The 55,392-nt window shown below is 42.2% G+C and carries 66 protein-coding genes and 2 tRNA genes (1 of these 68 only partly in view); 57 read left to right on the top strand and 11 right to left on the bottom strand.

The window, feature by feature from the left end; all coding sequences use genetic code 11:
- The 17 genes from ACQRBH_RS05815 to ACQRBH_RS05735 form a co-directional block, all read left to right on the top strand.
- Window positions 1-111, top strand: the end of a protein-coding gene (locus ACQRBH_RS05815; RefSeq protein WP_427743373.1) for a hypothetical protein. Its footprint begins 153 nt before the window's first position; the window shows 111 of its 264 coding nt (coding positions 154-264); its start codon lies off the left edge, out of view; the stop codon is at window positions 109-111.
- Window positions 112-123: 12 nt separating this feature from the next.
- Window positions 124-459, top strand: coding sequence for a phage head-tail connector protein (locus ACQRBH_RS05810; protein WP_427761158.1), 336 nt, complete (start codon window positions 124-126; stop codon window positions 457-459).
- Window positions 456-758: a hypothetical protein gene (locus tag ACQRBH_RS05805; protein WP_427761157.1), complete on the top strand. Its 303-nt coding sequence runs from the start codon at window positions 456-458 to the stop codon at window positions 756-758. The genes ACQRBH_RS05810 and ACQRBH_RS05805 overlap by 4 nt, the downstream gene beginning before the upstream one ends.
- Window positions 751-1,119 carry an HK97-gp10 family putative phage morphogenesis protein gene (locus ACQRBH_RS05800; protein WP_427761156.1) on the top strand — a complete coding sequence of 123 codons (369 nt, stop codon included), beginning with the start codon at window positions 751-753 and terminating at the stop codon, window positions 1,117-1,119. Before ACQRBH_RS05805 ends, ACQRBH_RS05800 begins: the two co-directional genes overlap by 8 nt.
- 12 nt (window positions 1,120-1,131) lie before the next feature.
- The gene (locus ACQRBH_RS05795) at window positions 1,132-1,521 is read left to right on the top strand and encodes a hypothetical protein (RefSeq protein WP_427761155.1); all 390 of its coding nucleotides are present in this window, start codon (window positions 1,132-1,134) and stop codon (window positions 1,519-1,521) included.
- A 12-nt stretch (window positions 1,522-1,533) separates the two neighbouring features.
- Window positions 1,534-2,040, top strand: a complete 507-nt coding sequence (locus tag ACQRBH_RS05790; protein WP_427761154.1) for a phage major tail protein, TP901-1 family — start codon at window positions 1,534-1,536, stop codon at window positions 2,038-2,040.
- A 20-nt stretch (window positions 2,041-2,060) separates the two neighbouring features.
- Complete coding sequence (locus ACQRBH_RS05785; RefSeq protein WP_427761153.1) at window positions 2,061-2,471, top strand: tail assembly chaperone; 411 nt, start codon at window positions 2,061-2,063, stop codon at window positions 2,469-2,471.
- Between the two features lie 122 nt (window positions 2,472-2,593).
- A complete protein-coding gene (locus ACQRBH_RS05780) occupies window positions 2,594-2,818 on the top strand; it encodes a hypothetical protein (RefSeq protein WP_427761152.1) in 225 nt (74 codons plus the stop codon).
- A gap of 3 nt (window positions 2,819-2,821) precedes the next feature.
- Window positions 2,822-5,779, top strand: a complete 2,958-nt coding sequence (locus tag ACQRBH_RS05775) for a tape measure protein (protein ID WP_427761151.1) — start codon at window positions 2,822-2,824, stop codon at window positions 5,777-5,779.
- Window positions 5,780-5,787: 8 nt separating this feature from the next.
- On the top strand, window positions 5,788-7,320 hold the full coding sequence (locus ACQRBH_RS05770) for a distal tail protein Dit (RefSeq protein ID WP_427761150.1): 1,533 nt from the start codon (window positions 5,788-5,790) through the stop codon (window positions 7,318-7,320).
- Window positions 7,320-8,984, top strand: coding sequence for a phage tail spike protein (locus ACQRBH_RS05765; protein WP_427761149.1), 1,665 nt, complete (start codon window positions 7,320-7,322; stop codon window positions 8,982-8,984). The genes ACQRBH_RS05770 and ACQRBH_RS05765 overlap by 1 nt, the downstream gene beginning before the upstream one ends.
- Before the next feature lie 11 nt (window positions 8,985-8,995).
- Window positions 8,996-10,045 carry a hypothetical protein gene (locus ACQRBH_RS05760; protein ID WP_427761148.1) on the top strand — a complete coding sequence of 350 codons (1,050 nt, stop codon included), beginning with the start codon at window positions 8,996-8,998 and terminating at the stop codon, window positions 10,043-10,045.
- 17 nt (window positions 10,046-10,062) lie between these two features.
- A complete protein-coding gene (locus ACQRBH_RS05755) occupies window positions 10,063-11,076 on the top strand; it encodes a hypothetical protein (protein WP_427761147.1) in 1,014 nt (337 codons plus the stop codon).
- A gap of 30 nt (window positions 11,077-11,106) precedes the next feature.
- A complete protein-coding gene (locus tag ACQRBH_RS05750; RefSeq protein WP_427761146.1) occupies window positions 11,107-11,370 on the top strand; it encodes a hypothetical protein in 264 nt (87 codons plus the stop codon).
- 1 nt (window position 11,371) lies between these two features.
- Window positions 11,372-11,665, top strand: a complete 294-nt coding sequence (locus ACQRBH_RS05745) for a phage holin family protein (RefSeq protein WP_427761145.1) — start codon at window positions 11,372-11,374, stop codon at window positions 11,663-11,665.
- Window positions 11,666-11,711: 46 nt separating this feature from the next.
- The gene (locus ACQRBH_RS05740; RefSeq protein ID WP_427761144.1) at window positions 11,712-12,206 is read left to right on the top strand and encodes a DUF2829 domain-containing protein; all 495 of its coding nucleotides are present in this window, start codon (window positions 11,712-11,714) and stop codon (window positions 12,204-12,206) included.
- 54 nt (window positions 12,207-12,260) lie between these two features.
- Entirely contained in the window at window positions 12,261-13,193 is a 933-nt protein-coding gene (locus ACQRBH_RS05735; RefSeq protein WP_427761143.1) for a CHAP domain-containing protein, read from the top strand.
- Window positions 13,194-13,477: 284 nt separating this feature from the next.
- Here ACQRBH_RS05735 and ACQRBH_RS05730 read toward each other — a convergent pair whose 3' ends face one another.
- Window positions 13,478-14,137 carry a YoaK family protein gene (locus tag ACQRBH_RS05730; protein ID WP_427742481.1) on the bottom strand — a complete coding sequence of 220 codons (660 nt, stop codon included), beginning with the start codon at window positions 14,135-14,137 and terminating at the stop codon, window positions 13,478-13,480.
- Between the two features lie 228 nt (window positions 14,138-14,365).
- Here ACQRBH_RS05730 and ACQRBH_RS05725 point away from each other — a divergent pair, with 228 nt between their 5' ends.
- Genes ACQRBH_RS05725 through ACQRBH_RS05715 form a run of 3 tightly spaced genes read left to right on the top strand, consistent with a single transcriptional unit; the run spans window position 14,366 to window position 16,449 of the window.
- Window positions 14,366-15,469 carry a DUF362 domain-containing protein gene (locus tag ACQRBH_RS05725; RefSeq protein WP_427742573.1) on the top strand — a complete coding sequence of 368 codons (1,104 nt, stop codon included), beginning with the start codon at window positions 14,366-14,368 and terminating at the stop codon, window positions 15,467-15,469.
- Between the two features lie 27 nt (window positions 15,470-15,496).
- Window positions 15,497-16,135 (top strand): endonuclease III domain-containing protein, encoded by a 639-nt coding sequence (locus ACQRBH_RS05720; RefSeq protein ID WP_427742482.1) that lies wholly within the window; start codon window positions 15,497-15,499, stop codon window positions 16,133-16,135.
- 29 nt (window positions 16,136-16,164) lie between these two features.
- The gene (locus ACQRBH_RS05715; RefSeq protein WP_235232700.1) at window positions 16,165-16,449 is read left to right on the top strand and encodes a hypothetical protein; all 285 of its coding nucleotides are present in this window, start codon (window positions 16,165-16,167) and stop codon (window positions 16,447-16,449) included.
- A gap of 52 nt (window positions 16,450-16,501) precedes the next feature.
- On the opposite strand, the gene ACQRBH_RS05710 is transcribed toward ACQRBH_RS05715, so the two are convergent.
- The gene (locus tag ACQRBH_RS05710) at window positions 16,502-16,747 is read right to left on the bottom strand and encodes a hypothetical protein (protein ID WP_427742574.1); all 246 of its coding nucleotides are present in this window, start codon (window positions 16,745-16,747) and stop codon (window positions 16,502-16,504) included.
- Window positions 16,748-16,840: 93 nt separating this feature from the next.
- Between ACQRBH_RS05710 and recQ the strand changes: the two genes are divergently transcribed.
- The 4 genes from recQ to ACQRBH_RS05690 all read left to right on the top strand — a co-directional run bounded on the left by recQ (window position 16,841) and on the right by ACQRBH_RS05690 (window position 22,570).
- Window positions 16,841-18,700 (top strand): DNA helicase RecQ, encoded by a 1,860-nt coding sequence (gene recQ / locus ACQRBH_RS05705; RefSeq protein WP_427742484.1) that lies wholly within the window; start codon window positions 16,841-16,843, stop codon window positions 18,698-18,700.
- 74 nt (window positions 18,701-18,774) lie between these two features.
- The gene (locus tag ACQRBH_RS05700) at window positions 18,775-19,521 is read left to right on the top strand and encodes an HD domain-containing protein (RefSeq protein ID WP_427742577.1); all 747 of its coding nucleotides are present in this window, start codon (window positions 18,775-18,777) and stop codon (window positions 19,519-19,521) included.
- Between the two features lie 69 nt (window positions 19,522-19,590).
- Window positions 19,591-22,023: a cation-translocating P-type ATPase gene (locus ACQRBH_RS05695; RefSeq protein ID WP_427742486.1), complete on the top strand. Its 2,433-nt coding sequence runs from the start codon at window positions 19,591-19,593 to the stop codon at window positions 22,021-22,023.
- 34 nt (window positions 22,024-22,057) lie between these two features.
- Window positions 22,058-22,570 (top strand): O-acetyl-ADP-ribose deacetylase, encoded by a 513-nt coding sequence (locus tag ACQRBH_RS05690; protein WP_427742487.1) that lies wholly within the window; start codon window positions 22,058-22,060, stop codon window positions 22,568-22,570.
- A 15-nt stretch (window positions 22,571-22,585) separates the two neighbouring features.
- Here the strand turns inward: ACQRBH_RS05690 and yfcE are convergent, their stop codons facing one another.
- Window positions 22,586-23,116 carry a phosphodiesterase gene (gene yfcE / locus ACQRBH_RS05685; protein ID WP_427742489.1) on the bottom strand — a complete coding sequence of 177 codons (531 nt, stop codon included), beginning with the start codon at window positions 23,114-23,116 and terminating at the stop codon, window positions 22,586-22,588.
- A gap of 114 nt (window positions 23,117-23,230) precedes the next feature.
- Between yfcE and ACQRBH_RS05680 the strand changes: the two genes are divergently transcribed.
- The 4 genes from ACQRBH_RS05680 to ACQRBH_RS05665 all read left to right on the top strand — a co-directional run bounded on the left by ACQRBH_RS05680 (window position 23,231) and on the right by ACQRBH_RS05665 (window position 26,268).
- A complete protein-coding gene (locus ACQRBH_RS05680) occupies window positions 23,231-24,832 on the top strand; it encodes a potassium/proton antiporter (protein ID WP_427742492.1) in 1,602 nt (533 codons plus the stop codon).
- 13 nt (window positions 24,833-24,845) lie between these two features.
- On the top strand, window positions 24,846-25,367 hold the full coding sequence (locus ACQRBH_RS05675) for an N-acetyltransferase family protein (RefSeq protein ID WP_427742493.1): 522 nt from the start codon (window positions 24,846-24,848) through the stop codon (window positions 25,365-25,367).
- A gap of 68 nt (window positions 25,368-25,435) precedes the next feature.
- Window positions 25,436-25,597 (top strand): hypothetical protein, encoded by a 162-nt coding sequence (locus tag ACQRBH_RS05670; RefSeq protein ID WP_235232693.1) that lies wholly within the window; start codon window positions 25,436-25,438, stop codon window positions 25,595-25,597.
- A 14-nt stretch (window positions 25,598-25,611) separates the two neighbouring features.
- Window positions 25,612-26,268 (top strand): HAD family hydrolase, encoded by a 657-nt coding sequence (locus ACQRBH_RS05665; RefSeq protein ID WP_427742495.1) that lies wholly within the window; start codon window positions 25,612-25,614, stop codon window positions 26,266-26,268.
- Window positions 26,269-26,382: 114 nt separating this feature from the next.
- Here the strand turns inward: ACQRBH_RS05665 and ACQRBH_RS05660 are convergent, their stop codons facing one another.
- Window positions 26,383-27,243, bottom strand: a complete 861-nt coding sequence (locus tag ACQRBH_RS05660; protein WP_347376327.1) for a class I SAM-dependent methyltransferase — start codon at window positions 27,241-27,243, stop codon at window positions 26,383-26,385.
- Window positions 27,244-27,459: 216 nt separating this feature from the next.
- On the opposite strand from ACQRBH_RS05660, the gene ACQRBH_RS05655 reads away from it, so the two are divergent.
- From ACQRBH_RS05655 to pepI, 10 genes are all read left to right on the top strand, one after another.
- Window positions 27,460-27,945 (top strand): RNA polymerase sigma factor, encoded by a 486-nt coding sequence (locus ACQRBH_RS05655; RefSeq protein ID WP_427761142.1) that lies wholly within the window; start codon window positions 27,460-27,462, stop codon window positions 27,943-27,945.
- Window positions 27,942-28,610 (top strand): zf-HC2 domain-containing protein, encoded by a 669-nt coding sequence (locus tag ACQRBH_RS05650; protein WP_427761141.1) that lies wholly within the window; start codon window positions 27,942-27,944, stop codon window positions 28,608-28,610. The genes ACQRBH_RS05655 and ACQRBH_RS05650 overlap by 4 nt, the downstream gene beginning before the upstream one ends.
- A gap of 186 nt (window positions 28,611-28,796) precedes the next feature.
- The gene (locus ACQRBH_RS05645) at window positions 28,797-29,732 is read left to right on the top strand and encodes a substrate-binding domain-containing protein (RefSeq protein WP_427742498.1); all 936 of its coding nucleotides are present in this window, start codon (window positions 28,797-28,799) and stop codon (window positions 29,730-29,732) included.
- Between the two features lies 1 nt (window position 29,733).
- Window positions 29,734-30,627 carry a phosphate ABC transporter permease subunit PstC gene (gene pstC / locus ACQRBH_RS05640; RefSeq protein WP_427742499.1) on the top strand — a complete coding sequence of 298 codons (894 nt, stop codon included), beginning with the start codon at window positions 29,734-29,736 and terminating at the stop codon, window positions 30,625-30,627.
- Entirely contained in the window at window positions 30,620-31,483 is an 864-nt protein-coding gene (pstA, locus tag ACQRBH_RS05635; RefSeq protein WP_427742502.1) for a phosphate ABC transporter permease PstA, read from the top strand. Before pstC ends, pstA begins: the two co-directional genes overlap by 8 nt.
- Window positions 31,484-31,495: 12 nt before the next feature.
- Window positions 31,496-32,245: a phosphate ABC transporter ATP-binding protein PstB gene (pstB, locus tag ACQRBH_RS05630; RefSeq protein WP_427742504.1), complete on the top strand. Its 750-nt coding sequence runs from the start codon at window positions 31,496-31,498 to the stop codon at window positions 32,243-32,245.
- 3 nt (window positions 32,246-32,248) lie between these two features.
- Window positions 32,249-32,902, top strand: a complete 654-nt coding sequence (gene phoU / locus ACQRBH_RS05625; protein ID WP_427742507.1) for a phosphate signaling complex protein PhoU — start codon at window positions 32,249-32,251, stop codon at window positions 32,900-32,902.
- Window positions 32,903-32,922: 20 nt separating this feature from the next.
- Window positions 32,923-33,597 (top strand): response regulator transcription factor, encoded by a 675-nt coding sequence (locus ACQRBH_RS05620; RefSeq protein WP_427742509.1) that lies wholly within the window; start codon window positions 32,923-32,925, stop codon window positions 33,595-33,597.
- Between the two features lie 67 nt (window positions 33,598-33,664).
- Window positions 33,665-34,981: an ATP-binding protein gene (locus tag ACQRBH_RS05615; RefSeq protein WP_427761208.1), complete on the top strand. Its 1,317-nt coding sequence runs from the start codon at window positions 33,665-33,667 to the stop codon at window positions 34,979-34,981.
- Window positions 34,982-35,083: 102 nt separating this feature from the next.
- A complete protein-coding gene (pepI, locus tag ACQRBH_RS05610) occupies window positions 35,084-35,968 on the top strand; it encodes a proline iminopeptidase (protein WP_235232679.1) in 885 nt (294 codons plus the stop codon).
- 162 nt (window positions 35,969-36,130) lie between these two features.
- On the opposite strand, the gene ACQRBH_RS05605 is transcribed toward pepI, so the two are convergent.
- Complete coding sequence (locus tag ACQRBH_RS05605) at window positions 36,131-36,871, bottom strand: response regulator transcription factor (RefSeq protein WP_347376333.1); 741 nt, start codon at window positions 36,869-36,871, stop codon at window positions 36,131-36,133.
- The gene (locus ACQRBH_RS05600; RefSeq protein ID WP_427742512.1) at window positions 36,868-37,932 is read right to left on the bottom strand and encodes a sensor histidine kinase; all 1,065 of its coding nucleotides are present in this window, start codon (window positions 37,930-37,932) and stop codon (window positions 36,868-36,870) included. The genes ACQRBH_RS05605 and ACQRBH_RS05600 overlap by 4 nt, the downstream gene beginning before the upstream one ends.
- A 133-nt stretch (window positions 37,933-38,065) precedes the next feature.
- On the opposite strand from ACQRBH_RS05600, the gene ACQRBH_RS05595 reads away from it, so the two are divergent.
- The gene (locus tag ACQRBH_RS05595; protein ID WP_235232677.1) at window positions 38,066-38,839 is read left to right on the top strand and encodes a polysaccharide deacetylase family protein; all 774 of its coding nucleotides are present in this window, start codon (window positions 38,066-38,068) and stop codon (window positions 38,837-38,839) included.
- On the opposite strand, the gene ACQRBH_RS05590 is transcribed toward ACQRBH_RS05595, so the two are convergent.
- The gene (locus ACQRBH_RS05590) at window positions 38,826-39,470 is read right to left on the bottom strand and encodes a PduL/EutD family phosphate acyltransferase (protein WP_427742515.1); all 645 of its coding nucleotides are present in this window, start codon (window positions 39,468-39,470) and stop codon (window positions 38,826-38,828) included. The genes ACQRBH_RS05595 and ACQRBH_RS05590 overlap by 14 nt on opposite strands.
- Window positions 39,471-39,637: 167 nt before the next feature.
- On the opposite strand from ACQRBH_RS05590, the gene ACQRBH_RS05585 reads away from it, so the two are divergent.
- The 8 genes from ACQRBH_RS05585 (at window position 39,638) to ACQRBH_RS05550 (ending at window position 45,690) form a co-directional block, all read left to right on the top strand.
- On the top strand, window positions 39,638-39,847 hold the full coding sequence (locus ACQRBH_RS05585; protein WP_427742517.1) for a hypothetical protein: 210 nt from the start codon (window positions 39,638-39,640) through the stop codon (window positions 39,845-39,847).
- A 182-nt stretch (window positions 39,848-40,029) separates the two neighbouring features.
- Window positions 40,030-41,361: a glutamine synthetase family protein gene (locus ACQRBH_RS05580; protein ID WP_427761140.1), complete on the top strand. Its 1,332-nt coding sequence runs from the start codon at window positions 40,030-40,032 to the stop codon at window positions 41,359-41,361.
- Between the two features lie 61 nt (window positions 41,362-41,422).
- Complete coding sequence (locus ACQRBH_RS05575; RefSeq protein ID WP_427742521.1) at window positions 41,423-41,971, top strand: ANTAR domain-containing response regulator; 549 nt, start codon at window positions 41,423-41,425, stop codon at window positions 41,969-41,971.
- 16 nt (window positions 41,972-41,987) lie between these two features.
- The gene (gene dapF, locus ACQRBH_RS05570; RefSeq protein WP_427761139.1) at window positions 41,988-42,833 is read left to right on the top strand and encodes a diaminopimelate epimerase; all 846 of its coding nucleotides are present in this window, start codon (window positions 41,988-41,990) and stop codon (window positions 42,831-42,833) included.
- 43 nt (window positions 42,834-42,876) lie between these two features.
- A complete protein-coding gene (locus ACQRBH_RS05565; RefSeq protein ID WP_427761138.1) occupies window positions 42,877-44,091 on the top strand; it encodes an LL-diaminopimelate aminotransferase in 1,215 nt (404 codons plus the stop codon).
- A gap of 246 nt (window positions 44,092-44,337) precedes the next feature.
- Window positions 44,338-44,408, top strand: a tRNA-Gln gene (locus tag ACQRBH_RS05560).
- 52 nt (window positions 44,409-44,460) lie between these two features.
- Window positions 44,461-44,534, top strand: a tRNA-Pro gene (locus tag ACQRBH_RS05555).
- Between the two features lie 286 nt (window positions 44,535-44,820).
- Window positions 44,821-45,690 carry a magnesium transporter CorA family protein gene (locus tag ACQRBH_RS05550; protein ID WP_235232670.1) on the top strand — a complete coding sequence of 290 codons (870 nt, stop codon included), beginning with the start codon at window positions 44,821-44,823 and terminating at the stop codon, window positions 45,688-45,690.
- 143 nt (window positions 45,691-45,833) lie between these two features.
- Here the strand turns inward: ACQRBH_RS05550 and ACQRBH_RS05545 are convergent, their stop codons facing one another.
- Complete coding sequence (locus ACQRBH_RS05545) at window positions 45,834-46,367, bottom strand: HdeD family acid-resistance protein (RefSeq protein WP_427742526.1); 534 nt, start codon at window positions 46,365-46,367, stop codon at window positions 45,834-45,836.
- Window positions 46,368-46,439: 72 nt separating this feature from the next.
- A complete protein-coding gene (locus ACQRBH_RS05540) occupies window positions 46,440-46,880 on the bottom strand; it encodes an Hsp20/alpha crystallin family protein (RefSeq protein ID WP_427742528.1) in 441 nt (146 codons plus the stop codon).
- A 349-nt stretch (window positions 46,881-47,229) separates the two neighbouring features.
- On the opposite strand from ACQRBH_RS05540, the gene ACQRBH_RS05535 reads away from it, so the two are divergent.
- Window positions 47,230-48,738 (top strand): sensor histidine kinase, encoded by a 1,509-nt coding sequence (locus tag ACQRBH_RS05535; protein WP_427761137.1) that lies wholly within the window; start codon window positions 47,230-47,232, stop codon window positions 48,736-48,738.
- Complete coding sequence (locus ACQRBH_RS05530; protein ID WP_287778347.1) at window positions 48,731-49,450, top strand: response regulator transcription factor; 720 nt, start codon at window positions 48,731-48,733, stop codon at window positions 49,448-49,450. The genes ACQRBH_RS05535 and ACQRBH_RS05530 overlap by 8 nt, the downstream gene beginning before the upstream one ends.
- Before the next feature lie 4 nt (window positions 49,451-49,454).
- On the opposite strand, the gene ACQRBH_RS05525 is transcribed toward ACQRBH_RS05530, so the two are convergent.
- A complete protein-coding gene (locus ACQRBH_RS05525; protein ID WP_427761136.1) occupies window positions 49,455-49,799 on the bottom strand; it encodes a winged helix-turn-helix transcriptional regulator in 345 nt (114 codons plus the stop codon).
- A 136-nt stretch (window positions 49,800-49,935) separates the two neighbouring features.
- Here ACQRBH_RS05525 and ACQRBH_RS05520 point away from each other — a divergent pair, with 136 nt between their 5' ends.
- A complete protein-coding gene (locus ACQRBH_RS05520) occupies window positions 49,936-50,331 on the top strand; it encodes a pyridoxamine 5'-phosphate oxidase family protein (protein WP_427742534.1) in 396 nt (131 codons plus the stop codon).
- Between the two features lie 29 nt (window positions 50,332-50,360).
- A complete protein-coding gene (locus tag ACQRBH_RS05515; protein ID WP_427742536.1) occupies window positions 50,361-50,963 on the top strand; it encodes a DUF1349 domain-containing protein in 603 nt (200 codons plus the stop codon).
- A gap of 72 nt (window positions 50,964-51,035) precedes the next feature.
- Here the strand turns inward: ACQRBH_RS05515 and ACQRBH_RS05510 are convergent, their stop codons facing one another.
- Complete coding sequence (locus ACQRBH_RS05510) at window positions 51,036-51,791, bottom strand: 4Fe-4S binding protein (RefSeq protein WP_287779227.1); 756 nt, start codon at window positions 51,789-51,791, stop codon at window positions 51,036-51,038.
- Between the two features lie 128 nt (window positions 51,792-51,919).
- Here ACQRBH_RS05510 and ACQRBH_RS05505 point away from each other — a divergent pair, with 128 nt between their 5' ends.
- The 6 genes from ACQRBH_RS05505 to ACQRBH_RS05480 all read left to right on the top strand — a co-directional run bounded on the left by ACQRBH_RS05505 (window position 51,920) and on the right by ACQRBH_RS05480 (window position 54,997).
- Window positions 51,920-52,360, top strand: a complete 441-nt coding sequence (locus ACQRBH_RS05505; RefSeq protein ID WP_287779226.1) for an Rrf2 family transcriptional regulator — start codon at window positions 51,920-51,922, stop codon at window positions 52,358-52,360.
- A 257-nt stretch (window positions 52,361-52,617) separates the two neighbouring features.
- Window positions 52,618-52,974 carry a hypothetical protein gene (locus ACQRBH_RS05500; RefSeq protein ID WP_287779223.1) on the top strand — a complete coding sequence of 119 codons (357 nt, stop codon included), beginning with the start codon at window positions 52,618-52,620 and terminating at the stop codon, window positions 52,972-52,974.
- A gap of 12 nt (window positions 52,975-52,986) precedes the next feature.
- Window positions 52,987-53,421 carry an NAD-binding protein gene (locus ACQRBH_RS05495; RefSeq protein WP_287779221.1) on the top strand — a complete coding sequence of 145 codons (435 nt, stop codon included), beginning with the start codon at window positions 52,987-52,989 and terminating at the stop codon, window positions 53,419-53,421.
- On the top strand, window positions 53,411-54,103 hold the full coding sequence (locus ACQRBH_RS05490; RefSeq protein ID WP_287779219.1) for a potassium channel family protein: 693 nt from the start codon (window positions 53,411-53,413) through the stop codon (window positions 54,101-54,103). Before ACQRBH_RS05495 ends, ACQRBH_RS05490 begins: the two co-directional genes overlap by 11 nt.
- Window positions 54,090-54,359, top strand: a complete 270-nt coding sequence (locus ACQRBH_RS05485) for a hypothetical protein (protein ID WP_427761135.1) — start codon at window positions 54,090-54,092, stop codon at window positions 54,357-54,359. The genes ACQRBH_RS05490 and ACQRBH_RS05485 overlap by 14 nt, the downstream gene beginning before the upstream one ends.
- Window positions 54,308-54,997, top strand: coding sequence for a potassium transporter TrkG (locus tag ACQRBH_RS05480; protein WP_427761134.1), 690 nt, complete (start codon window positions 54,308-54,310; stop codon window positions 54,995-54,997). Before ACQRBH_RS05485 ends, ACQRBH_RS05480 begins: the two co-directional genes overlap by 52 nt.
- The last annotated feature ends 395 nt before the right edge of the window (window positions 54,998-55,392 follow it).

Here is a 55,392-nt window from a genome sequence, read left to right as displayed (position 1 = left end):
AACAAGCAGGGAACTCCGTTGATTAAGTTGGTTGAGGAAACTGTAAAGGAAGATAAAGAGGAATCAACTGTAAAAGATTCTTCAAAGAAAACAAAATCTTCTGCAAAATAGGGGGTGCGAGAAATGGCGGTACTTGATGATGTAAAGCTTCTTCTTGATATACCGGAAAGTGATGCTGATTTGGATAATAAGTTGAATCTGATTATCAAAAATGCGGAGCGGCAGGTACTGTCACATCTGCCGTCCGGCTTAGATAATGTCCCGAATGAATTGGAATATATCGTTTGTGAGCTTTCCGTAACTCGGTTTAACCGTCTTGGAAATGAAGGTATGTCCAGTTACAGTCAGGAAGGAGAAAGTATTACATATGGAGATGATATCGCTCCGTATCTTTCTGCTATACAGGCTTGGAATAATATGCAGAAGAACAATACAAGAGGGGTGGTGCGATTCCTATGAGGTATAGCAAACCGCTCTTCTTTGTGAAATCTGGAAGTAAAGTATACGATCCTGATACTGGTAAATGGAAAAAAGGGTCTGATGCCAGAATTAAGAAGTATGCAAATGTGACTCATATGAGTGCAGAATGTCAACAGAAAGTTTTTGGCGATGTAAAAGCAAACCGTTACATCATCAGATTACAGAGGGAATATATAGATTCCTACGATTATATAGAAATGGATGGGAAAAATTATACCGTAGATACAGAACGATTCTCGAGTGATAAACAAAGTTTGGTGGTGATACAAAATGGCTGAGATAAAGATTGAAGGTTTGGATAAGCTGGAAAAGCAGTTAAAAAAGAACGCTACATTGAATAAGGTGAGAACAGTAGTCCGAAAGTGTGGAGCTGATTTACAAGGGACAGCGCAGAGAAAGGCACCTGTTGGCACACCGGCAAGCACAGGTATCCCGGGATATGTCGGCGGTACATTAAAACGGAGTATAGGGCTTGAATTGTCGGATAGTGGAATGACAGCGGAGGTTGAACCTACGGCAGAATATGCGCCTTATGTTGAGTATGGAACGAGGTACATGAAAGCAAAACCGTATCTAAAGCCAGCTCTTGAAGAAGTTGAACCTAAATTCAAGGCAAAAATGAAAGAATTGGTGAAATAGGAGGCGGATGCAATGAAAACAGCGGAGCAGGCGATTCACGATGTTTTGTGGAAGTCTCTATCATCGCGGGTTTATGGGAATATCTATGAGAGCAGACCAATGAATGAAGTTGGATATCCATTTGTGGATTTTGAAGATCTTCAGACGAATTACTCTGGCACGAAGAGCGGTGCAATATCTAATGTATCTGCAAATTTGAACATTTGGGATACGGAAGATAATCGCAAGAATGTATCTAATATCTGCGGATCCATATTTGAGCTGTCATCGTGTCTGAATGAGGCCTATGGATTTAAAGTATCTCTCCGTGTGCAGGATTCCAGCATCCGAATCATTCAGGACAGAACCGTAACTCCTCCAGTTTGGCGAGGAATGGTAAATTTAGTATTTGATATTTTATAAGGAGGAAATGAAATGGGAGTAATTAAAGGAAAGAGAATTATCTATCTATATCGTATTTTAAAAGATGCTGCTACAGATGATGCAACAGCAGTCGCATTTACGACAGAAAACAGTAAATCAAAGTCTAGAGATTCAGATACCGTTACTACGAAGGATGGGACTATCAGAGTTCCCGGAGAAGTAGAGACAGAGATTAGCACGACAGCACTTTTTGCAAGTGAGAATGATGCTATGATCGATAAGTTAGAAAAAGCTCTGGATGATGGAGATAAAGTGGAGATCTGGGAAGTAAATCTGGACAAGCCTGGAACTAGCGATAACGCAAGTAAGTTTGCAGCAAAGTATTTTCAGGGATATGTGACCAGCTTTGAGTTTTCTAGCAATTCGGAAGACCATGCAGAGGCTTCATTAGACTTTGGCATTGAAGGAAAAGGCGTAGATGGTTATGCAACCGTCACAGACGAACAGCAGGAACTTGCAGCATATGTATTTAAAGATACACCAAAAACAGGAGCATAATTATATGGAGGTAATGAAAAATGTATGAATTAGAAATGAATGGTCAGTTAGTTCAGCTTAATTTTGGAATGGGATTTCTAAGAGAAATAAACAGGACGGTATCAGCACCTGTTAATGGGCTGAACGGAGTGACACAGAACATTGGGTTGAGATATACAGTTGCAAGATTGATAGACAAAGATGTAGAAGCTCTTGTAAAGGTAATCAGTGTTGCGAACAAAGGATGTGAGCCTAGAGTAACGGAAGGAGCCATTGATGCTTTTGTCGAAAATGAAGAAACAGATATGGACGAGGTGTTCGAAAACATTTTGGGTTTCTTAAGGAAAGCAAATGCTACAAAGAATGCAACTCTGGAAGTGATCGAGGAAGTGGAGAAAGAAAAAGCGAAACAGGAAGCAATGGAGAAGGCGAGGATGGAAGTGATGCATTAAGCATCGAAGAATACTACCATGAAGTGGCGGTTGACTGCTTCCGGTATCTTGGGTTTAAAAGCCTATCAGAAGTAGACCGCCTGACAATTCCAGAATATGAACTGTTAATGGAAGCCTACCAGTTGAAAATGGTTGATGATAATTACCACGCACACTGGCAGGCTTTTCTTAATTTTGCTGTACAGGCTAAGAAAAAGGCTGGAAAGCGAAAAGAAAGGCCTGTTTATAGCCGGTTTGATAAATTCTTTGATTACGAAAAAGAAATCAAAAAAATAAAGGCCAAAAAGAAGGATAAAAAAGAGCGTTTTTCTGGAATTGGTAAGTTGTTAAGAAAGGAGGGCACATAAAACATGGGTGATTTTTCTGTAAAAGCAATTCTATCTGCAACAGACAAAAATTTTTCATCTACGATGAAGAGTGCCCTTGGTTATACAAACAATCTAAAATCTACCCTGACAAGCGGAATTGGATTCGGGGCAATGATGGCAATCGGCCAGAAAGCAATATCTGTTGTTGCGAATAGCACGGCTGGTCTTGTCAATGAGATAGATTCTTCAAATGCTGCCTGGAAGACATTTTCTTCCAATATGCAGATGGTTGGTAAAAACACCGATGAAATTGTAGGAATTAAAAAAGAACTTCAGGCATTTGCTGAGCAAACAATTTATAGCTCGTCCGATATGGCAAGTACATTTTCTCAGTTAGAAGCAGTTGGGACAAAAAATACAACAAAGCTTGTAAAAGGATTCGGAGGACTTGCGGCAGCGGCTGAGAATCCCCAGCAAGCAATGAAGACATTGAGTCAACAGGCAACACAGATGGCTGCAAAACCTACAGTTGCATGGATGGATTTTAAGCTGATGTTGGAGCAGACTCCAGCTGGTATTGCTGCAGTTGCGAAGCAGATGGGAAAAACAACATCGCAGCTCGTCACAGATGTACAGGATGGGAAGGTTTCAACAGAAGAATTCTTCGATGCAATTTCTGCTGTTGGTACGAACGATGCATTTACGAAGCTTGCCACAACGTATAAAACGGCTGGACAAGCTATGGATGGATTACAAGAAACTGTAGCAAATAAGCTGACACCATCTTTTGACGTATTGTCAGGTGTGGCAATTTCTTGTATTAGCGGCATTATAGATAAAATGGGAGAAATGGATGGAGATGCACTTGCAACTAAAGTATCTGGATTCGTAGATAATGCCAGTAAATATTGGAGTGTATTTAAGGCGGATTTTATCGAAGTGAAAAATGCATTTGGTGATGCCGTGAGTGCAATTGTCGGTGATATCGGAGAACTTACTGGCGCGTTTGGATCCACGGAGAGTGTGAATAGCTTCTCGAATGTGCTCGGCGTAGCTACGAATGCATTAACAACTTTTGCTGGTTTTTGTGAGAAACATTCAGAGACGATTGCAAAGGTAATTACGATTTTGCCGAAACTGTATATTGCATATAAAGGATTTAAAATTGTAAAGGCAGTAGCTCCATTTGTTGGAGCGTTCACCGGGGCAATCGGTGGATTGGCGAAAATGGGATTAAGCAAATTGGCACCGAATCTTTTCAATGTAGCTAAAGGACAGGACGAAGTCGGCAAATCAAGCAATAGCAGTTCAAAAAAGATGGTTGCATCTGCAAAAGCGTTTATGATGCTTGGTGTAGGTGTGCTTACTATTAGTGCTGGATTCTATTTGCTTGCACAGTCTGCAGTTGCGGTCGCAAATGCTGGTCCATTGGCTGTCGGGGTTCTTGCCGGTCTTGTTATTACGGTATCAGCTTTGAGCGTTGGTATGGTGAAAATGTTGTCTTCCATGAAAGGAGGAACGAAAAAGTTATCTGCAATGTCCACAGCTATGCTCGCACTTGGAGCCAGTATATTATTAATTAGTTCGGGATTTTGGATTCTTTCAAATGCCGCTGTGAATCTTGCAAATGCTGGTCCGTTAGCTGTAGGAGCAATGTTGGGAATGGCAGTTGCAATCGGAGCGCTACTGATTGTAGCTAAATCTGTTGCACCGACATTGACAGCAGGTGCAGTAGGGTTTATTGCATTCGGAGCGGCTGTTGTTTTAGCTGGTGCAGGAATGATGCTACTATCCAATGCCGCCATTAGTCTTGCTAATGCCGGACCTTTGGCGATAGGTGTAATGGTTGGTATGGTAGCTGCCATAGCAGGTCTCGCTGCCGGTGCAGCTGTTTTGGGCCCAGCACTAACAGCAGGTGCAGTAGGGTTTATTGCATTCGGAGCTGCAATTGTTCTTGTAGGTGCTGGTGCGCTATTAGCATCTGCGGCATTAAGTGTTGTGGCTGGGGTATTGCCTACAGTTGCTCAATATGGAGCTCAAGGGGCTGTTGCGATTGCAGCACTTGGAGCCGGTATGCTCGTGTTTGCTGTTGGAGCAACGATGGCTGGGGCAGGGTGCATGATTTTAGGCGCAGGTCTTCTTGTTGCAGCAGCAGGGCTAGTAGTGTTTGGGGCTGGAATGACTGTGGCTAGTGCCGGCACAGTGGTCATGTCATTAGCTTTAAAGACTGTTAACTCCAGTATGAAATCAATAGCAAGCAATGCAAAATCTGCAAAGAGTTCATTGACCAGTATGACATCATCCATTGATGTGGTTAATAGCGGATTAGATGCACTTGGAAATAAAGCCAAAGCTGGTATAAATAAATTGACAAGTGCGTTTTCTAATGGGGCCGGAAAAGCACAGTCATCAGCACAGACAATGATGAATGGATTTAATTCTGGAATTAGAACTGGGGGAAATATGGCAGTTGCAACATCCAGAAGTATTACGAATTCAATTGTATCTTCTATGAGATCTGCGTCATCTGGTTCTTATAGTTGTGGCGTGTATATCGGTCAAGGATTGGCAAATGGTATGCAAAGTCAGCTCGGAATAGTAAGAAGTGTATCAGTACAACTTGCAGCTGCAGCAGAGGAAGCAATTAGAGCAAAGGCTAAAATTCACAGCCCTTCTAGAATTTCTTATAAGCTAGCACAATACTGGGGAGAAGGCTGGATAGGGGGCTTGATCTCAAAAGTAAAAGCTGCATGGAAAGCCGCAGAAGAATTAGTATCGATACCAGATCTGGCAGCATCAGATGCAAATCTGTCATTCGCAGGCGGCTATGGAAATGCGACATTGTCAGAAGATTATAACTATAACCATACCGGTACGTATACAATCATAGTTCCTGTTGAGGTGGATGGACGTGAGTTCGCTAGAGCTACGGCTTCATATACGCAGGAAGAGCTGGAAAAGATCCAGAAGCGTAATAATCGAAGGAATGGGATAAGGTAGGTGAAAGAATGTACAGTTTTATAGACACAGATTCGAATGTGCCTGTGGCAAATGTGTTGCCGGCTGAAGCAATGTCTGTTAACGGCACGTATATAGAAAATGAGATAGCCGGTTATCGGACCTTGCAGGTGGAAGGAAGAGAACTTTTGGAGTCTGAGATCAGTGAAATGCAGATGGGATTCCGAGATGGAAGCTACTATCAGCAGAAGAGGGATGTTTCCAGAACTCTCACAATCACCTATCAGCTTTTGGCGAACGACGCGGAAGAGTTCCGTGAAAAATTTAATAAGCTATGCCGGATTTTGGATCAAGAACAGATGCAGATTATATTTGCGGACGAACAAGACAAGTTTTACACTGGTACAAAATCAAGTGTAAGTCAGCCTGATCCAGGGCGGCTGAATGTAGTCAGCTCTTTCGTAATCTATTGTTCAGACCCATATAAATATGCTGTCACTGAAAAGACAGCATCCAATAATAACGCCACATCGGTTGCGCTGGAGAACAATGGTACAAAAGTTATCCCCATCAGCGTAAAGGCCACAATGAAATCAGACAACGGTTACCTAGGATTGACCCTGGGTGACCGTTTTTATCAGGTGGGAGATCCGGGAGAGGTGGATGAGGTGGAAAAGGAGAAATCTGAAAAACTTTTTGACACCCACTTTACGTCTGCGGATGGATGGCTGCTCAATCAGGGCATTACCCCACCGGTGACGGCAGAACGCTTGCAGACCGGTACAGTGACTTATGTAACTGAGGATGCGGAAAGCGATGAGGGCTATGTAAAAGTAGCTGACTACAAGACGGGTGACAGCTGGCATGGAGCGGCACTGACGAAGACCGTGCCGCAGGACTCCCAAGGAGAATACCCTGTCAATTGGCGATCAGAATGGCGATTTGATATGAACACGGATGGAGGTCAGAACAAGGGCAGCCAGATCGGCCACAATTCGGTAACCTTTTCGGATGAGAATGATGAGATTATCTGCGCTGTCGTGTTTGAGGATAACAATCCGGTCTATGAGCGGTCTGACATGGCTGTGTATATTGACGGGAACCGGGTGTGGGACACAAGGGAGACGACAAGCTTTTACGTGACTGGACGAGGCGGAAATGGCCCTGTGGTGATTGTGGAAAAGCTGGGAAACCAGATCACGGTTAGCTTCAGCTATGGAGGAATAAAAAAGACATTTCTTAGCAGCAAGCCGGATGCCCAGCTCCGTAAAGTAACCTGGTATTGTGCAGCATATAAGAGTTATGCTCCGATCACAAATAATAACATCCGGGCCCTGAACGTCACGAAGCACAATGTCCAGTATTTTGAAGATATCCTGAATTTCCTGTCAGAGGGGGATGTAGTGGAACTGGATGGGCCGAAAAACGAGCTTTATATCAATGACATTAAGGACTGGGACCGGGTTGATATCGGAAGCCGGCCCCTGCTTTTACCTCCTGGGCAGCATACACTGGGGATCATTGTGTCAGAGTGGGCGGAAACTCCAGAGGTTGAAGTCACTTATCAAGAGAGGTGGTTATAGTGGAATGGTATATTATTGGCCGGGACATGCATGTGCTATGTCACGCATCTGCAGACGCACCAGATAGCCTTCCTATTGATGACAGTGGATCCAGTATGGGACAGAAGATTACGATCACCAACAATGTAGCTGTTGGGACCTATGATTTTACAGTCCCTGCCGGCCATCCGGATAGCGCATACATCGAAGAAGGGAATTATATTGCTTTTGAGGATAAGTATGGCAAACAGCGTCTGTATACGATTATGACGGTGGATGGTGATGAGGAATGGGACGTACATTGTGAGGACATCGGCCTGGATATGATCAATGAGGATGCGGAGATATGGGACTTTACCGGAACTCCGAAGACGGTAGCTGAGACCCTGAACAGCATGGTTCTGGCCGACTCCGGATGGACCATTGGGATTAATGAGATTCCGGACAGGACGAGGGCTACCAAGTATGAAGGCCTTACAGAGAGCCAGCTGTCCAGGCTTGGGTCCGTCATGAATGCATTTGAGGCGGAGTGTGATTTTGAGATCCAGATGCAGGGCTCCCGTGTGGTGAAGCAGGTCATTAATATTTATGAGTCGCTGGGTGAGGACAAAACACAGCAGCGGTTTATCGACGACATCAATCTTGTTGCGTTGTCCCGATCCGGGAGCATAGAGGATCTGTGTACCTGTTTACGGTGCTACGGGAAGGAAAATTCAGAGACCGGAGAAAGGACCACGATAGCTGATATTGTATATGATGATGGACGGTATTACAGCCCTAAGGGGCAGATCCGGATCTTCGATCGGGAAGCAAGAAATAAGTGGTCCCGCTTCCGGGCCTACAGCTACGAAGGGCAGGGAGAGTTTGACGGATACATCAACGGGACTTTTGAGTATGATACAGATGATCCACAGGAGTTATTTAACCGGGGGCTGTCTGAATTAGAATCCAGGAATAAAAAGAAGGTATCTTATGAAGCTGAGCTGTATGACCTGCAGGCAGATATCGGGGATACGATACAGATCGCAGACCACAGGCACCGGGAGAAGGTTTATCTGTCTGCAAGGATACAGACGGTGCAGAACCATTATTCGGTGGAAGGCGAGGATACGGGAGTACTGGCCAATTATAAGATCCTGACATCCAATCCCTCTACAGATGTGTCAGATGCCCTGGAAGAGTTGAAAAAACAGCTGGTGACGATCAGTGGGACGGACGTATCTTATCAGGTCGGCACATCCGGGACGGAGCCGCCGACGGGGGAATGGTCTTCCGTCCCTATAGAAGTGGAAGACGGCCAGTATTTATGGACTCGGACAGTCATCACCTATTCTGACGGGAGTAGCACTACGTCCTATTCTGTGGCCCGGAGCATGAAGGGTGAGGATGCGATCCTCCTGCAGATTGACAGCAGCAACGGGGACACGTTTAAAAACAGCAGCATTGCCACTACGTTGACTGTGGTGATCATCATGGGAGGCAATCGGATTGATACATCTGCAAAGATGGCGGATGCGTTTGGACCAGATGCCTATCTCATGTGGGAGTATAAAGCGTTTGGGGCGGATACGTTTACAGTGATCCCGGAGACGGATCCGAGGTTGTCTGATAATGGTTTTATCTTTACGATCGGTCCCCAAGACATAGACGTAAAGGCTGTGTTTAACTGCAGCCTGATATTTTAAGGAGGATACATATGCCAGTAAAAGCGAGTAACCAGAAAACACTGATGGACTTGACGGATGGATATTCCGTCATCCTAACCAATGACAATTATACATTTTTAGGGGATACAGACAGTGTCGAAGGCACCCAGTCTACGACCTGCCAGATCCAGGCACTGCAGGGAGCCAGCCAGGTAGCATGTGAGGTGGGTGAGATTACCACGCCTACAGGGCTGAGTATCGTCAGTAACGGCCAGACACCAATCCCTACACTGACGATCACGGCCACGGCCGCACTGACTCAGTCCGGCAGCGTGACCATACCGGTTGTGATCGGAGACATTACTATCAATAAGGTGTTCAGTTGGTCCATTGCCTTCCGAGGGCAGAACGGGCAGGACGGGAAGGATGGGACGAGTGTGACCGTGACCAGCACGTCTGTAACCTACCAGGTAGGTGCATCCGGGACGACGAAGCCAACGGGACAGTGGAGCACCAATATTCCAAATGCCCCTGCCGGACAGTATCTGTGGACGAAGACGGTTGTAAATTACAGCGATGGAAAGAGCACTGAGGCCTACAGTGTGTCCCGCAGTGCATCTGATGGGCAGGATGGACAGGACGGCACCAGTGTGACAGTCACGGATACGGATATTACATATCAGAAGAGCAGTAGCGGCACGACTCCGCCCACAGGGGTATGGTCGGAAACCATACCTTCTACTGCGGCTGGTGAGTATCTGTGGACAAGAACTATTATCACCTACAGTGATGACACATCGACCACGTCTTACAGCGTGTCACGGAATGGGACAAACGGAGCGGATGGAGAGGATGCTCTGAATTTGATCATCACTTCCAGTAACGGGGATATCTTTAAGAATACGGCCATTGCTACTACACTAACCGCACATGTGTATAAGGGCGGTGCTGAAGTGACAGGGAGTGCCCTGACCGCTCTGGGGACGATCAATTGGTATAAGGATGGCAGTTCGACGGCTATGGCAACTGGACAGACGCTCACGATTTCAGCAGGTGACGTGGAGAATAAGGCAACATACGTGGCGCAGCTGGAAGGATAAGATGGGAGGGATAGAATGTGGCTGTAAAAGCAAGAGATGAGGTTACCCTGGTACGGGTGGATGACGGAGCTGCAGGGAAAAACGGACAGATGCTATACGCAACCTGCAATACAGCATCGGCTACTGTAGCGAAAGTGGCCACTTTGGAAACCGGAACATTGACCTTAAAGGCCGGTTCGACCGTGGCAGTGAAATTTACTTATGCGAATAATGCGGCCAGTCCGACACTGAACATTGGCGGTACCGGGGAAAAAGCGATTTATACTCAGGGAGTGCGGTATGCCTACTGGGCAGCCGGGGCCACGGTGATCTTTACCTATGACGGTACTTACTGGAGAGTGGCAAGCGAGCCGGTGTATGCCAATGTGGCGACAATTGGCAATCCGTCTGGCAGGAATATTTATATAGACGGGTCGAAAGTCTATATTAGGGATGGCACTACAGTTCTTGCGGCATTTGCAGCAGATGAGATCAGCTTAGGAGAAAATTCCAGTTCATCAGTCATAAAAATGTGTGGAGACAATATAGAGTTTGGCGTGGTATCCATAGATGGTGAACAGCACAATTATCTACACAGCGTAGTTTTGAATATCAGTGTAAAGAAGCCGAATGAAATGGGGGCTGCTTCCTCTGCTGGCTTATTTATGCAGGGAGATACCGTAGATATATCTGGGAATCTGAAATATAAAGAAAACCCAATCGAAGATCTATTGAAGTGGAATCTGTTAAAAGAAGTATCTGGTACTGCATTTGGAAGTGTGACGATTCCATCCCTTTCTTTTTATAGAGAATATTTGCTGACAGTAGGACCCTGGGCATCTGGAAATACCGCGCTGAATAATCGGATCCTGGCATCTGCAGTGATTCCTGTCGGTGCGATGATTAATTCGAAAGGATATGAAGATGCAAACGGGGTTCATCAGGCATATTATTCATCGAAATATTGGTCCGGGTTAAATTGTGCGAATGATACAACAATACAGATACGAGCATCTGGTTTTGATGCAATTGCGAAACTGTGGGCAAGATAGGAGAAAATTATAGAATCGAGGTATTGAAATGTGATTGAAGCAATTATTACAGGGGCTGTTGCAATTGTGGTATGTATGATCAACAACTATTTTCAGCAGCGCAGATCAGAAGAACAGAACGACAAGACGATTGCCCTGATAGATTATAAGCTTACCGAACTCACGAAAAGAGTTGATAAGCATAATAATACAATAGAACGTACATATCATCTGGAAGAGCAGATGGCTCTTCAGGAAGAAAAAATGAAAGTGGCGAATCACAGGATTGAGGATTTGGAAAGGAAGGTAGAATGATATGGATCAGATTATGAACTATGTAAAACCGGAACTTATTGTTGTGGCGATTGTACTGTATTTTCTTGGGATGTGGCTGAAACAGGCTGCATTCATCAAGGATAAATACATTCCAATGGTACTTGGAATCGTCGGGATTTTTGTATGTGGTATCTGGGTGATGGCCACAGCATCATTTGCCACTGGGCAGGATATTGCACTTGCGGTATTCACGTCGATTGTACAGGGGGTTATGGTAGCCGGATTAAGTACTTATGTAAATCAAATATTTAAGCAGTTAAATAAGGATGAGTAGAGGGCGAGTAATCGTCCTCTTTTTGATATGAAAGGAGAACAGAATTATGAATTTTGTAGAAGCATTAAAGGCAATGAAGAACGGGGCGAAAGTAAAGTTGCCATCATGGGGCGGATATTGGTACTGGGACGAAGAAAAACAGACCATCATGATGCACACGAAGGACGGGAAAGAACTGGACATCAGAGAAACGCAGAGAGTAGAGTATACTCTTTCTAATGTAGCTTCTGATGAGTGGGTGATTTCGGATGAGAATAACTGCCCGGTGCTGGGTGGAGAAGCAACATTTTCTTTCTCAGATGCGATCAGGTATCTTAAGCGTGGGTTGAAAGTCAAGAGAAAAGGATGGAATGGTAAAAATCAGTATATTGAACTTGCTAAGAATATCAGTTACGTAAATCCATCTGAAGAAGTGGTTAATGCGGAGCATGAGGCCATTGGAAATCATGCTATTGCGTTTGTGGGAACTTCTGGTGTGCAGATAGGATGGCTTGCTTCTCAGGCTGACATGCTTGCAGAAGATTGGGTGTTTGTAGAGTAGAGAGTCGGAAACGGCTCTCTTTTATTGTGCGACGTCGCACAGGAAGGAGTGCATATGGGATATATAGAATATAAGAACGTATTGGATGGATGGTATGGATACAGCGAGGCAAAAGGACAGGATGATATTATCATCGACATTTACAATGCTCAGAGGGTAGAAAGCTATAAAATGACTCATAATGATCCGTGGTGCCATGCAACTGTTTCTGCAGCAGCCTACAAATCCGGTAACCAAGGAAGAGTTCCAAACACGGCTTACTGCCCTTACGGAATCAACTGGTTCAAAGCACGCGGATTGTGGACAGCCAGATATGTAAGCAATTACAACCCGGCAGTAGGCGACATCCTCTATTATGACTGGGGCGGTGATGGAGTATCTGACCATGTTGGAACCATCATTGCAGTAAATGGCAATACCCTTGTTGTGAGAGAGGGTAATAAAAACGATATGCTGACAGACCGTCAGATCAGCAAATGGTCCACATTAATTATGGGTTATGGGCGTCCGAACTGGGGTGGACAGACAAGCATTATCATTACTCAAGCACAGGCCATTCAGAGTGGCACCTACGGCATTGCCCGTAAGGATCTGATTAAGATTGGCCAGCAACATGCAATCAATTTTACTGGAGTTCAGATTTCAGTAGATGGAATTCCCGGAACCGAGACAAGCCGGATGAAAAAGAGAGTTGTGCAGCATGCAATGAACATGGATTACAATTCTGGATTGAGAGAGGATGGAATCTGGGGAAGATTATCAGATGGAGCATTCGGAACGCACTATGTATGCGAGGGTGAAACCCAGTATATGGTTACTGCCTGGGAAATCCTTCTGATGCTGAATGGATATGATCCGAAAGGCGTAGAGCATCCTGGTAAATTCGGAAGCGGTTGTGCAGATGCGACAGATCTGTTCCAGAAAGACCATAATCTTGTTAGAGACAAGGTTGCTGGAAGAAAGTCGTTTATGACTGCTATGAATTAATAGAATAGAAAACGACCGCCACATCCCAGAACAGGGAAGGTGGCGGTCAGAAGTTTAATCCCATGTTGTTATTTTATACCCATTATGTATGTCCGTACAACGATTTTCAATCGTCATATTTCGACATACAAGAGATTAAAATAGTTATTTTTCATTCTGAATTATCGCATATTAATATTAACGGTTAGTGACACGTTAGTAACAAAACCAACGAAAAATGGCGTGTTTTCGTTATTTTATTTTAAGAAGAAATTAAATTATTATTTCCTTTTTATTCTCAGAACTTATCCTCGCTCTCTGTCGATGAACATGAGAATGAATGCCAGAAACATCATCACAGAACAACATAGAATTGCCTTTTCGTGAAAAATCTTGATAAAAGCATTTCCTATTACAGCACCGATGACAAAGCAAAAGATGATGCCATAATAAAGCAGGCCTTTTTCCAGATGCCCCTTCTCTTTTGTATAGAAATAACTGCACAGGTTCTGAGTGGCACTTCGCAGGTTGCCGATACACATGGTAGTTGCTATACCGTTTCCATGTATCTTGCGGAAACTTTCCACCTGTATCCCGCATGCCAGAGAAGTCAGACTGTTCGCCAACAGGTTCATGCTATGAGGCATAAGACTTACTGTTGCCAGGATCAGAGCTTCAAACAGTACGGAAATCTGCCTCCAGTGTAATCGAATTATTCCTTTCATCCGAACAACATCGGCCAGGGCGATTCCAATGGCAAAAGCCAATACAGGGAATAGATACCGTACGACCAGATGAAAATTGCCTTCAGAAAGAGAGACACCTAAAAGAAGCATATTTCCAGTCTGGGCATTGGCAAATACCCTGCCGCGTTCCAAGTAGGAGTAGGCGTCCATGAAACCGCCGGAAAGTGCTAATATGATTCCTAATTCTATAGATTCAGAGACTTGAAGTGCACGTTTCATAATGAAGTTCCTTTCTGGCTTGCATTGATTTCGCACCAATTATAGGTGGATTCTTTTTCCATGTCAACAAGTCCAGAAGTAAATTAGCACTTTGTATAATAATTGTCAGTTTTATAAATTCTCTTTAGCAAACTTTTAACGTGTCAAAGGATTTTTCTGAAAGTGTAGCTGAAAAGAAGGAATTGTGATATGATTAATGACAAGCTGAATATTATGGAGGAAAGCGATATGGAAAAATCAAAAGTTTATTTTACCAATATGAAAGCATCGTTCAATGAGAATCTGCCACAGAAGTTAAAACGCCTGATTCGTACTGCAGGTATTGAGGAGATTGATTTTAAAGATAAATATGCGGCAATTAAGATGCATTTTGGAGAACCGGGGAATCTTGCATTTTTACGTCCAAACTATGCAGCTGTCATTGTAGATATGGTAAAGGAACTGGGAGGAAAACCATTCCTTACAGATTGTAATACTTTATATGTCGGTGGTAGAAAGAATGCACTGGATCACTTGGATTCTGCGTATCAGAATGGATTTTCTCCATTTTCTACAGGCTGTCATGTGTTGATCGCTGATGGACTGAAGGGTACAGATGAGGTACTGGTACCTGTTGACGGAGAATATGTTAAGGAAGCGAAGATTGGACGTGCAGTCATGGATGCAGATGTATTCATTACGTTGAATCATTTCAAGGGGCATGAGGCGACCGGTTTTGGCGGAGCACTTAAGAACATTGGCATGGGCTGTGGCTCCAGAGCTGGAAAGATGGAGATGCACAGTGCAGGAAAGCCATATGTGGAACAGGAAGAATGTGTGGGCTGCGGGAATTGTATCCGTATCTGTGCACATGATGCACCTTCTATTACAGATGGCAAGGCATCTATTGATCATGATAAGTGCGTTGGCTGTGGCAGATGCATTGGTGTCTGTCCAAAGGATGCAGTCTGTCCGGCAGGGGATGAATCCAATGATATATTAAATAAGAAGATAGCCGAATACAGTCTGGCAGTGGTGAAGGATCGTCCACATTTTCATGTGAGTCTGGTAATTGATGTATCTCCGAACTGTGACTGTCATGCAGAAAATGATATTCCAATCGTACCGGATGTAGGAATGTTCGCATCCTTTGACCCAGTAGCGCTGGATCGTGCCTGTGCAGATGCAGTGAATCGGATGCCGGTGATTGCCGGAAGTCAGCTGGATCAGATGCCGCATGTGCATCATGATCATTTTATTGATTCTGCACCGACTACAAACTGGAAGGTGTGTCTGGAACATGCAGAGAAGATTGGACTTGGAACACAGGAATACGAACTGATAGAGATCTAAGAATGCATTTATAAATTAGGAGGAAATATGACAAAAGCAGAATTGGCACTGGAAGTTATTGAACGTTTGAAAAAAGAATATCCGGATGCGGGATGTACTCTGGATTATGATCAGGCATGGAAGCTTCTGGTCAGTGTCCGGCTTGCGGCTCAATGTACAGATGCCCGGGTCAATGTTGTGGTAGAAGGATTGTATGAGAAATATCCGGATATAGATGCACTGGCTGCGGCAGATGTTGAGGATATCGAGAAGATTGTAAGACCCTGTGGATTGGGAAAAAGTAAGGCGAGAGATATCAGTGCCTGTATGAAGATGCTGAAAGAAGAGTACGACGGGAAAGTCCCGAAAGACTTTAACGCATTGCTTAAGCTGCCAGGTGTAGGAAGAAAGAGTGCGAACCTTATCATGGGAGATGTGTTTGGTGAGCCTGCAATTGTAACAGATACACATTGTATCCGTCTGGTGAATCGAATCGGTCTTGTAGATGGAATAAAAGAACCGAAAAAGGTAGAGATGGCACTCTGGAAGATCATTCCGCCGGAAGAAGGCAGTGACTTCTGTCATCGTCTGGTATACCATGGGCGTGATGTCTGTACGGCACGAACCAAGCCATATTGTGAGAAATGCTGTCTAAAAGATATCTGTGCGAAAAATGGAGTAGAGTAAGTTCATAAGAAGTGTATAGGAGAATGGTTATGGCAGATATTGTAGGAATGCTGGATGAATTACAGAATCGTGCTCTGAAAGATGAGAAACTTAAAAAGCAATTGCTTGCAACGCGGACAGAATCAGATCCGGTAGCTGCATTTTGCAGGACATGCAGGGAATTGGGATATGAGATCTATGAGATGGAACTGATCAGCGCCGGGGAGGAATTTCATGCTTCTATGAAAAGAAGTACCAATGGAGGCGGAGAGAATTCACCGATGTTGGAAAGTGAAGATGACTTCTATGAATTGTTTTTTGCAAGTCTGGAATAAAAAGAGATGGCAGGTGAATCGTAATGATTACTTGCCATCTTTCTGTCAAAGCTTATGGTTGATTCTGATTCATGCTTTTCAAAGTTTCAACGAGCTCCATATCGTCTTGTTTTAACTTGATATTTGAGCAATAATTCTTTCCCTCTGGTGTTGTGACTGTGATCTCAATCACTGTTCCTTCCATCAGAGCTTCCCTGGATACTGCGTTTATAAATAAAGGAAATTTGGGATGGTTGGCGCGGAAACGGTCAATACAGCTTTTTATTTTTTGAATCATTGCAATCTGATTGAAGTTCATATTCATGATGATTTCGCCTCCTTTGAACATATACCTATGGGGCATTATACTGGAATTGGAGGAAATAGTCAAAAGGAGAATGAATAAAAGAAAATGGAACCGATAGATATATTAAAGCAATATTTTGGATATGACACGTTCCGTGAGGGGCAGCGCCCATTGATTGATTCTGTCCTGAAGGGACGGGATGTTTTAGGAATTATGCCTACGGGAGCTGGAAAGTCGATGTGTTTTCAGATCCCGGCACTTATGATGGAAGGCATTACCCTGGTCATCTCTCCTTTGATCTCACTGATGAAGGATCAGGTCGGAGCACTGAATCAGGCAGGAGTCCATGCAGCGTTTTTGAACAGTTCGCTGACAATGGGACAATACGTGAAAGCGCTTCGCCTGGCAAAAGAAGGTCGCTATAAGATTATCTATGTAGCACCGGAACGATTGGAGACGGAAGGATTTCTTGAGTTTGTGTTATCTGAAAATGTGCATATCTCCTTCCTGGCAGTGGATGAAGCACATTGTGTCTCGCAGTGGGGGCAAGACTTCCGCCCCAGTTATCTGAAGATCATAGAATTTTTAAAGAAACTGCCATATCGTCCGGTGGTAGGCGCATATACGGCAACTGCAACGGAAGATGTACGTGATGATATTATGGATATTCTAGAGTTGCAGAATCCATACGTGATGACGACTGGATTTGACAGAGAGAATCTGTATTTTGCAGTAAAAAAGCCGGTAGATAAGTACAAAGAACTGGTACATTATCTGAAAGACAGGGAGAAAAAGTTCTCGGGAAGCAGTGGGATCATCTACTGCCTTACCAGAAAAAATGTGGAAGATATTTGCTATAGATTGAGAAAGGAAGGATTTTCTGTTACGAGATATCATGCCGGATTAAGTGATGAGGAACGAAAAGAGAATCAGGAAGATTTTATCTATGACAGACGTCAGATTATGGTGGCAACCAATGCATTTGGTATGGGGATTGATAAGTCGGATGTGCGCTTTGTGATTCATTATAATATGCCGAAGAATATGGAAAGCTATTATCAGGAGGCGGGACGAGCCGGCAGAGATGGAGAGCCGGCGGAATGCATCCTCTATTATGAACCCTTGGATGTGCGTACGAATCGTTTTTTTATAGAAAATGGAGAAGATAATGAAGAGTTAGACGAATTCACACGCCAGCTTGTAAAAGAACGGGATATTGAGCGTTTGAAGCAGATGACGTTCTATTGTTTTACCTCCGAGTGCCTGCGCCATTATATATTGAAGTATTTTGGAGAGAATAGTTCGGGGTATTGTGGAAACTGTCTGAATTGTATGACTCAGTTTGAAGAGGTTGATATTACCAATGAGACAAGAGCCATTATTCATTGTATGGATGCAAATCGAATGAACTATGGTGTTTCTACAATTATTGATATTCTGCGTGGCGCGAAGAATCAGAAGATTCTCTCCAAAGGATTGAATCAGAATCCGGAGTATGGAACTTTGTTACAGATAACAGTGGCAAGACTCAGACAGATCATACAGGAATTAATGTATCAGGGGTATCTGGAATTGTCCGGTGACCAGTATCCGGTCATTCAGACGACGAGGAAGTCAGCCGAATTCCAGCAAAATAATCGTACATTTGTGATGAAACTTGCAAAAGAAAAAGAACAAGAAGAAGTGTCAGGAAGAAAGCAGAAGAGGGGAAGCAGGAAAAAAGCCGGAGCTGCTGCTATGCTTTCGGAAAAGGATCTGGAGCTCTTTGAAACTCTTCGTGTGCTCCGCCGGGAGATTGCCGGGGAAGAAAAGGTGCCTCCATATATGATCTTCTCGGATAAAACACTTGCTTTAATGAGTGCTGCGCATCCTGAGAATCTTGAAGAAATGCTGCGAATCAGTGGAGTGGGAGAATTCAAACTACAAAAATACGGGGAACGTTTTTTGCAAGTTATTTGCAGGTAACCAAGAATCACTGTTGAGAATTATTAATTACTATGTTGTCATATTAATGATACAGAAGAGGGTAGAGAAACATGATGGATTTACAATATGCAAAAAAGCAGTTTGAATGTTATCTGAACCATTATGACAGGGACGATGACAAGATACGATTGAAGATTGTGCACACATATGGCGTGGTAGAATGTAGCTGCCAGATTACCCAGAGAATGGGACTGCCAGAAGAAGATAGGCAGTTGGCACAACTGATAGGCTTACTACACGATATTGGAAGATTCGAACAGTTGAAACGATACAACAGTTTTGAACCGGATACCATGGACCACGCCAGTTTTGGTGTGCAGATATTGTTCGAAGAAGGAATGATTCGTCAGTTTGTGCAGGATAATACATGGGATTCTATTATAAGGACGTCTATTGCAAAACATAGTGATTATAAGCTGGAAGGAATCGAAGATTCCCGAGAACTTATGCATGCCCGTATTATCCGGGATGCAGATAAGCTTGATAATTGCCGTGTCAAACTGGAAGATCCAATTGAGACCATGCTGGGAGTCTCTGCTGAAGAAGTAGGAAAGACGAAGATCAGTCCAGAAGTCATGGAACAAGTTTATAGAAAAGAATCTATTCTTTCTCAGACCAGAAAAACAAAGATGGATTACTGGGTATCTTATCTGGCATATTTTTTTGATATCAATTACGAAGCGACATTTCAGATCATAAGAGAACAAAACTATGTAGACCGCCTGATCAATAGAATCCCATATTCCAATCCTGAGACGGTGGCGAAGATGGAAGAAGTGAGGAGCATAATACATTTTTAAGAATATGTTTATAGAATTCTCTATTTCCCTGGCGTATAATTATTAACATACATGTGAGGAGGCCGTTATATGAAGTGGAAGTCTAGACAGGAAGTACAGGAAAGGGAATATGATTATGAAGTAGAACGAACTCCGGTGGCTCGTTACCAGCCGGTATATACAGAAGGCCTTACAAACAGGCAGGTACAGGAGCACAGAGATGGAGGCTGGTCGAATCTGTCCGTAGATCCTCCGGCGCAGACTACTAAGGAAATTATACATGAGAATGTATTTACATATTTTAACTTGATATTTCTGGTGCTGGCAATATTACTCTGCCTGGTAGGTTCTTTTCGGAATCTTACGTTTTTACCGGTGATTATCATTAATACTTTAATAGGTATTATTCAGGAAGTCCGGTCGAAGAATGTATTGGCGAAGCTGAATATGCTGAATGCGCCGCATGCCAGTGTGGTGCGCGGAGGTAAAGAATCAGTCGTGGATTCGGAAGAACTGGTGCTGGATGATATTGTTCTATTTAAAAGTGGCAATCAGATCTGTGCAGATGCAGTCGTTGTGGAAGGAGAAGTGCGGGTTAATGAGGCTTTGCTTACCGGCGAATCGGACGAGGTTATCAAGAGATGCGGAGATCATCTGATGTCCGGGAGCTTTGTGGTAGCCGGACAATGCCATGCCCGGCTGGAAGCAGTAGGAGTGGATTCTTATATTTCAAAATTGACGCTGGAAGCAAAGGCGATGCAAAAGGGCGAACAGTCGGAGATGATTCGTTCATTGGATAAACTGGTCAAGTGTGTGGGTGTGGCACTGATTCCAATTGGAATTGTGTTGTTCGTTCAGGGATTCTTCTTTAATGGAGAGACATTCCGCAATAGCATAACTTCCATGGTAGCGGCAGTGATTGGCATGATTCCGGAAGGATTGTATCTTTTGGCCAGTGTTGCCCTGGCTGTCAGTGCTATGCGTCTGGCGAAGAAGAAGGTGCTGCTTCATGATATGAAAAGTATTGAGACACTGGCGCGTGTAAATGTCCTGTGTGTAGATAAGACAGGAACCATTACAGAGAATTCGATGAGTGTAAAGAAGTTGGTTCCGACCCAATTATATGATAAGGAGACAACACCAGAACTGGAAAAATTGGTGGGAGACTTTGTCAAGGCCATGGGCAGTGATAACAGTACGATGGAAGCGCTGAAAGAATATTTTAAAGATGGAACCGGAGCTGTTGCAGTTCGCACAATTCCATTCACATCTGCGACAAAATACAGTGGAGTCGTGTTTGAGGAAAAATCTTACGTACTGGGAGCGCCAGAGTTTGTGCTGCGTGAGGACTATGAGACTTATCGGCTGGAGATTCAGACTTATGCAAAACGTGGCTATCGTGTGTTGGTTTTCGGAACATATGAAGGAACGCTGGAAGGAACGAAGTTGACAGAGAAGGTTCTCCCGCTGGGGTATATTCTTCTTGCCAACCCGATTCGAAAAGAAGCACCAGAGACATTTGCCTACTTTGCAGAGCAGGGAGTGGAAGTAAAGGTCATCTCTGGAGATAATCCTATGACAGTATCTGAAGTTGCAAAAGAAGCAGGTATTGAGAATGCAGAGGAATATATAGATGCAACAACGCTTACAACAGATGAAGATGTGGAGCGTGCGGTCGCAAAATATACGGTATTCGGACGGGTAACTCCTGCACAGAAGCGGCAGTTTGTACAGGCTTTAAAGAAGCAGGGTAAGACAGTCGCAATGACTGGCGATGGAGTCAATGATGTGCTGGCACTTAAGGATGCGGACTGTAGTGTGGCTATGGCGTCAGGAAGCGATGCGGCAGCACAGGCATCACAGGTGGTATTGTTAGAGTCGGATTTCTCCTGTATGCCATCCGTTGTGTTGGAAGGAAGACGTGTGGTTAATAATATTCAGCGTTCAGCAACACTGTTCCTTGTGAAGAATATCTTCTCTTTCCTGCTGTCCTTGTTCTCCGTGGTATTTATGATTACTTATCCGCTGGAACCTTCGCAGGTGTCTTTGATCAGTATGTTTACGATAGGAGTTCCTGCGTTCTTTCTGGCATTGCAGCCGAATAAGGATCTTATTAAAGGTCATTTTTTGCCAAATGTAATTCTAAAGGCATTGCCGGCGGCTCTTACGGATGTTCTGGCAGTAGGTTCTCTGGTAGTATTTGGGCAGATCTTTGCAGTAGGTGCAACCGATATCTCAACAGCAGCTACGATGCTGCTTGCAATTGTCGGATTTATGATTCTGTATAGAATCTGTCAACCGTTTAATGTATTTCGAATTGTGATATGGGTAGGCTGCGTCATCGGGTTGCTGGCCTGCAGCATATTCCTGCCAGATTTATTTGCAATTACAGGAATGTCTACGAAATGTATCATGCTGTTTGTGGTATTTTCAATTGCAACAGAACCGGTGCTTCGTTATCTGACGATGTTGGTTGGTGGAATGCAGGATTTACATAAGAAGATCTTTCATAAGAAGGCATAAGAAACCGGAAAACAATAGTAGGAGATGATAGAAAATGAAGTTGCAAGTAGTGTTAGGAGATATTACCAAGAGTACCTGTGATGCAATCGCAAATGCGGCGAATACGTCTCTGCTTGGCGGAGGCGGCGTAGATGGAGCAATTCACAGGGCGGCTGGCCCAGAGCTTTTAAAAGAATGCCGGACTCTGGGTGGATGTAAGACGGGAGAAGCCAAGATTACAAAAGGCTACCGGCTTCCGGCCAGATACGTGATTCATACTCCAGGACCAGTCTGGCATGGTGGACAGCATAACGAAGAGAGATTGCTCCATAATTGTTATGAAAATTGTCTGAAACTGGCAGTCGATGCTGGATGTAAAAGTATTGCATTTCCGTCAATCAGTACAGGAATCTATGGTTTCCCGTTAGAAAAAGCGGCACCGATTGCGGTAAGTACCATCCGCAGCTTTTGCACAGAGCATCCGGAAATCGAAGTAGTGCAGATGGTGTGCTTTGATCGCAATACTTTCTCTTATTACGAAAAAGCAGTAAAAGAACAAGACATTTAGTCGAATGTGAGGAACCTAGACAGGGATGATATTACCATCCAGATCTTTCCAGATAAAAGCTCCGTCATAGATCATGTATCCATGGGCGGAGTTTTCTTTTGGAATGGATACAGAGCCAGGATTCATATAGATATAATCGCCCATGTTCTGGTTAGCCGGAATATGAGTGTGACCATTCAGCAAGATATCCCCGTCTTTTAACATCGGCGGATTCTGTGGATTGAAATGGTGCCCGTGTGTGGCGAAGATTGTCTGTCCGTCTAATTCCAGAAAGCAATAGTCAGCCAGAATCGGAAATTCCAGAACCATCTGATCCACTTCGGTATCACAATTACCCCGAACGCACAATAATTCTTGCTTCAAAGGATTCAGCATAGCAATTACTTCTTTTGGATTATAATCCTTCGGCAGATCATTTCTGGGACCATGATATAGAATATCCCCCAACAGCAATAATTTGTCTGCCTGTTCTTTCTGGTAAGCTTCTATCATTTTTTTACAATAATATGCGGAACCATGAATATCTGATACAATCATTAATTTCATGTAAAGTACCTCTCTTTCTCATCATGTACCTTATTCTAACATAAATCATCAGAGGAGTAAAATTGGATTTCTTTCTGATATTATATATGTTAAAATAAGGATGGAGGTGGCTGAATGCTTATATTACTTGCGCTTGTGTCCATTGTGATTGTGACATGTGTATTATGTAACAAATTATCGAATAAAATGGGGGTTCCCGTGCTTCTGGCGTTTATTTTGCTTGGAGTTGCTTTTGGCTCGGATGGAATCTTTAAGATACATTTTGATGATTTTGTTTTGGTAGAGCGGGTGTGTACGATCGCGTTGATTTTTATTATGTTCTATGGTGGGTTTGGCACCAATTGGAAAGAGGCAAGGGTAGTTGCACCAAAAGCTCTTATGTTGTCTTCTTTGGGTGTTGTTATAACAGCATTTCTTGTCGGAGTATTCTGTTATCATGTGCTTCATTTCGAATGGCTGGAGAGTCTTCTGATTGGAGCGGTCTTGAGTTCTACTGATGCAGCTTCAGTATTCTCGGTGCTGCGATCCAAGCAATTGAATTTAAAATATGGAACAGCCTCTCTTCTTGAGTTGGAAAGTGGAAGTAATGATCCGTGGGCATATATGTTGACGGTGCTTATTCTATCTGTGATGCGTGGAGAGAGCGGTACGCCGGTAAGTATTATGACAACAGTGCTGCAGCAAGTCTTAGTGGGACTGATTGTAGGGATGTTGATTGCCTGGATTGGTATGTGGGCGATTCGACACATTGATTTTGAAACTTCTGGTTTTGACACGATATTTGTGGTTGCGATTGCATTGATGGCGTATACATTTCCGTCTTTACTCGGCGGAAATGGTTATCTAAGTACTTACATTGTGGGACTTGTGTTGGGAAATGTAACCCTTCCGGATAAAAAACGAATGGTACATTTTTTTGACGGTGCAACAGGATTGATGCAGATGCTGGTATTCTTTTTGATGGGGTTACTTGCATTTCCATCACAAATGCCATCAATTCTGCTTCCGGCAATTGCGATATTCCTATTTCTTACGTTTATTGCAAGACCATTGGCAGTATGCCCATTGTTATCGGTTTTTCGCTCTAATCTCTCTCAGCAGTCAGTCGTTTCCTGGGCAGGGCTTCGAGGTGCGGCTTCTATCGTATTTGCAATTATGGTAACGGTGGATGATGCATATACGAAGAATGATGTGTTTCATATTGTATTCTGTGTAGTACTTCTCTCAATTGGAGTACAGGGTTCATTACTTCCTTTGATATCCAGAAGATTGCATATGATCGACAACAGTCAGGATGTCATGAAGACATTCAATGATTATACGGAAGAATCTTCACTGCAGTTTGTAGCCTTGACGCTTGAAAAAGGGCATGAATGGATCGGTCGGCAGATACAGAGTATAATATTGCCGCCACAGATGCGGATTGCATATATCCGAAGAGGAGAAGAGCAGGTCATTCCAAGGGGAAGTACAATTCTGGAGGAAGAAGATATATTAATTATGAGTGCTGTTGAATATCAGGGATCCCGGCCAATTGCAATGAAAGAGGTCTATGTCGACAAGAAACATAAGTGGAATAACCGGCAGTTGAATGAACTGGAACTTCCACATTCAAGAATTGTTTTGATAAAACGAAAGGGACATTCTTTTGCACCCACAGGAGAGAGCCGGATTGTGGAGGGAGATATGCTGGTACTTATAGGAGATGAGATTTAGAGGAGAGAAGAGGATGGAGCAGACAATTCAAATCAGTTATGCAGAACAGGCGGATGTTCCAGAGATTATGAAGATTATGACAACGGCCAGTCAGCTGGTCGAGGATGCAAAGTGGTACAGCATGGATGATGAAGCTTATGTAAGAAGACATATAGACCAAGAAGGTTTTGTATTAAAAGCGCTGATAGACAAAAAGACAGCAGGATTTCTTTTGGTTCGTTATCCGAAAGACGCCAAAGATAATCTGGGAGAATACTTGAATCTGACAAAACAGGAAAGCTTGATGGTCGCACATATGGAATCGGCAGCGGTTCTTCCAGAATATACAGGAAGAGGAATTCAGAGACAGCTGATGTCAGCAGGAGAAGATATCGTATTGCAGCAAGGATATCGTTATCTAATGGGAACTGCCCATCCGGAAAACAGATATAGTGTGAATAATTTTCTGAAATTAGGCTACAAGATTTTGCTTGAGACTGAAAAATACGGCGGTTTGCCGCGATATGTATTTTGTAAGGAAATGAACGGGCAATAAGTAGAAAAGTATGGTATACTATAAATGTAAATGATGACAGATCACGTTGAGCAAAAGGGGGTATTCCTATGACAGAAGAACTGATTAAAGAAGTAAAGCATATTCAGCAATGTCTGGTGAATAAGGATATGGAAGGCGACGAGTGGGAAGAGAAGATGGAGATTATCCGTAAGCTGGAAGATGTATCAAGTTATCTGAAAGATGCCCTTGGACGTGGCATAGAGTTCTGATGGATGATGGATCTATGATAGAAGCAATTGTGTTTGATATGGATGGTCTTCTGTTTGATTCTGAGCAAATTGTACAGCGTTCCTGGGAAGAAGCCGGCAATCAGCTTGGCCTGGAGCACATGGGAGAGACAATATACCATACACTGGGAATGAATCTGGCAGGAAGAAATCATTATTTTCGCAATACAATTGCGAAGGATTTCCCATGCGAGGAGTTTGCAAAGCAGGCAAGAATCTGGTTCTATAAGATAGTAAATGAAGAAGGGCTTCCTATGAAGAACGGTGCAAGGGAATTGCTGGAATATGGGAAGGCGAATGGGTATCGAATGGCGATAGCAACTTCTTCTCGTAGAGAGTATGCCTTAAAAAATCTGAAGGCGGCAAAGATATATGATTTTTTTGATGCTGGAGTCTTTGGTGATATGGTGCAACATGCAAAACCGGATCCCGAGATCTACCTGAAAGCCTGTGACAGCATTGGTGCAGCTCCTGCGAACTGTATTGCGCTGGAAGATGCACCGGCAGGTATCCGTGCCGCATATGCAGCTGGCATGAAGCCAATCATGATACCGGATCTTGTAGCTCCGACACCAGAAATCGAAGTTCTTCTATATGAAACATGTGATACACTTCTGGGTGTGATCGGAATCTTGGAAAAATTGAAAAAGTAGAAAAAGAATGATTAATATAAAGTAGAATAAAAAGGCAGATGCCAATGTCTGATCGATGACCATGACAAAGGTAGCTGCCTTTTATATTTGTGGAATCCAATTCCTAAGCTTTGATTAGCGTGCTTCCCAGCGGCCGGAAGCTCCACAGGGAAGAACCAGACCTGAGTGAGTGACCGGAAGCCCAATTTCCTGAGAATCTACGGTTCCATGGAATTGTTTTAATTCTGTCCCTAACATATAAGTAAGAACCGCCGGTGCAAGTCCTGTCGTATAGGAATTGACCAGAAAGAACAGTGGCTGGTCTGACAGAATCTGTGTACATAATTTAATCAGAGGATGAATAGCATCCTCGATCTTCCAGATCTCGCCTTTTGGACCGCGGCCATAAGATGGAGGATCCATGATGATTGCATCATAATGATTGCCTCTTCGAATCTCACGCTCTACAAACTTTACACAGTCATCTACCAGCCAGCGAATCGGTTTGTCAGAAAGGCCAGAAGAAGCAGCATTTTCCTTTGCCCATGCAACCATTCCTTTTGAGGCATCTACATGTGTCACACTTGCACCTGCTGCCGCTGCCGCCAACGTAGCGCCTCCAGTGTAAGCGAATAGATTCAATACCTTGATCGGACGGCCTGCATTTCGAATCTTCTCAGAAAACCAGTCCCAGTTCGCTGCCTGCTCCGGAAACAATCCGGTATGTTTAAAGCTAAATGGCTTCAGGTTGAAAGTCAGATTACCATAGTGAATCTGCCACTGCTCCGGCAGATGAAAGAATTCCCATTCGCCGCCGCCCTTCTTACTGCGGTGATAATGTCCGTTCATATGCTTCCATCCGCGTTCGGTCTTCGGAGTATCCCAGATGACCTGCGGATCCGGACGAACCAAAATATACTGTCCCCAGCGTTCAAGCTTCTCCCCTTTACTGCAATCTATTACTTCATAATCTTTCCAATGGTCTGCAATCCACATAATCTATAATCCTCTCTTTATAGCATCATGGTGTATCCACGTAAGGTACATATCAGATGCCAGATATTATTTTAGAATTTCAATAGGATTATAGCATGCTAAAATAGAAAAGAAAAGCCAGAATTGCGTTGCATTTAACTATGTAAATAATTTATTTGAAGTGTGTAACGAAATATCTTATTTTTGGATATATAGGTATAACAAGGAGGTGAGAGAATGCTAGATATGGATTCTATATATCAAGAGCATGCCGAGTTAGTGTACAAGTTCCTGTTATCTTTATGCCATGAAGAGGATACGGCAGAAGAGTTGACGCAGGAAACATTTTATCAGGCAGTCCGGTCGTCAAAGAAATATGATGGAACCTGTAAAGTGTCAACTTGGCTGTGTCAGATTGCAAAGCATTTGTGGTACAGGGAACTGGAACGAAGAAAGAAGAAAGGAACAACCTCGCTTCCAGAAGAAATACATTCTGGTAATGAATCTTTGGATGAAAAGTTTTGCCTGAAAGAAGAAAAGATGGAATTATTTCAGAAGGTGCACATTCTGGATGAAATTTCAAAAGAAGTGGTACTGCTTCGAATTACAGGAGCATTCTCTTTTAAAGAGATCGCGGAATTATTTGGAAAAAATGAAAACTGGGCGCGAGTGACATTCTATCGTGCAAAACAGAAAATTGTGAAAGGGTGGAAAAAAGAATGAAATGTGAAATTATCCGGGATTTATTACCAAGCTATATCGACGGATTAACAAGTGAAGAAAGCAACCAGGCAATTGAAGAACATCTGGAAGGCTGCAGAGAATGCCGCAGATACCTGGAGGAGATGCGAAAAGAAATTGTCACAGATAAGTTAGCGAAAGACGAGATAGAGAAAAGAAAAAAAGAGATTCAGCCATTGCTTAAAGTACGAAAAGTTAATCTGCATAAGATTTTCGCTGCCGTGATGGTGACAGCCATGATATGCGCTGTTTTGTTTGGTGTATATGAAGCATATTACGAATATGGAAGGACCGCAGATTATAGTGACGTAAGAATTACTTATGAGAAAGTGGGAAACATAGTAACACTTGGGTTCCTGCCGCAGAATGAAAAAATATATATTAGTGCAGGTGTTATCAGTGTTGGAGAGGAAGAATGGCTTGAAATTATAAAATATCGTGTGAGCCCATTCAGGGAACCAGTCCGTACAGGAGGATATTACAGATTTACCTTTATTGATGAAGATACCATCTTAGATTCTGACGGTAAGGGAACCATAGATTTAACCGGAAATGAAGAGATAAAAATACACTTCGCAGATGTTACGAAAACAGTGAACATCAAAGATTTGTATACAGAAAAAGGAATAACGAACTTAGAGAACTAAATGGGTACAGGGCATTTTTCATTTGGGTACACCACATTTTGCAATTGGGGACGTAGTATTTTTGCAAAATACTACGTCCCCAATTTAACATTTATTTTACATTCTTGAGATTTCAGATTTTACATTGTGCCTTTATGATAACAACTGTGAAGAAAACAAAAAGCAAAATCAAAGGAGAAATTGAATATGAAATTGAAAAAGTTTATTGCAGTATTAGCAACAGTTGGTATGATTGCAAGTCTTGCAGTTGGTTGTGGAAGTTCTGATGCGGATTCTTCTGCAGAGGGAGAGGATGCAGCGACAGAAGAGACAGCAGAAGGTGGAGATTGGGATCCTTCTATGGATATCACAATCGTATCAAGAGAAGATGGATCTGGTACAAGAGGAGCATTTATTGAATTGTTCGGAATTGAAGAGAAGGATGAATCTGGCGAGAAGATTGATATGACAACTGAGGAAGCTCAGATTACGAACAGTACATCTGTTATGCTGACAACCGTAGCTGGAGATGATTATGCAATTGGTTATGTATCACTTGGTTCTCTTGATGACAGTGTCAAGGCAGTAAAGATTGACGGAGCAGAAGCAACAGCAGAGAACGTTAAGAGTGGTGAATACAAAGTATCAAGACCATTTAACATTGCAACAAAAGAAGGACTTGACAATGAAGTAGCAAGTGACTTTATCACATTTATTATGAGCCAGGAAGGACAGCAGGTTATTTCTGATAATGGTTACATTGCTTCTGATGACGCTGAGCCATATGCAGGAACAGCTCCTTCAGGAAAAGCTGTTGTTGGTGGATCTTCATCTGTATCTCCTGTAATGGAAAAATTAATCGAAGCTTACAAAGAAGTAAATGCAAATGCTGAGATTGAACTTCAGACAACAGATTCTACAACAGGTATGACATCTACTATTGATGGAAGCTATGACATTGGTATGGCATCTCGTGAGCTGAAAGATGAAGAGACTGCAGAAGGCCTTGTAGCACAGGTGATTGCAACAGATGGTATCGCAGTTATCGTAAATAAGAACAGTACAGTGGATGAGCTGACAAGTGACCAGGTGAAAGCAATCTACACAGGTGAAGCTCTTACATGGGATGAGGTATTAGAATAATATGAAATCAAAAGCATGGACTGAAAAATTCATGCAGGGAGTGTTCTTCATTGCCGCCTGCGCTTCGGTGTTGGCGGTAGCTCTCATTTGTGTGTTTTTATTTGCAAATGGTATCCCTGCAATGAAAGAGATCGGATTTGGCAAATTTCTGACTGGAGAGATATGGAAACCGAATAATGACATCTATGGAATTCTTCCTATGATCGTCGGAAGTCTCTATGTAACGGCAGGTGCGATTGTATTTGGCGTGCCGATTGGTATTTTAACAGCGGTGTTTATGGCGTTTTATTGTCCAAAGCAGATATATAAACCGTTGAAAACAGCGACAGAATTGCTGGCTGGAATTCCATCGGTTGTGTACGGATTCTTTGGACTTGTGGTATTAGTACCGCTGATTCGTAATATGGGAAGAAGCTTAAAAGAGATGGGAATCTTAAGATCTGCCGGAAATGGAAGCAGTATTCTTACCGCATCTCTTCTGCTTGGGATGATGATTCTTCCTACGATTATTGGTCTGACAGAATCTTCGCTTCGGGCAGTGCCGGAACAGTATTATGAAGGTGCAGTTGCTCTGGGGGCAACACATGAGAGAGCAATCTTTAAAGTTGTTCTTCCTGCTGCAAAGTCTGGTGTGGTTGCAGCAATTGTACTGGGGGTAGGCCGTGCAATTGGTGAGACGATGGCCGTGATCATGGTAGCAGGAAATCAGGCAAGAATGCCGGCAGGTATATTTAAAGGAGTCAGGACACTTACAGCGAACATTGTTATCGAGATGGGATATGCAGCTGGTCTTCACAGAGAAGCACTGATAGCAACAGGTGTGGTGTTGTTCGTATTTATACTGATCATTAATTTCTGTGTAGCATTATTAAACAGGAGGAACGATCATGAGTAGTAATGAAGTAACATTTAAGCAAAAAATGAAATCCTATAAAAGAACTCCTGGTTCCTTTATCATAATGCTTTTGGTAATACTTTCAGCAATCTTGACATTTACAGTGTTGATTTTCCTGATTGCATATATTTTGGTACATGGTGTGCCGTATCTGAAGCCATCATTATTTTCACTGAATTATTCTTCTGAAAATGCATCTTTGATGCCGGCGCTGGTCAATACGATAATTATGACGTTTCTATCACTGTTGATTGCAGTACCGTTTGGAATATTCTCCGCAATTTTTCTGGTGGAATATGCGAAGCGAGGTAATAAATTTGTAGAAATTATCCGGTTGACTACGGAGACACTTCAGGGAATTCCTTCTATTGTCTATGGTCTGTTTGGAATGTTGTTCTTTGTTACGACCTGTGGATGGGGATTCTCCATTCTGGCGGGTGCATTTACCCTGTCTATTATGGTACTTCCACTGATCATGAGAAGTACAGAAGAGGCCCTGAAGGCAGTGCCAGATTCTTATCGAGAAGGAAGTTTTGGACTTGGCGCCGGTAAACTTCGTACAGTGTTCCGGATTGTATTACCTTCAGCAGTACCGGGTATTCTGGCAGGCGTGATCCTGGCAATCGGAAGAATCGTAGGTGAGACGGCGGCTCTGATCTACACGGCAGGAACTGTGGCGGATTTTCCAAAGAGTGTCATGAGTTCAGGAAGAACACTGGCAGTGCATATGTATAATCTTGCCAGTGAAGGATTGTACATGGATCAGGCTTATGCAACGGCTGTCATCCTGTTGGTACTGGTAGTTGGAATTAATACATTATCCGGCGTAGTAGCGAGGAAATTAACGAAAGCATAGAGAGGAATTGTCATGAGTAAGATAAGCATAAAAAATATGGAGCTGTATTACAGTGATTTTCATGCCTTGAAAAATGTTAATCTTGAGATTGAGGCCAATAAGATCACTGCATTTATCGGTCCTTCCGGCTGCGGAAAGTCCACTTTGCTGAAATCCATTAACCGGATGAATGATCTGGTGGAAGGCTGTCGCATTGAAGGAGAGCTCCTTTTGGATGGGCAGGATATTTTTAAAGATATCGATGTCAATTTATTACGAAAAAGAGTCGGAATGGTATTCCAGAAACCGAATCCATTTCCGATGAGTATTTATGATAATATTGCGTATGGGCCAAGAACCCACGGAATTCATTCCAAAGCAAAATTAGATGAGATCGTAGAGAAATCTCTGCGTGATGCTGCAATCTGGGATGAGTGTAAGGATCGTCTGAAGACCAGTGCGCTTGGAATGTCAGGCGGACAGCAGCAGAGACTTTGTATAGCAAGAGCACTGGCAGTGCAGCCGGAAGTGCTTCTGATGGATGAGCCGACATCCGCGCTTGACCCCATCTCAACTTCCAAGATTGAAGACCTTGCGATGGAACTGAAAAAAGATTATACTATTGTCATGGTCACACATAACATGCAGCAGGCAGTGCGTGTATCTGACAATACAGCCTTCTTTTTGTTAGGAGAAGTTATAGAATACAATGATACTGAAAAATTATTCTCCATACCGGCAGATAAGAGAACAGAGGATTATATTACAGGGAGGTTTGGTTAAGATATGCGTAATAAGTTTGATATGCAGCTGCAGCATCTGAATGAACAGTTGATCCACATGGGAGAGTTATGTGAAGTTGCCATTAACCGTGCAACCACGGCATTACAGAAAGGTGATATTGAGCAGGCAAGAGAAGTCCGCGAGGCAGATGAAGAGATTGACCAGATGGAGAAGGATATTGAACGTCTGTGTCTGAAGCTGTTATTACAGCAGCAGCCGGTAGCCAGAGATCTTCGTCAGATTTCGGCAGCACTTAAGATGATTACCGATATGGAACGAATCGGAGATCAGGCATCCGATATTGCGGAAATCATTATTTCTGAAGGAAGGGTTGAGCCGACGGAGATACCAAGAATCGGTCAGATGTCTGAAGCAGCGGCTAAGATGGTCAGAGACAGTGTGACTGCTTATGTAGAGAAGGATCTGGAGCTCTCAAGAAATGTCATGGAAGCAGATGATGAAGTTGATAAGATGTTCGAGGAAAATAAGCAGGAACTGGTGGAATTCATTGCCCAGAATAAGGGTAACCAGGGTGTAAAGGTTATAGATCTTATCATGGTGGCCAAATATCTGGAACGAATCGCAGACCATGCCACGAACATTGCAGAGTGGGTAGAATTTTCTATTACCGGAATTCATAAAGAGAGTAAGGTATAGAAAGTGTAAGGAGATAGTTTATGATATTTTGTGTAGAGGATGACAGTAATATTCGAGAATTAGTCGTATACACATTAGAGACCACGGGCTTTAAAGCGCGTGGTTTTGAAGATGGAAAGGAATTTTTGGAAGCGTTGGCGCTGGAGACACCGGAACTTGTTCTGATGGATATTATGCTTCCCGGTGAAGATGGGATAGAGTTGCTGAAAAGATTAAAAGCATCGCCGAAAACACGGGATATCCCTGTAATCATGGTGACGGCGAAGGGAGCAGAATATGATAAAGTGAAAGGACTGGATCTGGGGGCAGATGACTATGTAACGAAACCGTTTGGCATGATGGAATTGATTTCCAGAATCAAAGCGGTGCTTCGAAGGAGCCAAAAAGGTTCCAATGAACTGCAGGATATTATTAAGGTCGGAGATATTGAGATCGATACTAAGAAGCATGAAGTAACTGCAGCGGGAGAGATTGTGAATCTGACCTTGAAAGAATACGAATTGCTAAAGCGACTGATGAAGAATTCTAATATTGTGATGACTCGAGATCTTCTCCTGGAAGAAATCTGGGGTTATGATTTTGATGGAGAGACCAGAACGGTGGATGTCCATGTCAGGACCCTGCGTCAGAAGCTTGGAAAAAGTGGAGAGAGAATAGAGACAGTCCGTGGTGTTGGTTATCGTATGCGCGAATAGATGTCACTGCCTCTGCTGATAAAAAATACAGGGTGAAAGCATTTTGGAGAAGGAGCGGATGACGATGATGAGACTAAGGAACCGAATACAGAAAAGCATGATTCTAGTCATTGCAACAACGCTTCTGATTGCTTATGCAATGACAACATTTGTAATATACCATCAGACGGTAAATGTGATGGAAGATGAACTTCAGCAGGAAGCGGATTATATCCGGGCAGCAATAGAGATATCCGGGGCAGACTATCTGCAGGAAATGGATGCGGTACGTAAGAGTACAAGAGTAACTCTGATTGACGAGGATGGACAGATATTATATGATTCTCAGCAGGGAAAGATGGAGTTAGAGAATCATAAGAATCGGCCGGAAGTTCAGGAAGCAATGAAGTTCGGAACCGGAAAAGATGTCAGAGAATCAGATACTATGAGGCAGGAAATGTTCTATTATGCAGAACAGCTTCCTGACCACACAATCTTACGTGTGGCAAAAAGTGTGGATACTGCATTTTACACGGCAATGAAGATATTGCCGGGAATCGGAATTATTGCAATCCTGATGCTGGTATTTGCATGGGGATTATCCAGACAACAGGTAGGCAGGCTGATACGGCCGATTAATGAATTGAATCTTGAGAATCCTTTGGATCATGAGATGTACGAGGAACTGACGCCGTTACTAGAACGAATTGATGAGCAGAACAAGACCAAAGATGCAGTTGCAAATATGCGAAAAGAATTTTCTGCAAACGTATCCCACGAGTTGAAGACCCCGCTTACTTCTATATCCGGGTATGCCGAGATCATGATGAATGGCATGGTACGGCCAGAAGATACGAATAAATTCTCAGAACGCATTTATAATGAAGCAAAACGATTGATCACACTGGTAGAAGATATTATCAAGTTGTCTAAACTGGATGAGGGCGGTGTAGAACTTGAAAAAGAAGATGTTGATCTTTATGCACTTACGCGGGAAATCGTAAGTCGGCTTGCACCACAGGCGACGAAAAGAAATGTCCATGTTGAGCTGACCGGAGAATCCGTAATCTGCCGTGGCGTTCGTCAGGTCATTGATGAGATGATTTATAATATCTGTGAAAATGCGATTAAATACAATAAAAAGGGAGGTTCAGTCAGTATCTGGGTTGGCGGTACTTTAAAGGGCAAAAAAGTTATTGTCACAGATACGGGTATTGGAATCCCGACAGACCAACAGGAACGAATCTTCGAGCGCTTCTACCGTGTAGATAAGAGCCATTCCAAAGAAACCGGAGGTACCGGACTGGGACTGTCAATTGTAAAACACGGTGCAATCCTGCATGGAGCACAGATTCGCGTAGAGAGCGAAGTGGGAAAAGGAACCAAGATGGAACTCACCTTTTAGGAAGGAGGGGATGGGGGAATTTGCAAATTCCCCATCCCCTCTATTGCTATTTGAAAATAAATTAATTATAATAGGGAAAGAAGAAAAAGGGGGTTTTCAACTATGGAGATTAAAGAAGGCTATATGCCATACCTGGAGTACAAAACTTATTATCGTATTGTAGGAAAGAAAACTGGAGATAAGAAGCCATTGGTATTATTACATGGCGGGCCAGGATCTACCCACAATTATTTTGAAGTGTTAGACAGACTGGCAGAGGAAGATGGACGTCAGATTGTCATGTATGATCAGATTGGATGTGGAGAATCTTATGTAGAGAATCGTCCGGATCTGTGGAATGCAGAGACATGGATTAACGAGTTGATTGCTTTAAGAGAACATCTTGGACTGGATGAGATGCACCTTTTAGGACAGTCCTGGGGTGGAATGTTGCTTTTGGATTATGTATGCAATCATAAGCCAGAAGGACTTAAGAGCCTGATCCTTTCCAGCACACTTCCGGCTTCCTGGATGTGGGGAATTGAACAGCATCGTATGATTAAAGAACTGCCGCAGGAGATGCAGGATGCAATTGAGAAAGCAACCTCTACCAATGATTACAGTGACCCGGCATATCAGGCAGCAGAGACGGAATACATGCTTCGTCATGCAGCAGGAGCTGTTACAGAGGATTCACCAGAATGTCTGCGCCGTCCGGTGAAAAAGGGCGGAGAATCTTATGTAGTGGGATGGGGCCCGAATGAATATACTCCTATGGGAACATTGAAAGATTACGATGTTACAGAACAGTTAAAAGATATCAAAGAGCCAACACTTGTGATTAATGGCGGTAATGATCTGTGTACACCATATATCGCAAAATATATGTATGACAGAATCCCGAATTCCAGATGGGAATTGTTCCGTACCTGTCGTCATATGTGTTTCGTAGAGGATAATGACAGATATGTTGAGCTTATGAAGGAATGGCTGAACGCAAATGACTAAATATTAATGCAATGAAAAAGAGGATGCGCTTTATGAAAAAGAGCATCCTCTTTATCTTGAGAGAATAATGAATGAGGCTTTATTACGATATACCACCTTCAAGATTTATTTTAGCAGATACTTTGCGAATAGACAGTGCTTTTGGGAATCCTTAACACAAATTTAGCGTGAAGCAGGAGTTATCTTGGAGGGCAGTTCATTTTCATCTTCCTGCATACGATATCCAACACCGACTTCAGTGAAAAGGTATTCTGGCTGAGATGGATTCTTTTCAATCTTACGTCGGATATTTGCCATATTTACACGAAGAATCCGATTGTTGTTATCTGTATATGGTCCCCAGATATTGGACATGATCGCCGAATAAGTCATGACTTTTCCGGAGTTTTTGGCGAGAAAGGCTACAATCTTATATTCTACCGGAGTCAGATGTATGATCTCACCATCCAGAGTAACCATTCTTTTCTCAAAATCCAGGATCAGTTCTCCGCAACGGTAAGGACGGATGTACAGAGCAGAGTTGGAATCCATCCGGTTACTGTGGCGCAGTGAAGCACGAATCCTTGCCAGTAATTCTGATGTCCCGAATGGCTTGGTTATATAGTCATCTGCCCCCAGATCCAGAGCGGTCACTTTATCGCGTTCCCCCATTCTGGCTGAGATTACGATAATTGGGCAGCTGGTCCACTTACGTACAGAGCTGATGATCGTGTTACCGTCAATATCGGGAAGACCAAGGTCCAACAGGATGATATCCGGGCATTGTGAATTGATAATGGCAAGCCCTGCCTTTCCAGTGGCAGCAGTCGTTACCCGATAACCGTTTGCTTTGAGTGTCTTAGACATAAATTCCAGAATATTTTTCTCATCTTCAATAATCAGTATAGAATAATTGGGTGTCATGATATGGTGTCCTCCTTAGGAAGCGAAAAAGAAAATTCCGCTCCGTGTTCGTGATTGCAGGCAGTAATGGTACCGTTATGCGCCTGTACAATAGTGGCACAGATAGAAAGTCCAATCCCCATTCCCCGGTGTGTGTCGGAAGTCAGAGAATTCTTGTACTGTCCTTTAAAAATATCAGGTATTGTAGTTTCGTCAATACCCATTCCATAGTCAATAATGTGAAATGTGACCGTGGTGGGTTCTTCGGTTATATTCAATTCAATTGGACGGGTGCTGTGAGAATGCACCAGAGCATTTTCCAGAAGATTAATAATGACTTGTTCGATTAGCAATGGATCCATCGGAATCATTAGAATATTCTCGGGAGCCTGGACTTGAATAGAAGCATCAGGAATTCTTTTCTTCAGGCGAGAAATTGCTTCTGCAACAACCTCTTCTACGACTTCAATTTCTTTGATGACTTTGCTTCCGTCATCCTGAATTCTTGTGACAGACAGGAGATTTTCCACCATGTTGAGAAGCCAATGGGCATCTTCGTTAATCGTCGTGACCAGATTCGTCTTTTCATCCGGGGTCAGATCGGATTCATTTTCTATGTAAGAAGCAGAAGAACCGATAATGCTGGTCAATGGTGTTCGAAGGTCATGCGAGATGGCACGTAACAGATTGGCACGAATTCGCTCTTTCTCTGCCTCATTCAGTTCGCGTTCCCTTTCTGCAATCATTGCATCCTGTTTCTTGAGGCGAGTTGTCATTGCACTGATGGTAATCGTGATGATCAACATACAGAAAAAGGTGATTGGATATCCACTTAAAGTAAAATTTACTTCAAAATATGGAATAGTAAAAAACCAGTTGATAAATATAACACAGAATAAAGAAGAAAAAATCCCATATAGATATCCTGTGGTATATCGTGCAATTAAAATCAACGCAAGAATATAAATCAACGCAATATTGGCAGAATTATTTTTTACAAAATGAAAAAAAGAGAATGCCAGGATGGTAGCGATAATTAATAATGTCAGGGTATATAAAATATCATGTTTTATTCTTTTCATTGTTCGACATCCTTATTGGTTTTTACAGATATTGTTATTATATCACTAAACAGGCAAAACGAAAAGATTTGAAGAGGTAGGACGAAATCCAGATACATATATTAATAGTAAATGTATGGCTGGAGTCTTATTTATGAAAGAAGAAAATAAGAGAAAATGGAAGAATTACGGAGTGTTTGCCATGGTACTGCTTATTGCTCTGTCAGGTTCCTACAAGTATATTTCCAGTTACACGACCGTTTCCAGTAATGTAAATGGAAGAGAGCTTCCTATCTATTCTGTGGAGACATCGGAGAAAAAGGTTGCGTTAAGCTTTGATGCAGCATGGGGAGATGAAGATACGCAGAAGATTCTGGACATCTTAAAAAAACACAATGTCCATGTGACTTTCTTTATGACTGGAGGATGGGTGGAAAAATATCCAGAGGATGTCAAAGCAATAAAGGAAGCCGGGCATGATCTTGGAAATCACAGTGAGAACCATAAGAATATGTCACAATTATCGAAAGAAGAGCAGAAAGAAGAGATCATGAAAGTCCATGAAAGGGTAAAAGAACTGACAGGAGTAGAGATGCAGCTTTTCCGTCCGCCTTATGGAGATTATGATGATGAGGTGGTTCGGACTGCACAGGAATGCGGATATTATCCGATTCAGTGGTCCGTGGATAGTTTGGATTGGAAAGACTATGGAGTACAAAGTATTATAGACACCGTCTTAAATCACAAAGATCTAAAAAACGGTGCTATTATTCTCTGTCACAATGGTGCAAAATATACTGCGCAGGCACTGGAACAATTGCTGACAGGATTAGAAGAACAAGGATATCAGATCGTTCCGGTGTCAGAATTGATTTATAAAGAAGATTATCATATGGATGTGACCGGCAGACAGATTAAAAACGATTGATGCCGTTCTGAACTTCTTCTGCCCATTTCTGAAGATTGTAGGTTCGTCCGCCAAAGAGTTTTAACAATGCTCCGGTTGGATGGTTGTCATTGGCAAAAGCGTTAGCCTCGTCGGTGTCAACATGCATTGCCAGCGCAAAATTCGGATTCACACGAACAACAACGTCAGCAAAGATTAATGAACGTTCGAAACTCTCCATGATTACGAAAACTTCATCATTATCTTTGACATTTAACTGAATAGCCTGCACAGGAGTCATATGGATATGACGCTTGGCAACAATGACACCGTGGTCAAGTTCGATGCTCCCGTTCGGGCCCTCCAGGATACAGCCAGGAGTACCGGCTGTGTCGCCGGACTGACGGATGACACCGGGGATACCAAGCTTGCGGGAATCTGTCATGGAGATCTCTACTTGTGTCTCGTTACGGAAAGGACCGAGTACAGCAACTTTTTCAAAGGAACCCTTAGGACCTCTGACAGCAACACGTTCTTTGCAGACGTATTGTCCAGGCTGGCTTAACTCGGCTTTAAAAGTCAGGTCACGGTCTTCTCCAAATAATATGTTAAAATCCTCGCGACACAGATGAATGTGGCGCGCACTTGTCTCAATAGGTATTGCAAGTCCCATAATTCTTTCACCTCATTCGTAGAATATCTATATTCTATCAAAAACAAAATGATATTTCAATTCGGAAATAGGATATTTACTTTTATTAAAGTGCTTTTTCTGCTATAATGTACGCAGATATATATTTTTGATAACGATGAATATATAATGTGACAGGAGGTTTTCATATGAAAGATATCTTACAAAGTATAAAGGAATTTCTGGCAAGAGACTGGACCCCTGCAGAGAAAGTACTGGTAATCCTATGTGCAGTGCTGGCAGGGATTGTATATGGATTTTTGCTGGCTCCGATTAAAAGGGGAATCAGCTGTGGCAACAATAATGGAAATTCTTATGTACAGACAGATGACGGCTATTGGTTAGATGACGAAGATTAGAGCATGATTTGCAGAATCTTGGGCATTTTGTCACGTTGACAAAGTGCCTTTTTCTATCTATAATCTAAGAAGTAAAACAAAGGCGTTTTCATCATGGCATGAGAGCGCCCATTTTTATATAAATCAGGCAGATAAGAAAAGACATCTGGAATAAGTACTTATATAATTAGGAGGAAAAAATCATGAATAATTATACGAGAAAAGATATTTTGAGAATGGTGGAAGAAGAGGATGTGGGATTTATCCGCCTGCAGTTCACAGATATCTTCGGAACAATGAAGAATGTTGCAATTACAACCAGCCAGTTGGAGAAGGCATTGGATAATCAGATTATGTTTGATGGATCTTCCATAGAAGGATTCGCAAGGATTGAAGAATCAGATATGTATCTTTATCCAGACTTGAATACTTTTGAGACCTTTCCGTGGAGGCCGCAGCAGGGTAAGGTGGCGAGGCTGATCTGTGATGTATATAAGACAGATGGGACTGCTTTTGAGAGTGATCCGAGATATATCTTGAAAAAAGTTATGACGGAAGCCAGAAGCATGGGGTATGAATTTAATGTAGGACCGGAATGTGAATTTTTCCTGTTCCATACCGATGATGATGGCCGTCCGACGACTTTGTCACACGAATGTGCAAGTTACTTTGATCTGGGACCTTTAGATCTGGGAGAAAATGCAAGACGAGACATGGTATTGACTTTGGAAGATATGGACTTTGAGATTGAAGCATCTCATCACGAAGTGGCACCGGCGCAGCATGAGATTGATTTTCGCTATGATGAAGCATTGGCAACCGCAGATAATATTATGACATTTAAACTGGTCGTAAAGACAATTGCAAAGCGCCACGGTCTGCATGCTACATTTATGCCAAAACCAAAATACGGAATCAATGGTTCTGGTATGCATCTGAATATGTCGCTGAGCAGAGATGGAATCAATGCGTTCCAGGATACAAAGGATCCCAATGGATTGAGTAAAGAGGCATATTACTTTATTGGTGGAATCATGAAGCATATGAAGGCAATCAGTTTTATTACGAATCCAATCGTAAATTCCTATAAACGTCTGATCCCAGGATATGAAGCTCCAGTTTATATTGCGTGGTCTGCAAAGAACAGGACACCATTGATTCGGATTCCGGGAAGCCGGGGAGAAGGAACAAGAGTGGAACTTAGAAGTCCGGATCCTTCAGCGAATCCATATCTGGCTCTTGCGGTATGTCTGGCAGCAGGGCTGGATGGAATTAAGCATGAGATTATGCCTCCATGCAGTGTTGACTGTAATATCTATGAGATGACAGAGCAGGAGAGAATGGATGCAGGAATCGAGAATCTTCCGGGAAGTCTTCTGGAAGCAGCAAGAGAATTCGAAAAAGATGCCTTTATTCAGGATGTTTTGGGAGAAGATCTGTCAAAGAAATATATTAAAGCAAAGACAAAAGAATATGAAGATTATCGTGCACAGGTTACAGAATGGGAGCTTGGCAAGTACTTACACCGGCTGTAAATACTCCTGTTGAAACACGTAGACAATTCAGAGGAAGACAGAGATAACAGGGGGTGTGAGTTTGGTTGGTATTATTGTTGTATTTCCAAATCGGGATAATGCAACGAATATTCGCAACCTGTTAGTACGAGGAGGCATGGATGTGACCGGGGTATGCACTACAGGTGCCCAGGCAATGCATTATGCAGATACTGTAGATGAAGGAATAGTGATATGTGGCTATAAGCTGAAGGATATGATGTACACGGAACTTCGGGAATATCTGCCAGATAATTTTGAGATGTTACTAATCGCATCTCAGGAAAAATGGAGCGATGGTCTGGTTGAAGGGGTCGTAGGGCTGTCAATGCCTATTAAAGTATATGATCTGATCAATACGATGGAGATGATGCTTCGTTCCATAGACCGAAAGCGGAAGAAGAGAAAGTTACAGCAGAAAAACCGGAATCCAGAACAGCAGGCTTTGATTAAAAAAGCCAAGGAATTGTTGATGGCGCGTAATAATATGTCAGAAGAAGAAGCGCACAGATATCTACAGAAGAGTAGTATGGACAGCGGAACGAATATGGTCGAGACAGCAGAGATGGTATTAAGCGTTATGGCCGAATAGGAATAAGGAGATTAATATGAAGTTTACAAAGATGCAGGGACTGGGAAATGATTATGTCTATGTAAATTGTTTCCAGGAAAAGATTGAGAATCCTTCGGAAGTTGCGAAATATGTGAGTGACAGACATTTCGGAATCGGATCTGATGGATTGATTATGATAAACCCGTCAAAAGTGGCAGATTTTGAGATGGAGATGTATAACGCAGATGGTTCAAGAGGCGAGATGTGTGGTAACGGAATCCGCTGTGTTGCAAAATATGTATATGATTATGGGCTTACAGATAAGACAAGTATCTCTGTAGAGACCCTTGGAGGTATTAAATATCTGGATCTCACAGTGAAAGATGGAAAAGTAGCGTTGGTCAAGGTCGATATGGGCAGGCCGGAATTAAAACCGGAAAATATTCCAATTATTGCAGAGGGGGATCGTGTGGTCAACGAACCAATCGTAGTGGATCAGATGGAATACCGGATGACAGGTGTATCCATGGGAAATCCGCATGCGGTGGTATATATGGATGATGTAAAGGGACTTGATATCGAAAAAATCGGACCAAAATTCGAGAATCATGAACGTTTTCCAAAACGGATTAACACAGAATTTGCCAGAGTCATTGACAGACAGACGGTAGAAATGCGTGTATGGGAGAGAGGTTCCGGAGAGACACTGGCATGTGGAACCGGAGCTTGTGCAGTGGCTGTATCCAGTATCTTAAATGGTTTGACTGATCATAAAGTGACGATTCAGTTATTAGGTGGAGATCTGCAGATTGAATGGGATCAGGAAGCTGACCGGGTCTATATGACAGGACCTGCAGCAACCGTATTCGATGGAGAGATTGATATTTCTGGCATTCTATAGCTTAGAATAAATGTATATGAGAAAAAGAGAAGGAGAAAGAGCAATGTTTAAAGTAAACGAAGATTATTTGAAATTACCAGGAAGTTATCTTTTTTCGACGATTGGTAAGAAAGTAGCAGCTTTTCAGGAGGCAAATCCAGATAAAAGTATTATACGTCTTGGAATCGGAGATGTAACTCAGCCATTGGCACCTGCGATCATTGATGCTTTACACAGTGCGGTAGATGAGATGGCGCATGCTGAGACTTTCCATGGATATGCACCAGATCTTGGATATGAATTCTTAAGAAGTGCCATGGCAAAAAATGATTATCAGGACAAAGGATGCGATATTAAGGCAGATGAAATCTTTATCTCCGATGGAGCAAAATGTGACTCTGGTAATATTCAGGAAATCTTTGCAAAAGACAATAAGATTGCCGTATGTGACCCGGTATATCCAGTATATGTAGATACAAACGTAATGGCTGGACGTACAGGTACTTACGATGCAAAGACAGAAACTTGGAGTAATGTTATCTATATGCCATGTACCAAGGAGACAAATTTTGCGCCAGAACTTCCAAAAGAGACACCAGATATCATCTATCTATGCTTCCCAAATAACCCGACTGGATCTACTATTACAAAGGATCAGCTACAGGAATGGGTTGATTATGCCAATAAAGTTGGTGCAGTTATCATCTACGATGCAGCTTATGAAGCATATATTTCTGAAGAAAATGTTCCACACAGTATCTACGAGTGTGAAGGTGCAAGAACCTGTGCGATTGAGCTTAGAAGTTTCTCGAAAAATGCAGGGTTTACGGGAGTAAGACTTGGCGCAACCGTTATTCCAAAAGACGTAAAGAGTGGAGATGTGATGTTGCATTCTCTGTGGGCAAGACGTCACGGCACAAAATATAATGGAGCCCCATACATCGTACAGAAAGCCGGAGAGGCAGTATACTCAGAAGACGGAAAAGCCCAGTTAAAAGAGCAGGTCGCTTATTATATGAAGAATGCAAAGACAATCTATGAAGGATTAAAAGGAGCTGGTTATAACGTATCTGGTGGTGTCAATGCACCATATATCTGGCTGCAGACTCCAGATGGAATGACCTCCTGGGAATTCTTTGATTATCTGCTGGAAAAAGCAAATGTAGTAGGTACTCCTGGATCAGGATTCGGTCCAAGTGGAGAAGGATACTTCAGACTGACTGCATTCGGTTCTTATGAGAATACCGTAGCAGCAATTGAGAGAATAAAGAGAATCTAAGGCGAGAAAGTTTGTGGGTTGAGAAGTCATGGCGTTAGGATTGCTCAGGATGTTTGAGTGTCCGGTGCCTATCCTAACACCTGACATTCTCAAACTGTAGGAAGTTCTCGTGTGGGGAGTGCGCGCAGTGGTTTTTAGGTCGAGGAAAAAAATTGAGAAAAATGAAAAAAAGTTGAAAAAAATAAAAAAAGGGGTTGCTTTTTTTGAAAAACTTGGTATAATATAACATGTTCGCTGGAAACACATTGCGGATTGGTGTAATGGCAGCACAGCAGACTCTGACTCTGTTAGTAGAGGTTCGAGTCCTCTATCCGTAGTTCCTTGGCAGGGGCGCCGGATGTCTTCTTGTAAGACGTCCGGTTCTTTTATCGGAGTGTGGCTCAGCTTGGTAGAGCGCTACGTTCGGGACGTAGAGGTCGCGTGTTCGAATCACGTCACTCCGACTGGAACTAATGAATACCACAAAGCTTGGATTATAGGCTTTGTGGTGTTTTTTTTATTCTAAATTATTTCTTGGAAAAATCAAAAAAATCATTTCTTTTCTCTTGGTACTAAAAAAGTACTAAAAATTTTATAAGAATGTATTTGGGCATCTGAATGCGATATAAATATGTCTGATGTTGCTATTTGGTTATTGTGCTTGTGACAGTTCCTGCCAATTCGTATTTGCATTTCATAAAAATAAAGAGTATCCTGATTTACTAGAGAAGAATAAAGGAAGAAAGGAGTATGAGAGATTCTATGAAGAAGTTGCAGTTCCTTACGATCATAAAGGAAGATGAATTTCGAGAATTGAAGAAGGATTTTCCGCATGATAAAGAATTATTACACAGTATCAGATCAATCCGATACTGCAAAGCAGAAGTGTATCAGGATTGTATTCTGGGAACTTTGCGAGTACCGAAAAAAAATGAAAAACGTACATCTCAGATTTCCTGTGGATTTTACATGACAGATAAAGAACTTTTTTTAATTGAGTGCAATGGGGATCTGAAACACTGGATAGAGAAAAAAGAAGAACAGTTTCAGCAGTTGAAATCGCCGGATCAGTTTCTTCTTAAGATGATGGAAGTGATGATTGAAAATGATCTTTTGTATCTGTTACATTTAGAAAAAGAGATTGAAAAGATGGAAGACCAGCTCATAAAAAATGTTCCGGATGATTTCTTTACAGTACTTACAAGGTATCGTCAGAGACTTTCGGAGTTGGATGCCTATTATGAGCAACTTACTGTGATTGGTGATCTACTCCAGTCTCAAGATGGAATTTCTATCATCTGTAATACAGAACAGTGGAATCGTTATGCACTTCGTACAGAACGGCTGCAAAACCATGTACAGTTGCTTCGGGAGAATATACTACAGTTACGGGAATTGTACCAATCTCAGCAAGATGCACAGCAGAATAAGATTATGTGTATTCTGACGGTTGTCACAACGTTATTCCTTCCTTTGACACTTTTGACTGGATGGTATGGTATGAATTTTGTAAATATGCCAGAGCTGCAGTGGAAATACGGATATGTTGCAGTGATTGCAATTGCAGTAATAACAATTATTCTGGAACTTATTTATTTTAAAAAGAAAAAATTGTTGTAGGATAAGATTATCCGTAGAGAGCAAGAGAATTGTTTTTGAAATTAGCTATTCGTTAAAAAAGGCTGCACACAATTTTGTATGCAGCCGAATCTATATGAAGAGGTGCCTTTTTTCCTCCTTGGCAATGTTATTTTTGTTATATTTTACATCCAGAAGCGATTGGAAAAGCATCCACGTATAACAGATACAATACCCTGTAGGATCAAGAAAAATCCGATTACCCAGGCCATAGCTGCAATACTTGCAAATGGATGTGTGAATGACAGAAAACCAATCACAGTCAGCAGGATTCCAAGTACTGTAAACCAGCCCCAGCCCTTTACTCCCAGTTTTTGAAGGTCGAAAGAATTAACCAGTTTGGTGATACCTGAAAAAATCAGCCACATTCCTAAAATAAAGGAAATAGTCATTGCTGTAAACCATCCATTTCCCAAAATGAATAAAGACATCAGTATGGTCAGAATGCCGTCAGCAAGAAACCAGCCAGAGCCTGCCATATAATCATGACCGGCTGCAAATATCACAATATCTATAATGCCGGAAAACATCATGGCAACTCCAAAGATAATGGGAAGACCATAAAGAATTTCTCCAGGATTCCTCAAACATCCGATCCCGATTATAATCAGAAAGATTCCGGCTAAAATCCATAATACTCTTGATGTCGTTTTACTCATATCAAAAACCTCTTTCCTGCTTGTATTTAGCTTTTAAAACAGGCAGGGGGTTTATTCCCTGCCCGTTTGAGATTAACCTTCGATGGCAATATAATGTGAGTTGTTTTCTACTGCCTTCTGCTTTTTTGGAACAGTAAAGGAAAGAATACCATTTTCAAATTTCGGATGGATGTCTTCTCTCTGAACATTATTTCCTACATAAAAGCTTCTGCTTACATTTCCGGCATAACGCTCGCGGCGGATATATTTTCCTTCCTTATCTTTTTCGTCTTTATCCAGACCTTTTGCCGCACTTACGGTTATGTAACCATTTTCAAGCTGGATCTGAATCTCGTCTTTCTTAAATCCCGGAAGATCAATGGCCACTTCGTAAGTGTTGTCTTTTTCCTTCACATCGGTCTTCATGATATGGGGAGCATGTTTCCCATACAATTTTTTATCGATGTCCGGGAAAGCAAAATCATCCAAAAAATCATCAAATAAACTTTCTCCAAAAATACTAGGCATTAACATAAGTCATATCTCCTTTCATGACATAAACTAAAGTTTGCACTATCGGAGAAACCCGAAGTGTTGATTTATGAATATCAGGAAGAGAAATCATTTCCTCTTCCTTGTTCTATGTGTAATATAACACCTGGATTAGCACTCGTCAATAGAGAGTGCTAATAATTCTGTGAAGATTTTGTGAATTTTGTGAACCATGCGAAATTTTGTGATTACTGATATTAGATTCAGAGGAATTAATCCTGGATGTTAATTATTATTTGAGCAGAAACAGAATGCCATGTTTCCTGGGATTGGAAAAACAAACTGTGTGTGCTATACTTAACGAGATTAATATGATAATAAAGAGGTGATCATGATGATTAAAAGGAAAGAAATCCTGTATAGCCTGTTGAAATTGTCGGTTATCGTATTTGCAGCCACCATACTTGGGAAGATTTTTACAGAGCTTGGATTTCCGGAGACGAATATTGTTGTGATGTATCTTCTGGCTGTTCTACTGGTTGCGAGATTTACATCGGGATATCAGTACGGGATTTTATCTGCAGTAGTTTCACTTATATGCTATAATTATTTTTTTACAGAACCTTATCACACCCTTGCCGTAAATGATCCGGGATATCTGATCACTTTTTCAATCATGCTGATAACTTCATTTCTTACAAGTGCTCTGACAACAAAAGAAAAGCTTTTAACGAAAGAAGCAAATGAAAGAGGGGAAGAAAGCCAGATTTTATATATGCTTTCCAGTAAGTTGTCTGATGCGGCAGATATGGAAGCTGTTTTGAAAATTGCAGCAGAAAGTATCAGCCATTTGCTTCAGGTAAATGTCGGATGCATTTATGTTGGAAGGCAGTCTGAACCAATTTACATCCAGCAGTCAGGAAAAGAACAGATTCACAGAAGTGTGCCAGATGCAGATGAGATTCGGAAGATATATACAGATCTTCGAACCGAATATCTGGAAGAAGAGGAAGGTTATGGATACCCGGTCAACGGACGGGAGCATCTGCTGGCAGTGGTCAGAATTGATAAAACCGTGTATACAAAACAGCTGCAGGAAAAGAAAAAATTACTGCATTCTATCATGGAGAATGTTTCCATGGCAATGGATCGGATTGAAGTAACGATAGAAAGAGTGCGTGACAGAGAAAGCATGGAACGGGAGAGAGAACGTGCGAATCTTTTGCGTGCAATCTCTCATGATCTTAGGACCCTACTGTCGGGTATCATGGGGACATCGGAAATGCTGATGGATATGACAGACAAAGAAGACAGGCGTCAGGAACTGCTTCAAGGAATTTATCAGGACGCAGACTGGCTGAAATCATTAGTCGAAAATATCTTAAGCCTGACCAGGCTGCAGGATGGTAAAATTGTGATACATAAGGAAATGGAAGCAATCGAAGAGGTGATTGGCTGTGCAATCGCTCATGTGGAACGGAGCTTTCCAGAGCGGGAGATACAGGTAGAGATACCGGAAGAGTTCCGGTTAGTGCCTATGGATGCAAAGCTGATTGAGCAGGTAATAACCAATCTGTTGGACAATGCAGTGAAACACACAAGACCGCGGGAGGCCATTACTGTTTCTGCCAGTTACACAGAAGATACACTACTGGTTTCTGTCCGGGATGAAGGAGAGGGAATTGATGAAGCAGATGTTCCCAATCTATTTAAAATATTTTATACTTCCAAGACCCGTTCGGCTGATGTGAAGAGAGGAATCGGGCTGGGGCTTACGATCTGTGAGACAGTGGTAAATGCCCATGGTGGAACAATCACCGGGCGGAACCGGACGGATAGAAAGGGAGCAGAGTTTATCTTTACATTACCTCTCCCGGAAGGAGGAAGAGAAATTGTTTAAAGAAAAAATATTGATTATAGAAGATGATGTACAGATACAGAATTTTATGGTTTATACATTGGAAAATGCAGGTTTTTCTGTGGAAGGCGTAGTAAATGGTAAAGATGGCATCTCCTATATGGTAAGGAAAAATGCAGATCTGATTTTATTGGATCTGGGCCTTCCAGATATCGATGGAATGGAAGTACTTCATAAAATCCGGGAGTGGTCAGAAGTTCCTATCATTATCGTTTCTGCAAGAGACCAGGACAAAGAAAAGGCAGCGGCTTTGGATGATGGTGCGGATGACTATCTGACAAAACCCTTCTCTGCGACAGAGTTGATGGCCAGAATTCGTGTGGCGCTGCGCCATTATTATCGGATGAAGCATTCAAGTATTGAGGAGCAACCGGATGATACAGTATATGTCAACGGTGGTCTGAAGCTGGATAACGGAGCACATATTGCATATAAGGATGGACAGGAGATTCATCTGACGCCTCTGGAATATCAGCTTTTGCTTTTGTTTATGCAAAATCCGGGGAAGGTACTTACTTACCATACGATTTTGAGGAAGATATGGGGAGAAGGATATGGGGAAGATACACAGGTACTTCGTTCTGTAATGGCGTCCACCCGAAGAAAAATTGAACGGAATCCGGCAAAACCGGAGTATATAGAGACAGAAATAGGGATTGGATACCGGATGCGGGAGCATGAAGCCGTAAAGTAATTTACTAACAGTTTTTCTGATTCAGGTAATCAATATATTCTTCGCCCCACTCACCAAGAGCATCGAGAACTTTCTCGAATTTTTTTTCGATAATGGTCAATGAATACTCTACTTTTGGAGGAATCTGGGAATATTCAATGCGTTGAATAAGTCCTTCCTCCTCTAAAGTTTTTAATTGCCTCGACAGAGTAGTATGTGTCATTTCGACAGGCATCCTCCGTTGCAGTTCATTAAACCTGATAGGCGCTTCTTGGGATAGAATATATAAGATATACATTGACCATTTTCCAGTCAGAACTTTTTGAGAAGTTACATATGGACATAATCCAAACAATTCTTTCTTTGCCATAATGGTATCCTTTCTGATAGTGGTATCATAAAATATCGTACTTGTGATTTTGCACTTACGATCATATAATGTCAGTATACTTGAGATCGACATTCAAGTCAATTAAATGAAATCAACCAGAAAGGAAATGATTATTATGAAAGAAGTATATGAATTTTTAAATAATTGTGGTACGTTTTATCTTGCAACTGAGGAGAATGGTCAGCCTCATGTTCGCCCGTTTGGCGCAGTATGTGAGTTTGAAGGGAAATTATATATTGTAACAAACAATCAGAAAAAGGTATATCAGCAAATGTTGAAGAATGGAAAAGTGGAAATTTGCGGTATGAACAAGGGGAAATGGATACGTGTAGAGGGAACCGTAAAAGAGGACTTGCGTCGTGAAGCAAGAGTTGCTATGATGGAGGAAAATACCGCTGCGCTTAGCAGTATGTATTCTGTAGATGATAATTTGATGACTGTATTGTATTTTGAGAATGGAACGGCAACGATTTATTCATTTACAGAAGCTCCCAAAGTTATTACATTGTAATGTCACAGCCATTTGAAGAGGATAAAGGAATGGATTTCACGAAATTTTATTGGACAAGAGAACCGGACTGTTACAGAATAAATAAAGATTCTATTGAGATTATCACAAAGCCTCATACGGATTTGTGGCAGAGAACATACTATCATTTTCAAAATGATAATGCCCCGGTATTACAAATGGAAACCGAAGAAAAATATTTCAGTTTTGTTGTGAAAACAGAATTTGAGGACAGTCATTGCCGGTTTGACCAGTGTGGAGTTGTAATGTACCTGGATAGTGAAAACTGGTTAAAAGCTTCTGTTGAATATGAAAATCAGGAGTATCAGCATTTAGGTAGTGTGGTTACAAACTATGGATATTCTGATTGGGCAACAACTGTGATTGATGCATCTGTAAAATCTATGTGGTATCGTTTTAGTCGTAGAGACGATGACTACTGTATTGAATGTTCTGAGGATGGTGAGCAATTTAGTCAGATGCGTATTTGCCATATGCACAAAGGCGATGGGAAAATCAAATTTGGTATTTATGCATGCTCTCCAGAAGAATCATCATTTAAGGCTGTTTTCCGCAATATGAACATAACGGAATGTCAGTGGTTAGCTCATGACGGGCAACAACCTGATAAATAAGTAAGAGATGTACAGATTCCCCTCCCAATCGAAACAATATGTTGGGAGGGGTTATATTATTTAGATAATAATTTAGAAAAACAATTCGTTTGCTTTTTCAATAGAGCAAGCTTTTTTTATTGCAGTAGCAGCAATAGAAGTCATAAGACTGCTGACCTTTCTGGCATGAACCGGACATATGGATATGCATCGCATACAGGATATGCATTTGCTTTTGTCTGAAACCTTGAGATTATCTGCAGAGATGGCGTTTGCAGGACATTTCAGTGCACACTGTCCACAAGATACGCAAGCAGAACCTGCTTTTGGAATCATTCCTGCTCCAGCTTTTTTGTATGGCCTGTTGCCAGGAATAGATGGCTTGGAAAAATCATTGGAAGATGCTTTTTCGAGAACTTGCTCACCGAATTTTGTAAGGACTTTGCAATCATCTAAATTAGGTCTTCCAGCCGCAAACTCATGTATGATGGAATGTTCTGCAACCGCAGAGATAGCAGCAATTACTCGAAATCCGGCATTTTGAGCATAATCTTCCATTTGAACGAGGGTATCTTCATATGCACGATTTCCATAAACTGCAGCAATAACGCATAATGCTCCGTTGCCATTGAGCATAGAAAGTCGATCCAAAGCAAGTTGCGGTGCAATACCGCCAAAAGATGGCATTGCAATCAGTACGAGAGAGTCACTTTCAAAAGAAATATCTGTATAGTTAGTATCAGGAACGGATAGATCAATCGTGTCAACTTGAGGCCAGTTCTGTGTAATTGCATTTGCGACTTTCTCTGTTCCGCCAGTTGGGCTGAATATGATCTGATAATTTTTCATGATAATCCTCCTTTGATGTAAAAAATAAAACTACACCTCCTGGTGTTATTGTAACTGATTTGAGGTGTAGTGTCAACATTTACACCATACGGATTATATGTTAAAATGGCATGTGGAGGATTGATTTTATGCATATTAGTAATAAGTGTTCGATTGCAGTTCATTGCCTGATATTTATATATGAATATGGTGAAAAGAAGAAAGTGACAAGTGAACTACTCTCACTGTCCACAGGATGTAATCCAGTTACTATCAGAAATATTGTAAGTGCAATGAAAAAAGATGGAATAATAGATGTGAAATTTGGAACAGGCGGAGCAACGCTTGCGGTTCCAATTCAGAACATTTCTCTATACCGTATTTGTGCGGCGGTAGATCCGAAGGCAGTAGATAAAATGATAAGTATTCATTCTACACCATCTCCGTTCTGCCCAGTTGGCAGAAACATAGGGGGTGTGCTTGATCGAACCTATGGCACTCTTAAAGAAGATGTAATATCCAGCATGAAGTCTATAACGATGGAAAGAATAGTGAATGACTATCATGCAATACTTGAAAGTGGTAAATGATATTATTTTTCAAAAGAACCTGTACAATTCGGAATTTTGTGAAAAGAGAATATTGAGTAAACCAAAGGGCATCAACCGTAAAAGAGTTGGTGTCTTTTTTTTCTCACACCATTCTCACAACATCCGTCTAATCTCACAGCTCCTTCACACATTATAGAAAATCTCACAGGATTCTCACAACCTGTGATTCTATTCCCACACCGTTCCCACAGCAAAAAAGATATACTGCAGGTACAAAAGAAAAGGAGGAGAGCCAGATGGCTGAAAAATTAGAAGACAGATGTAAAATGCTGATCGTTCAGCATGAATATAAAAAATGTGAAAAAAAATTGGGAGAGGCAATGCTTCAGAATCCTCATTCCGCAATCCCTCATAACCTGATGGGAATCCTGATGGAAAAAGAGCGTAACCATGTCCTTGCAATGAAACATTTTCGTGCAGCTTACGCACTGGATCCTACTTACATTCCCGCACGCTATAACATGGAGCAGTATGGAACTATGTATCCTTCCGGAAAATGTGCCTATACAGAGGAGGATTGTCCGGTGCAGAATGATCCACAGTTTCAAATCGTTTATGATGAACATCATGTAGGGCATCTTGTAAGAAAATAGGAGGGTTGGATTATGGGAAAAGAGAATGAATGCACTGTGATTGCCGGCTGTGGACGTCTGGGTGCAAGCATAGCGGGAAAGCTTTCGGAAGAGAAAAAAGATGTAATGGTTCTGGATTGTGATAAAACGGCATTTCGGAAATTGCCATATTCCTATGGTGGATTGACGGTAACGGCCAGTGCGACAGATATGGAGAGACTGACAGCAGCTGGTCTTCAGGATGCTGTAGCTTTTATTGCTGTTACAGATTATGATTGTGTGAATATCTGTGCAGCACAGATTGCGAAAAAGATGTTCCACATTCCGAAGGTTGTGGCACGGATCTATGATGAAGAGAAGATTGCCCTGGTAAAGGATATGGGAATTGACACGATCTGTCCGTCGGAACTGTCGGAGAAGGAAATTGCCAATTATATTGAAATTGGAGGTGAGAAGCATGTGGGGTAAAAAGAAAGAACAAAAGAATATTTTAATTGTCGGAGGATTTCATAAAGCCAGATCCCTTGCTGCTTCTTTGTTGAAAAAGGGATACCGTGTGACGGTTATAAATAAAGATTATGAGGATTGTGAAAAACTGGCAGAAGTAAACAAGTTGAATGTCATTTACGGAGATGGAAGTAAAAAGTTTATTCTGGAGGATGCGGTTGCCGAAAACTGTCAGGTGGCGATTGCTCTGACAGATAGTGACGAAATTAATCTTGTCATTTGTGAAATGTGTAAACAATTCTTCCATGTGAAAAAAACGGTGGCACTTTTAAATGATCCGTCGAAAACCGACTTTTTCTACCAGATGGGAATTGACCGGGTAGTTTGTGCGTTGAATATGATTACAAACATTATGGAAGAACAGGCAATCATGGATGAAATGACGAAAATGATCCCGGTTGACGAGGAAAGAATTCATATTATGGAAATTCCAATTCCCAGGAATTCGGCAGTTGCCGGAAAAAAATTATGGGAGCTGAATCTTCCGAAGGAAATCATTATCGGATGTATCCTGCGGGGTGACCAGAGTCTGGTCCCCAGAGGGGATACCCGTATTACAGAAGGGGATGTGCTTCTGATCATCACTTCGGACAAGAGTAAACTTGATCAGATAAAGGAGCTGACGGAATATGCTGTATCGTGATGGAATACCGGTTATGGGAAAAATGATGGTATTAGAGGGCTGTATCCTGTTTGTTCCGCTGCTGGTTCTCCCATTTTACCCCAAGGAAATCGTTTTTGCCTGGCAGTTCTTGCTGCCAGCGGCAGTATCCATTGTACTGGGGGTGATTGTCTGCCATAGAAAAAAAGAAAAACAAGTAGCAGCCGGATGGTGGCTTTTGCATGGATGTATGGATTCATACTTGCTGCTTTTCCATTCTGGCTGTATGGAAATATGACCCCTGTGCAGGCACTTTTTGAATCTGTAAGCGGATTTACCACGACCGGGCTTTCGGTACTGGATGTGGAGCGGCTGCCGCATATATTCCTTTTCTACAGAGGTTTTCTGCAGTATGTGGGCGGTCTGGGGTTTGTGATGATGATGCTCCTTTTTATACAGGAAAAGGATTCTGCTACCTTGTACCAGGCAGAGGGGCATCCGGATAAACTGATGCCAACCATTGGAAAAACGGTAAAAGTAATTGGAATGATGTATGGCTTTTTCCTGATTGCAGGTACGATATTGTATACCATATTCGGGATGCCTTTTTTTGACAGCATTGTCCATACTATGTGTGCATTGTCTACGGGTGGATTTTCCAACCGGCTGGACAGTATCGGCTATTATCATTCCCTTCCCATTGAATGGATCACCGTTTTGCTGATGCTGATTGGAACAACGAATTTTTCTCTGTTATTGCTTTTATTCCATGGACGGATCCGGGATTTCCTGCGGGCAAGTGAAATCCGATTTTTGGCTGGTCTGACCGTAATCACGGTTCCGGTGATGACATTGTTTTTGAACAAGAGTGGGATCTCTGTCACACAGAGTTCAGAACTGGCTTTTTTTAATGCGTTTTCTGCATTATCCACGTAGTGGGAACGATCGCGTTGATATTCTTTTCCGGATGTACATTGCTGGAGGGAGCGTTTGAGTTTGCCTCATCTCTTGGTACCGTGGGGCTTTCCATTGGAGTTACCAATGGAGGAACATCTTCCGTATGTCTTTTGATTGAAATAATCGGGATGATTTTAGGAAGACTGGAGATTTTTGTATTGCTTCAAGCTTTTTTCAAAAAATAAAACTTTATAACTTCTTTAAATGGAGAGCATTCTGCTTAACAGAAGTTTATAAAGGAAAGTAGTAGATTAAAAAAGTACTCAAAAAAGAGTACCAGGACTATGAGAAAAGGAGGCAGAGAGATGAATATCATCACAGCAGTCATAGGAATTTGTGCGGCAGCACTACTGATTTATTATTTTGTAATCTTA

The organism is Bariatricus sp. SGI.161 (assembly GCF_050313695.1).
Lineage (GTDB): Bacteria > Bacillota > Clostridia > Lachnospirales > Lachnospiraceae > JAFBIX01.
This window is presented reverse-complemented; position numbering and strand designations above follow the sequence as displayed.

What these genes read in the sequence shown, in the direction of transcription:
- ACQRBH_RS05665 (WP_427742495.1), top strand. Translation starts at nt 25,612, where the DNA reads ATGATAGAAGCAATTGTGTTTGATATGGATGGTCTTCTGTTTGATTCT.
- ACQRBH_RS05770 (WP_427761150.1), top strand. Translation starts at nt 5,788, where the DNA reads ATGTACAGTTTTATAGACACAGATTCGAATGTGCCTGTGGCAAATGTG.
- ACQRBH_RS05785 (WP_427761153.1), top strand. Translation starts at nt 2,061, where the DNA reads ATGTATGAATTAGAAATGAATGGTCAGTTAGTTCAGCTTAATTTTGGA.
- ACQRBH_RS05735 (WP_427761143.1), top strand. Translation starts at nt 12,261, where the DNA reads ATGGGATATATAGAATATAAGAACGTATTGGATGGATGGTATGGATAC.
- ACQRBH_RS05540 (WP_427742528.1), bottom strand. Translation starts at nt 46,880, where the DNA reads ATGTTAATGCCTAGTATTTTTGGAGAAAGTTTATTTGATGATTTTTTG.
- ACQRBH_RS05480 (WP_427761134.1), top strand. Translation starts at nt 54,308, where the DNA reads ATGTATGGATTCATACTTGCTGCTTTTCCATTCTGGCTGTATGGAAAT.
- ACQRBH_RS05795 (WP_427761155.1), top strand. Translation starts at nt 1,132, where the DNA reads ATGAAAACAGCGGAGCAGGCGATTCACGATGTTTTGTGGAAGTCTCTA.
- ACQRBH_RS05505 (WP_287779226.1), top strand. Translation starts at nt 51,920, where the DNA reads ATGCATATTAGTAATAAGTGTTCGATTGCAGTTCATTGCCTGATATTT.
- ACQRBH_RS05790 (WP_427761154.1), top strand. Translation starts at nt 1,534, where the DNA reads ATGGGAGTAATTAAAGGAAAGAGAATTATCTATCTATATCGTATTTTA.
- ACQRBH_RS05605 (WP_347376333.1), bottom strand. Translation starts at nt 36,871, where the DNA reads ATGACACCCAATTATTCTATACTGATTATTGAAGATGAGAAAAATATT.
- ACQRBH_RS05565 (WP_427761138.1), top strand. Translation starts at nt 42,877, where the DNA reads ATGTTTAAAGTAAACGAAGATTATTTGAAATTACCAGGAAGTTATCTT.
- ACQRBH_RS05495 (WP_287779221.1), top strand. Translation starts at nt 52,987, where the DNA reads ATGGGAAAAGAGAATGAATGCACTGTGATTGCCGGCTGTGGACGTCTG.
- pstB (WP_427742504.1), top strand. Translation starts at nt 31,496, where the DNA reads ATGAGTAAGATAAGCATAAAAAATATGGAGCTGTATTACAGTGATTTT.
- ACQRBH_RS05595 (WP_235232677.1), top strand. Translation starts at nt 38,066, where the DNA reads ATGAAAGAAGAAAATAAGAGAAAATGGAAGAATTACGGAGTGTTTGCC.
- ACQRBH_RS05720 (WP_427742482.1), top strand. Translation starts at nt 15,497, where the DNA reads ATGACAAAAGCAGAATTGGCACTGGAAGTTATTGAACGTTTGAAAAAA.
- ACQRBH_RS05810 (WP_427761158.1), top strand. Translation starts at nt 124, where the DNA reads ATGGCGGTACTTGATGATGTAAAGCTTCTTCTTGATATACCGGAAAGT.
- ACQRBH_RS05740 (WP_427761144.1), top strand. Translation starts at nt 11,712, where the DNA reads ATGAATTTTGTAGAAGCATTAAAGGCAATGAAGAACGGGGCGAAAGTA.
- ACQRBH_RS05590 (WP_427742515.1), bottom strand. Translation starts at nt 39,470, where the DNA reads ATGGGACTTGCAATACCTATTGAGACAAGTGCGCGCCACATTCATCTG.
- ACQRBH_RS05580 (WP_427761140.1), top strand. Translation starts at nt 40,030, where the DNA reads ATGAATAATTATACGAGAAAAGATATTTTGAGAATGGTGGAAGAAGAG.
- ACQRBH_RS05525 (WP_427761136.1), bottom strand. Translation starts at nt 49,799, where the DNA reads ATGGCAAAGAAAGAATTGTTTGGATTATGTCCATATGTAACTTCTCAA.
- ACQRBH_RS05805 (WP_427761157.1), top strand. Translation starts at nt 456, where the DNA reads ATGAGGTATAGCAAACCGCTCTTCTTTGTGAAATCTGGAAGTAAAGTA.
- ACQRBH_RS05655 (WP_427761142.1), top strand. Translation starts at nt 27,460, where the DNA reads ATGCTAGATATGGATTCTATATATCAAGAGCATGCCGAGTTAGTGTAC.
- ACQRBH_RS05800 (WP_427761156.1), top strand. Translation starts at nt 751, where the DNA reads ATGGCTGAGATAAAGATTGAAGGTTTGGATAAGCTGGAAAAGCAGTTA.
- ACQRBH_RS05515 (WP_427742536.1), top strand. Translation starts at nt 50,361, where the DNA reads ATGGATTTCACGAAATTTTATTGGACAAGAGAACCGGACTGTTACAGA.
- ACQRBH_RS05760 (WP_427761148.1), top strand. Translation starts at nt 8,996, where the DNA reads ATGCCAGTAAAAGCGAGTAACCAGAAAACACTGATGGACTTGACGGAT.
- ACQRBH_RS05725 (WP_427742573.1), top strand. Translation starts at nt 14,366, where the DNA reads ATGGAAAAATCAAAAGTTTATTTTACCAATATGAAAGCATCGTTCAAT.
- ACQRBH_RS05545 (WP_427742526.1), bottom strand. Translation starts at nt 46,367, where the DNA reads ATGAGTAAAACGACATCAAGAGTATTATGGATTTTAGCCGGAATCTTT.
- ACQRBH_RS05745 (WP_427761145.1), top strand. Translation starts at nt 11,372, where the DNA reads ATGGATCAGATTATGAACTATGTAAAACCGGAACTTATTGTTGTGGCG.
- ACQRBH_RS05660 (WP_347376327.1), bottom strand. Translation starts at nt 27,243, where the DNA reads ATGTGGATTGCAGACCATTGGAAAGATTATGAAGTAATAGATTGCAGT.
- ACQRBH_RS05650 (WP_427761141.1), top strand. Translation starts at nt 27,942, where the DNA reads ATGAAATGTGAAATTATCCGGGATTTATTACCAAGCTATATCGACGGA.
- ACQRBH_RS05700 (WP_427742577.1), top strand. Translation starts at nt 18,775, where the DNA reads ATGGATTTACAATATGCAAAAAAGCAGTTTGAATGTTATCTGAACCAT.
- ACQRBH_RS05670 (WP_235232693.1), top strand. Translation starts at nt 25,436, where the DNA reads ATGACAGAAGAACTGATTAAAGAAGTAAAGCATATTCAGCAATGTCTG.
- dapF (WP_427761139.1), top strand. Translation starts at nt 41,988, where the DNA reads ATGAAGTTTACAAAGATGCAGGGACTGGGAAATGATTATGTCTATGTA.
- ACQRBH_RS05715 (WP_235232700.1), top strand. Translation starts at nt 16,165, where the DNA reads ATGGCAGATATTGTAGGAATGCTGGATGAATTACAGAATCGTGCTCTG.
- phoU (WP_427742507.1), top strand. Translation starts at nt 32,249, where the DNA reads ATGCGTAATAAGTTTGATATGCAGCTGCAGCATCTGAATGAACAGTTG.
- ACQRBH_RS05680 (WP_427742492.1), top strand. Translation starts at nt 23,231, where the DNA reads ATGCTTATATTACTTGCGCTTGTGTCCATTGTGATTGTGACATGTGTA.
- pstA (WP_427742502.1), top strand. Translation starts at nt 30,620, where the DNA reads ATGAGTAGTAATGAAGTAACATTTAAGCAAAAAATGAAATCCTATAAA.
- ACQRBH_RS05600 (WP_427742512.1), bottom strand. Translation starts at nt 37,932, where the DNA reads ATGAAAAGAATAAAACATGATATTTTATATACCCTGACATTATTAATT.
- ACQRBH_RS05535 (WP_427761137.1), top strand. Translation starts at nt 47,230, where the DNA reads ATGATGATTAAAAGGAAAGAAATCCTGTATAGCCTGTTGAAATTGTCG.
- ACQRBH_RS05645 (WP_427742498.1), top strand. Translation starts at nt 28,797, where the DNA reads ATGAAATTGAAAAAGTTTATTGCAGTATTAGCAACAGTTGGTATGATT.
- ACQRBH_RS05585 (WP_427742517.1), top strand. Translation starts at nt 39,638, where the DNA reads ATGAAAGATATCTTACAAAGTATAAAGGAATTTCTGGCAAGAGACTGG.
- ACQRBH_RS05690 (WP_427742487.1), top strand. Translation starts at nt 22,058, where the DNA reads ATGAAGTTGCAAGTAGTGTTAGGAGATATTACCAAGAGTACCTGTGAT.
- ACQRBH_RS05775 (WP_427761151.1), top strand. Translation starts at nt 2,822, where the DNA reads ATGGGTGATTTTTCTGTAAAAGCAATTCTATCTGCAACAGACAAAAAT.
- ACQRBH_RS05675 (WP_427742493.1), top strand. Translation starts at nt 24,846, where the DNA reads ATGGAGCAGACAATTCAAATCAGTTATGCAGAACAGGCGGATGTTCCA.
- ACQRBH_RS05490 (WP_287779219.1), top strand. Translation starts at nt 53,411, where the DNA reads ATGTGGGGTAAAAAGAAAGAACAAAAGAATATTTTAATTGTCGGAGGA.
- ACQRBH_RS05710 (WP_427742574.1), bottom strand. Translation starts at nt 16,747, where the DNA reads ATGAACTTCAATCAGATTGCAATGATTCAAAAAATAAAAAGCTGTATT.
- pstC (WP_427742499.1), top strand. Translation starts at nt 29,734, where the DNA reads ATGAAATCAAAAGCATGGACTGAAAAATTCATGCAGGGAGTGTTCTTC.
- ACQRBH_RS05510 (WP_287779227.1), bottom strand. Translation starts at nt 51,791, where the DNA reads ATGAAAAATTATCAGATCATATTCAGCCCAACTGGCGGAACAGAGAAA.
- ACQRBH_RS05500 (WP_287779223.1), top strand. Translation starts at nt 52,618, where the DNA reads ATGGCTGAAAAATTAGAAGACAGATGTAAAATGCTGATCGTTCAGCAT.
- ACQRBH_RS05730 (WP_427742481.1), bottom strand. Translation starts at nt 14,137, where the DNA reads ATGAAACGTGCACTTCAAGTCTCTGAATCTATAGAATTAGGAATCATA.
- ACQRBH_RS05485 (WP_427761135.1), top strand. Translation starts at nt 54,090, where the DNA reads ATGCTGTATCGTGATGGAATACCGGTTATGGGAAAAATGATGGTATTA.
- ACQRBH_RS05520 (WP_427742534.1), top strand. Translation starts at nt 49,936, where the DNA reads ATGAAAGAAGTATATGAATTTTTAAATAATTGTGGTACGTTTTATCTT.
- ACQRBH_RS05620 (WP_427742509.1), top strand. Translation starts at nt 32,923, where the DNA reads ATGATATTTTGTGTAGAGGATGACAGTAATATTCGAGAATTAGTCGTA.
- ACQRBH_RS05550 (WP_235232670.1), top strand. Translation starts at nt 44,821, where the DNA reads ATGAGAGATTCTATGAAGAAGTTGCAGTTCCTTACGATCATAAAGGAA.
- pepI (WP_235232679.1), top strand. Translation starts at nt 35,084, where the DNA reads ATGGAGATTAAAGAAGGCTATATGCCATACCTGGAGTACAAAACTTAT.
- ACQRBH_RS05695 (WP_427742486.1), top strand. Translation starts at nt 19,591, where the DNA reads ATGAAGTGGAAGTCTAGACAGGAAGTACAGGAAAGGGAATATGATTAT.
- yfcE (WP_427742489.1), bottom strand. Translation starts at nt 23,116, where the DNA reads ATGAAATTAATGATTGTATCAGATATTCATGGTTCCGCATATTATTGT.
- recQ (WP_427742484.1), top strand. Translation starts at nt 16,841, where the DNA reads ATGGAACCGATAGATATATTAAAGCAATATTTTGGATATGACACGTTC.
- ACQRBH_RS05615 (WP_427761208.1), top strand. Translation starts at nt 33,665, where the DNA reads ATGAGACTAAGGAACCGAATACAGAAAAGCATGATTCTAGTCATTGCA.